The organism is Pseudomonas flavescens (assembly GCF_013408425.1).
In the GTDB taxonomy this organism is placed as follows: Bacteria; Pseudomonadota; Gammaproteobacteria; order Pseudomonadales; family Pseudomonadaceae; genus Aquipseudomonas; species Aquipseudomonas fulva_A.
In genome coordinates this window covers 3,609,215-3,666,885 of record NZ_JACBYV010000001.1, presented here as the reverse complement: position 1 = coordinate 3,666,885, position 57,671 = coordinate 3,609,215, and the positions used below count along the sequence as shown (strand labels likewise).

42 protein-coding genes, 1 other RNA gene and 2 pseudogenes (2 of these 45 running past the window's edge) are annotated in these 57,671 nt (G+C 61.0%); 23 read left to right on the top strand and 22 right to left on the bottom strand.

Translation table 11 applies throughout. From position 1 onward, the window contains the following. On the top strand, positions 1–7,010 hold the 3' portion of the coding sequence (locus FHR27_RS16370) for an autotransporter-associated beta strand repeat-containing protein (protein ID WP_179539078.1). It extends 1,288 nt beyond the left edge of the window; the window shows 7,010 of its 8,298 coding nt (coding positions 1,289–8,298); its start codon lies beyond the left edge, outside the window; it ends in the stop codon at positions 7,008–7,010. An 82-nt stretch (positions 7,011–7,092) separates the two neighbouring features. Here the strand turns inward: FHR27_RS16370 and FHR27_RS16365 are convergent, their stop codons facing one another. Next, positions 7,093–7,449: a ribonuclease E inhibitor RraB gene (locus FHR27_RS16365; protein ID WP_179539077.1), complete on the bottom strand. Its 357-nt coding sequence runs from the start codon at positions 7,447–7,449 to the stop codon at positions 7,093–7,095. A gap of 719 nt (positions 7,450–8,168) precedes the next feature. Here FHR27_RS16365 and FHR27_RS16360 point away from each other — a divergent pair. Beyond that, positions 8,169–8,444: a hypothetical protein gene (locus FHR27_RS16360; RefSeq protein ID WP_179539076.1), complete on the top strand. Its 276-nt coding sequence runs from the start codon at positions 8,169–8,171 to the stop codon at positions 8,442–8,444. Positions 8,445–8,682: 238 nt separating this feature from the next. Here FHR27_RS16360 and FHR27_RS16355 read toward each other — a convergent pair whose 3' ends face one another. After that, positions 8,683–9,444, bottom strand: a complete 762-nt coding sequence (locus FHR27_RS16355; RefSeq protein ID WP_042552975.1) for a TSUP family transporter — start codon at positions 9,442–9,444, stop codon at positions 8,683–8,685. Positions 9,445–9,628: 184 nt separating this feature from the next. Here FHR27_RS16355 and FHR27_RS16350 point away from each other — a divergent pair, with 184 nt between their 5' ends. The 4 genes from FHR27_RS16350 (at position 9,629) to FHR27_RS16335 (ending at position 15,159) form a co-directional block, all read left to right on the top strand. Next, positions 9,629–10,507, top strand: a complete 879-nt coding sequence (locus tag FHR27_RS16350) for a LysR family transcriptional regulator (protein ID WP_179539075.1) — start codon at positions 9,629–9,631, stop codon at positions 10,505–10,507. Positions 10,508–11,204: 697 nt separating this feature from the next. Then, complete coding sequence (locus FHR27_RS16345; RefSeq protein WP_057401866.1) at positions 11,205–11,408, top strand: helix-turn-helix domain-containing protein; 204 nt, start codon at positions 11,205–11,207, stop codon at positions 11,406–11,408. Beyond that, positions 11,405–14,137, top strand: a complete 2,733-nt coding sequence (locus FHR27_RS16340) for a type I restriction endonuclease subunit R (protein WP_179539074.1) — start codon at positions 11,405–11,407, stop codon at positions 14,135–14,137. Before FHR27_RS16345 ends, FHR27_RS16340 begins: the two co-directional genes overlap by 4 nt. A 20-nt stretch (positions 14,138–14,157) precedes the next feature. Next, positions 14,158–15,159 (top strand): type I restriction-modification system subunit M, encoded by a 1,002-nt coding sequence (locus tag FHR27_RS16335; RefSeq protein ID WP_257026924.1) that lies wholly within the window; start codon positions 14,158–14,160, stop codon positions 15,157–15,159. Between the two features lie 42 nt (positions 15,160–15,201). Here FHR27_RS16335 and FHR27_RS16330 read toward each other — a convergent pair. Next, a protein-coding gene (locus FHR27_RS16330; protein ID WP_179537961.1) for an IS3 family transposase occupies positions 15,202–16,421 on the bottom strand; the annotation gives its coding sequence in 2 pieces (ribosomal slippage) (positions 15,202–16,073 and positions 16,073–16,421; 1,221 coding nt in all). A gap of 75 nt (positions 16,422–16,496) precedes the next feature. Between FHR27_RS16330 and FHR27_RS16325 the strand changes: the two genes are divergently transcribed. Genes FHR27_RS16325 through FHR27_RS16310 form a run of 4 tightly spaced genes read left to right on the top strand, consistent with a single transcriptional unit; the run spans position 16,497 to position 22,966 of the window. Next, complete coding sequence (locus FHR27_RS16325; RefSeq protein WP_264650103.1) at positions 16,497–17,936, top strand: SAM-dependent methyltransferase; 1,440 nt, start codon at positions 16,497–16,499, stop codon at positions 17,934–17,936. Continuing rightward, positions 17,933–19,873: a restriction endonuclease subunit S gene (locus FHR27_RS16320; RefSeq protein WP_179539072.1), complete on the top strand. Its 1,941-nt coding sequence runs from the start codon at positions 17,933–17,935 to the stop codon at positions 19,871–19,873. The genes FHR27_RS16325 and FHR27_RS16320 overlap by 4 nt, the downstream gene beginning before the upstream one ends. Next, positions 19,873–21,879 (top strand): AAA family ATPase, encoded by a 2,007-nt coding sequence (locus FHR27_RS16315; RefSeq protein ID WP_179539071.1) that lies wholly within the window; start codon positions 19,873–19,875, stop codon positions 21,877–21,879. Before FHR27_RS16320 ends, FHR27_RS16315 begins: the two co-directional genes overlap by 1 nt. Continuing rightward, positions 21,869–22,966: a hypothetical protein gene (locus FHR27_RS16310; protein WP_179539070.1), complete on the top strand. Its 1,098-nt coding sequence runs from the start codon at positions 21,869–21,871 to the stop codon at positions 22,964–22,966. The genes FHR27_RS16315 and FHR27_RS16310 overlap by 11 nt, the downstream gene beginning before the upstream one ends. 282 nt (positions 22,967–23,248) lie before the next feature. Here the strand turns inward: FHR27_RS16310 and FHR27_RS16305 are convergent, their stop codons facing one another. The 4 genes and pseudogenes from FHR27_RS16305 to FHR27_RS16290 form a co-directional block, all read right to left on the bottom strand. After that, the gene (locus FHR27_RS16305) at positions 23,249–24,145 is read right to left on the bottom strand and encodes a recombination directionality factor (protein ID WP_179539069.1); all 897 of its coding nucleotides are present in this window, start codon (positions 24,143–24,145) and stop codon (positions 23,249–23,251) included. An 88-nt stretch (positions 24,146–24,233) separates the two neighbouring features. Continuing rightward, positions 24,234–25,234: pseudogene (locus FHR27_RS16300) on the bottom strand (YqaJ viral recombinase family nuclease). A 78-nt stretch (positions 25,235–25,312) separates the two neighbouring features. Beyond that, the gene (locus tag FHR27_RS16295) at positions 25,313–26,281 is read right to left on the bottom strand and encodes a DUF932 domain-containing protein (protein WP_179539068.1); all 969 of its coding nucleotides are present in this window, start codon (positions 26,279–26,281) and stop codon (positions 25,313–25,315) included. Between the two features lie 96 nt (positions 26,282–26,377). Beyond that, positions 26,378–26,650, bottom strand: a complete 273-nt coding sequence (locus FHR27_RS16290; RefSeq protein WP_257026922.1) for a hypothetical protein — start codon at positions 26,648–26,650, stop codon at positions 26,378–26,380. A 221-nt stretch (positions 26,651–26,871) separates the two neighbouring features. On the opposite strand from FHR27_RS16290, the gene FHR27_RS16285 reads away from it, so the two are divergent. The 3 genes from FHR27_RS16285 to FHR27_RS16275 all read left to right on the top strand — a co-directional run bounded on the left by FHR27_RS16285 (position 26,872) and on the right by FHR27_RS16275 (position 30,744). Continuing rightward, on the top strand, positions 26,872–28,005 hold the full coding sequence (locus FHR27_RS16285) for an ImmA/IrrE family metallo-endopeptidase (protein WP_179539066.1): 1,134 nt from the start codon (positions 26,872–26,874) through the stop codon (positions 28,003–28,005). A gap of 109 nt (positions 28,006–28,114) precedes the next feature. Beyond that, positions 28,115–28,642, top strand: a complete 528-nt coding sequence (locus FHR27_RS16280) for a hypothetical protein (protein WP_179539065.1) — start codon at positions 28,115–28,117, stop codon at positions 28,640–28,642. Between the two features lie 119 nt (positions 28,643–28,761). Beyond that, on the top strand, positions 28,762–30,744 hold the full coding sequence (locus FHR27_RS16275) for a PIN-like domain-containing protein (protein ID WP_179539064.1): 1,983 nt from the start codon (positions 28,762–28,764) through the stop codon (positions 30,742–30,744). 216 nt (positions 30,745–30,960) lie between these two features. Here the strand turns inward: FHR27_RS16275 and FHR27_RS16270 are convergent, their stop codons facing one another. The 5 genes from FHR27_RS16270 to FHR27_RS16250 all read right to left on the bottom strand — a co-directional run bounded on the left by FHR27_RS16270 (position 30,961) and on the right by FHR27_RS16250 (position 34,697). Then, positions 30,961–32,217: an integrase domain-containing protein gene (locus FHR27_RS16270; RefSeq protein WP_179539063.1), complete on the bottom strand. Its 1,257-nt coding sequence runs from the start codon at positions 32,215–32,217 to the stop codon at positions 30,961–30,963. A gap of 184 nt (positions 32,218–32,401) precedes the next feature. Beyond that, positions 32,402–32,793: a transfer-messenger RNA gene (gene ssrA, locus FHR27_RS16265) on the bottom strand. Between the two features lie 104 nt (positions 32,794–32,897). Then, positions 32,898–33,173, bottom strand: a complete 276-nt coding sequence (locus FHR27_RS16260; protein WP_042552989.1) for a hypothetical protein — start codon at positions 33,171–33,173, stop codon at positions 32,898–32,900. A gap of 155 nt (positions 33,174–33,328) precedes the next feature. Beyond that, positions 33,329–34,216, bottom strand: a complete 888-nt coding sequence (locus FHR27_RS16255) for a cation diffusion facilitator family transporter (protein ID WP_179539062.1) — start codon at positions 34,214–34,216, stop codon at positions 33,329–33,331. Between the two features lie 61 nt (positions 34,217–34,277). Next, positions 34,278–34,697 carry a hypothetical protein gene (locus FHR27_RS16250; RefSeq protein WP_042552991.1) on the bottom strand — a complete coding sequence of 140 codons (420 nt, stop codon included), beginning with the start codon at positions 34,695–34,697 and terminating at the stop codon, positions 34,278–34,280. A gap of 151 nt (positions 34,698–34,848) precedes the next feature. Between FHR27_RS16250 and hrpB the strand changes: the two genes are divergently transcribed. Continuing rightward, the gene (hrpB, locus tag FHR27_RS16245) at positions 34,849–37,395 is read left to right on the top strand and encodes an ATP-dependent helicase HrpB (RefSeq protein ID WP_179539061.1); all 2,547 of its coding nucleotides are present in this window, start codon (positions 34,849–34,851) and stop codon (positions 37,393–37,395) included. A gap of 15 nt (positions 37,396–37,410) precedes the next feature. On the opposite strand, the gene FHR27_RS16240 is transcribed toward hrpB, so the two are convergent. The 6 genes from FHR27_RS16240 to speB form a co-directional block, all read right to left on the bottom strand. Beyond that, the gene (locus FHR27_RS16240) at positions 37,411–38,859 is read right to left on the bottom strand and encodes an aldehyde dehydrogenase family protein (RefSeq protein WP_179539060.1); all 1,449 of its coding nucleotides are present in this window, start codon (positions 38,857–38,859) and stop codon (positions 37,411–37,413) included. A gap of 49 nt (positions 38,860–38,908) precedes the next feature. Further along, positions 38,909–40,510: a 5-guanidino-2-oxopentanoate decarboxylase gene (locus FHR27_RS16235; RefSeq protein WP_179539059.1), complete on the bottom strand. Its 1,602-nt coding sequence runs from the start codon at positions 40,508–40,510 to the stop codon at positions 38,909–38,911. A 76-nt stretch (positions 40,511–40,586) separates the two neighbouring features. After that, the gene (locus FHR27_RS16230) at positions 40,587–41,966 is read right to left on the bottom strand and encodes a sodium:solute symporter (RefSeq protein ID WP_179539058.1); all 1,380 of its coding nucleotides are present in this window, start codon (positions 41,964–41,966) and stop codon (positions 40,587–40,589) included. Positions 41,967–42,039: 73 nt separating this feature from the next. Next, positions 42,040–43,539: a purine-cytosine permease family protein gene (locus tag FHR27_RS16225; RefSeq protein ID WP_373565122.1), complete on the bottom strand. Its 1,500-nt coding sequence runs from the start codon at positions 43,537–43,539 to the stop codon at positions 42,040–42,042. A 461-nt stretch (positions 43,540–44,000) separates the two neighbouring features. Next, positions 44,001–44,390, bottom strand: coding sequence for a YybH family protein (locus FHR27_RS16220; protein WP_179539057.1), 390 nt, complete (start codon positions 44,388–44,390; stop codon positions 44,001–44,003). Further along, positions 44,387–45,346 carry an agmatinase gene (speB, locus tag FHR27_RS16215; RefSeq protein ID WP_179539056.1) on the bottom strand — a complete coding sequence of 320 codons (960 nt, stop codon included), beginning with the start codon at positions 45,344–45,346 and terminating at the stop codon, positions 44,387–44,389. Before speB ends, FHR27_RS16220 begins: the two co-directional genes overlap by 4 nt. Before the next feature lie 151 nt (positions 45,347–45,497). Between speB and FHR27_RS16210 the strand changes: the two genes are divergently transcribed. Both FHR27_RS16210 and FHR27_RS16205 read left to right on the top strand, forming a co-directional pair. Next, on the top strand, positions 45,498–46,391 hold the full coding sequence (locus FHR27_RS16210) for a LysR family transcriptional regulator (protein ID WP_042552998.1): 894 nt from the start codon (positions 45,498–45,500) through the stop codon (positions 46,389–46,391). A gap of 72 nt (positions 46,392–46,463) precedes the next feature. Then, positions 46,464–46,673: pseudogene (locus FHR27_RS16205) on the top strand (LysR substrate-binding domain-containing protein); the annotation flags it as partial. Positions 46,674–46,834: 161 nt separating this feature from the next. Here the strand turns inward: FHR27_RS16205 and gudD are convergent. The 3 genes from gudD to FHR27_RS16190 form a co-directional block, all read right to left on the bottom strand. After that, complete coding sequence (gudD, locus tag FHR27_RS16200) at positions 46,835–48,181, bottom strand: glucarate dehydratase (protein WP_042553000.1); 1,347 nt, start codon at positions 48,179–48,181, stop codon at positions 46,835–46,837. A 364-nt stretch (positions 48,182–48,545) separates the two neighbouring features. Next, on the bottom strand, positions 48,546–49,586 hold the full coding sequence (locus tag FHR27_RS16195; protein ID WP_179539055.1) for a LacI family DNA-binding transcriptional regulator: 1,041 nt from the start codon (positions 49,584–49,586) through the stop codon (positions 48,546–48,548). Between the two features lie 39 nt (positions 49,587–49,625). Next, complete coding sequence (locus tag FHR27_RS16190; RefSeq protein WP_042553002.1) at positions 49,626–50,285, bottom strand: YciC family protein; 660 nt, start codon at positions 50,283–50,285, stop codon at positions 49,626–49,628. A gap of 171 nt (positions 50,286–50,456) precedes the next feature. Here FHR27_RS16190 and FHR27_RS16185 point away from each other — a divergent pair, with 171 nt between their 5' ends. The 7 genes from FHR27_RS16185 to FHR27_RS16155 all read left to right on the top strand — a co-directional run bounded on the left by FHR27_RS16185 (position 50,457) and on the right by FHR27_RS16155 (position 57,482). Continuing rightward, complete coding sequence (locus FHR27_RS16185; RefSeq protein ID WP_042553003.1) at positions 50,457–50,936, top strand: NYN domain-containing protein; 480 nt, start codon at positions 50,457–50,459, stop codon at positions 50,934–50,936. An 8-nt stretch (positions 50,937–50,944) separates the two neighbouring features. Beyond that, positions 50,945–51,550 carry a 3'-5' exonuclease gene (locus FHR27_RS16180; protein ID WP_042553004.1) on the top strand — a complete coding sequence of 202 codons (606 nt, stop codon included), beginning with the start codon at positions 50,945–50,947 and terminating at the stop codon, positions 51,548–51,550. Positions 51,551–51,688: 138 nt separating this feature from the next. Next, positions 51,689–52,180 (top strand): sigma-70 family RNA polymerase sigma factor, encoded by a 492-nt coding sequence (locus FHR27_RS16175; RefSeq protein WP_197076973.1) that lies wholly within the window; start codon positions 51,689–51,691, stop codon positions 52,178–52,180. Then, entirely contained in the window at positions 52,177–53,094 is a 918-nt protein-coding gene (locus FHR27_RS16170) for a FecR family protein (RefSeq protein WP_179539054.1), read from the top strand. The genes FHR27_RS16175 and FHR27_RS16170 overlap by 4 nt, the downstream gene beginning before the upstream one ends. A gap of 76 nt (positions 53,095–53,170) precedes the next feature. After that, entirely contained in the window at positions 53,171–55,552 is a 2,382-nt protein-coding gene (locus FHR27_RS16165; RefSeq protein WP_042553007.1) for a TonB-dependent siderophore receptor, read from the top strand. A gap of 146 nt (positions 55,553–55,698) precedes the next feature. Beyond that, positions 55,699–57,027 (top strand): DEAD/DEAH box helicase, encoded by a 1,329-nt coding sequence (locus FHR27_RS16160; protein WP_179539053.1) that lies wholly within the window; start codon positions 55,699–55,701, stop codon positions 57,025–57,027. Further along, positions 57,027–57,482: a GNAT family N-acetyltransferase gene (locus FHR27_RS16155; RefSeq protein ID WP_179539052.1), complete on the top strand. Its 456-nt coding sequence runs from the start codon at positions 57,027–57,029 to the stop codon at positions 57,480–57,482. Before FHR27_RS16160 ends, FHR27_RS16155 begins: the two co-directional genes overlap by 1 nt. Positions 57,483–57,548: 66 nt before the next feature. Here FHR27_RS16155 and FHR27_RS16150 read toward each other — a convergent pair whose 3' ends face one another. Beyond that, on the bottom strand, positions 57,549–57,671 hold the 3' end of the coding sequence (locus FHR27_RS16150) for a VOC family protein (protein ID WP_179539051.1). 240 nt of this gene lie beyond the right edge of the window; 123 of the gene's 363 nt are visible here — the last part of the coding sequence; its start codon lies off the right edge, out of view; its stop codon occupies positions 57,549–57,551.

Sequence of the window (57,671 nt, the reverse complement as noted above, 5' to 3'; positions counted from 1 at the left end):
ACCTCAGCGCTGCCAACACCTATCTGGGCAATACCACGCTCAATGGCGGTACGGTGCAGGTCAGCAACAATCAGGCTTTAAGTACCGGCACCCTCAACGTCACCGGCGCGACAACGCTGAGCGCACCGGGCACGATCAACCTGGCCAACGCCATCAGCCTCGGCGGCACATTGACGGCTGGCGGCACGGGAGCACTGACGCTCGGCGGCCTGATCAGCGGCAGCAGCGGCCTGACCAAGACCGGCGCATCCAGCCTGACCCTCAATGGCAACAACACCTACACCGGCACCACGGCGCTGAATGCCGGTTCGCTGGTGGTCGGCTCCAACACCGCACTCGGCACCGGCGCACTGAACGCGTCGAATGGCACCTCGCTCAATGCCAGCACTGCTGCCACCCTGGCCAACAACGTCAACCTCGCCGGCACTCTAATCCTGGGGGGGACCAATGCGTTGACCCTCGGTGGCGTGGTCGCCGGTGTCGGTGGGCTGACCAAGAATGGCGCTGCCGACCTGACCCTCAACGGCGCCAACACTTATCTTGGCAACACCGCGTTGAACACTGGCAAATTGATTGTCGGCAGCAACACAGCACTGGGTTCCGGAACGTTGAACACGGCGAGCAACACCACGCTGGATGCCAATACGGCCGTCAGCCTGAACAATGCCGTGGCGCTCGCCGGTGCCTTGAACATCGGCGGCACGGCGAATGTGACCCTGACCGGGCTGGTCAGCGGCGCTGGCCGTCTGGTGAAAGACGGCGCGGCCAATCTGATTCTCAACGCTGCCAACAACTACCTCGGCGGCACCACGCTGAACGCCGGTACGCTGACAGTCGGCAACAGCTCGGCGCTGGGCGTCGGTGCGTTGACCGTTGCTGGCGCTGCAACGCTGGACGGCAACTCGCCGCTGGTCAGCCTCAACAACGTCGTCGTCCTGAATGCCGCGTTGACCGTTGGCGGCACGCAAAACCTCACGCTCGGAGGCGTCACCAGCGGCACTGGCCAACTGATCAAGAACGGCGCAGCCAATCTGACCGTCAACGGCAACAACACCTTCAGTGGCGGTACCACCCTCAATGCCGGCACGCTGACGTTGGGTAACGCTAGCGGTTTGGGCAGCGGGGCGCTGATCGTTGGTGGCGCGGCAGCACTTGATAACAGTGCCGCATTCGGTATCGGCAATGCGTTGACGCTCAACGCTGGGCTGACCGTCGCGGGCAACAATGACCTTAGCCTAAACGGCATCATTGACGGCGCCGGCAGCCTGACCAAAAACGGGTTGTCCGACCTGACCCTAGCCGGCAACAATGCCTTCACTGGCGCGCTGGATATCGTGTCCGGCAGCGTCACTACCCTCAACAACAATGCGCTGGGCAACACCTCTGGCGTCAACGTCAGCGCTGGCGCCGGCCTCAATCTGGGCAGCGATGCCAGCCTCGGCGCACTGACCGGCAGCGGTAGTGTGCAGCTCACCGGCAGCAACACGCTGACCGTCGGCAGTGGCAACGTCACCAGCACATTCGACGGCGACCTCAGTGGCAGCGGCGGCCTGATCAAGGTCGGCACGGGTACCCTTAACCTCACTGGGATCAACGGCATCACAGGCAACACCGCGATCAACGGCGGCATCGTCGATCTCAGCGGTTCGCTGGCCAGTGCGCAGGTCAACGTCAACACCGGCGGTACCCTGACCGGCACCGGTTCGGCGATTGGTAGTGTCAACGTCAATAGCGGCGCTCATCTGGCATTGTCGTCGGGCAACCTACTGTCCGCCAGTGCGCTGACCCTCGCGGCTGGCAGCAACGTCGATGTGGCGTTGGGCACACCGTCGACCACGTCGCTGATGAACGTTGGCGGTAACTTGACCCTCAACGGTAATCTCAATGTCACCGATGCCGGCGGTTTTGGCGTCGGCGTATATCGCCTGTTCAACTACACCGGCGCCCTGACCAATCTGGGCCTCGATGTCGCCAGCGTGCCGGTTGGCTACGGCCTCGGCGATCTGGTGGTGCAGACTGGCATAGCCAATCAGATCAACATTCAAGTGTCGGCACCGAACGTCAACATTCGTTACTGGGACGGCAGCCAGACCATTGCCAACGGCGTGGTCGATGGCGGCAGCGGTATCTGGAGTGCGGTCGGCACTAATTGGACCGATGCCAATGGTCTGGTCAATCAGCCGTGGGTAGGCGACTTCGCGGTGTTCCAAGGCACCGCCGGCACCGTGACGGTGAACGGCACGCAAGCGTTCACCGGCATGCAATTCCTCACCGATGGCTACAACGTAGTCAACGATGCGGCGGGGCAACTGACGGCGTTCAACGGCACAGGCGGCACCACTTCGTTGCGCGTTGATCCGGGTGTGACGGCGACCATCAACGCCAATATCGATGGCAGCGGCATTCTCAATAAACTCGACGCAGGCACCTTGGTGCTCGGCGGTGCCAACGCTTATACCGGTGGTACGCAACTGGACGGCGGCAGGATCATCGTCGGTAGCAACACCGCGCTCGGCACCGGCACGCTGACGGCCAATGCCGGCACGCAACTGGACAGCAACGCAGCGGTGACTCTGGCCAACGCGGCGGCGCTCAATGGCAACCTCACCGTGGTCGGCAGCAATGCCCTGACCCTCGGCGGCGTGATTGGCGGCACCGGCGGCCTGATCAAAAACGGCGTGGCCAACCTGATCCTCGGCGGCAGCAATACCTTCCTCGGCCCGGTGGCGCTGAACGCCGGTGGACTGATTCTGGCGTCGAACTCGGCGCTGGGCTCCGGCACATTGAATGCGGCGGGCGGCACCACGCTGGACGCCAGCGCCGGGGTCTCGCTGAACAACGCGGTCAACCTCGCCGGCAATCTCGGCATTGGCGGCACGGCGGATCTGACGCTTGCCGGCACGGTCAACGGTGCCGGCAGCCTGAGCAAAAACGGCGCGGCCAACCTGACTCTGAGCGGCAACAACAGTTTTCTCGGTGGCATCATCCTGAACGCTGGCAGCCTGTCCGTTGGCAGCAACTCGGCGCTGGGCCTGGGCAACCTGACCGTGGCGGGCGCCTCGGCGCTGGATAGCAACAGTGCGCTGAGCCTGGGCAACAGCGTCGTGCTCAACGCCAACCTGAGCAACACCGGCAGCAACAACCTGACCCTTGCAGGTGTGGTCAGCGGTGCGGGCGGATTGATCAACAATGGCGCGTCGAACCTGACCCTCAACGGCATCAACACCTATAGCGGCGGTACCACGCTGAACGCCGGTACGGTGACACTCGGCACTGGAGCCTCGATGGGTTCCGGCGCACTGACCGTGGCGGGTGCATCGACCCTCGACAATTCAGCACCGCTGGTGCTCGCCAATAACGTCAACCTCAACTCCAATCTGAGCTTGGCCGGCAACAACAACCTGACCCTCGGCGGTGTGGTCGCAGGGGCTGGCACGTTGACCAAGAATGGTCTGGCCGATGTGACGTTGAGCGGTAACAACACCTTCAGCGGCACCTTCGATGTGCTGTCCGGCAGCCTCACCACCCTCAGCGGCACGGCGCTGGGCAACGATTCCACGGTCAATCTTGGCGGTGGCGCGGCGCTCAATCTCGGCGCATCGGCCGGCCTCGCCAGCCTGACGGGCAGCGGTACCACGCTGATCGGCACTGGCAATACACTGAGCGTCGGCGGCAGCAACGTCAGCAGCACTTTCGCCGGCGTTCTCAGCGGTGACGGCGGTTTGACCAAGCTGGGCACTGGCAGCGTGACCCTGAGTGGCATCAGCGACCTGACCGGCGATGCCAACGTCAATGCGGGGACCTTGCAGGTCAACGGTTCGCTGGCCAGTAGCAATGTGCTGGTCAACAGCGGCGGTACCCTCAGCGGTAGCGGCGCAGTGACTGGCGCCGTGACGGTGGCCGATGGCGGTAATCTGGCTGGCGTGACCGGCAGCACCCTGTCGGTGGGTTCGCTGGCGTTCAGCGCTAACTCGAACTTCGATGTCGGCCTCGGCACTCCGGTGTCCGGTGGCGGCAATGCACTGGTCAACGTAGGCGGCAACCTGACCCTCGACGGTACCCTCAACGTCAGCGACATCGGTGGTTTCGGCAACGGCGTGTACCGCCTGATCGACTACACCGGCGGCCTGACCGACAACGGCATGCTTATCGGCACCGTACCGGGCAGCGTCAGCACAGGCGACCTGCAGCTACAAACCGCGCAGGCCAATCAGATCAACCTGCTGGTCACCGTGCCGGGCGTTACTGTGCAGTTCTGGGACGGCAATCAACTGGTCGCCAACGGGGCGGTCGATGGCGGCAGCGGTGCATGGGGCACCGGCACCACCAACTGGACCGACGTCAACGGCACCAGCAATCGGGTCTGGACCAGCAACTTCGCTGTATTCCAAGGCGCGGCGGGTAGCGTGACAGTCAACGGCGCGCAAACCATCACCGGCATGCAATTCGTCACCGACGGGTACAGCCTGCAGAACGGTACCGCGGGTTCGCTGAACCTGCTCAACGGTTCGTTGGGCAACGCCTCGGTGCGCGTCGATCCGAACGCCACCGCGACCCTCGGGGTAGCGCTGAACGGTACGGGGACCCTCGGCAAATACGACGCTGGCACCCTGGTGCTCAGCGCCGCCAACGGCTACACCGGCGGCACTGCGCTCAATGGCGGCAAGCTCGTGGTCGGCGACAATGCGGCGCTCGGCACCGGTGTGCTGACAGCGGCCAACGGCACTGCGCTGGACAGCAGTGCCAACGTCAGCCTCGCCAACGCTGTGGTGCTCGACGGTGGGTTGAACCTCGTCGGCTCCAACGCCCTGACCCTCGGCGGGGGCATCAGCGGCACCGGCAGCCTGATCAAGACCGGTAGCTCAGCGCTGACCCTCAGCGGCAACAACAGCTACAGCGGTGGCACCTTGCTCGGTGCTGGAACCCTGGTGGTCGGTAGCAATGCGGCCTTGGGGACCGGAGCACTGGTCACCGTCAGCGGCACCACCCTGGACAACAGCACCGTCATCGACCTGGCCAACGCATTGGAACTCAACGGCAGCCTGACACTGGCTGGTAGCAATGACCTGACCCTCAGCGGTGTTATCAGTGGCAACGGCGCGTTGAACAAGCAGGGCACCACTGAGCTGACCCTGAGCGGCAACAACACCTTCGGCGGCTCGCTGAATATCTTCAACGGTACCTTGCACCTGATTGGCAATACTGCCCTGGGCAACGCCGATCTGAACGTTGCCACGACTGCCTCGGTCAGCGTCGGTGGGCTCAATAAAGTCGACGCCCTCAGTGGTTCGGGAGCGCTCGCGCTGGCGGCAGGCAGCACGCTGCAAGTGGGCACCGGCGGGACCAGTAGTGTCTATGACGGCTCGATCAGCGGGGCTGGTCAATTGACCAAGGTCGGTACTGGCAAGCAGGTACTCAATGGCAATTCGACGATCGATGACGGCACCACCGTAGTCGAGGGCAACCTGATTGTCGGCGGAGCAGCGGGCTCTACGGCCACCCTGGCCAGCGACATCGGGGTCACTCAGGGCGCCATGCTTGGTGGTCACGGTATCATCATCGGCAACGTCAACCTGGCCAGTGGTGCGACTCTCGATCCGGGTAACTCCATCGGTACCCTCAGGATCAACGGCGACCTTAGCCTCAACAGCGGCTCTACACTGATCATCGAAGCAGAACCTGACGGTCGCTCCGACCGAGTCATCGCCACCGGTATCGTCTCCCTGGGCGGCGCGAACCTCAGTGTTCTGGCGGGTGCTGGAAACTGGGCGTCGAACACCCAATACAACATCATTCAGGCCGCCAGCCTCAACGGTACCTTCGGCAGCGTCAGCAGCAACCTGGCCTTCCTCACGCCACAGGTGGCATACACGGGCAACAGTGCGACGCTGCTTCTGAACCGCAACGACATCGCCTTCGCCTCGGTTGCACAGACCGACAACCAGCGTGCCGTGGCCTCCTCACTCGATGTCGCTGGCGCGGGTAGCGTGTATGACGCAGTCGCGGTGTTGAGAGCCGATCAGGCGAGCCTTGCATACGACAGCTTGTCTGGCGAAATCCACGCCAGCACCCGCGGCGCGATGTTCGATGACAGCCGCCATGTGCGTGATGCCATTGGTACGCGCCTGCGCAATGCGCAGAGCCAGGCACCGAGCGAAGGCGTGCTGCATGTCGATGCGGACAGCGGCATGACCTTCTGGGTGCAGGGCTACGGCAGCTGGGGTGACAGCAACGGCAACCGCAATGTCGCCGACCTCGACCACAATACCCAGGGCGCATTGCTGGGTATCGACATGCCGCTGAACGACACCTGGCGTGCTGGCCTGGCTGCGGGTTACGGCAACAGCGATCTGGATGCCGATGCGCGCAACTCATCGGCCAAGGTCGACAGCACGTCGCTGACGGCCTATCTGGGAGGGCAGTGGGATGCACTGCATCTGCGCGTGGGCGCCTCGCATGCCTGGAGCGACGTGGACAGCAGCCGCCACGTCAAGGTCGGCAGCCTGGAGGAGCATGTCAAAGCCGACTACAACGTTGGCACCACTCAGGTGTTCGGCGAGTTGGGCTATGAGATCAAGGCGGGTGACCTGGCGCTGGAGCCTTTCGTCGGCCTGGCCCATGTCGAAGTCGACAGCGACAGTTTCCGCGAAACAGGTGGCAGCACGGCGCTGAGCGGCGATAGCGAGAAGGCGCGTGCAACCTATTCCAGCCTTGGCCTGCGTGCCAGCACCCCAGCAGCTAGCGTGGCCGGGGTGCCGCTGAGTGTGCAGAGCAGCCTGGCGTGGCAGCACGTGCTCGATGAGCCAAGTGAAAGCCGCCGCCTTGGTCTGGCTGGCAACGACAGCTTCAGCGTCAAAGGCGTACCGGTGAGCCGAGACACCGCGGTTCTACAACTCGGTGTCAGCGCCAGGATCGCTCCGCAAGCGAGTCTTGACCTGGGTTACTCCGGGCAGGTCGGCGATGGTTACCAAGACCACGGTGTTCGTCTGGGGCTCAATATCGCGTTCTGAGCACAGAGCCTGCGCGGTGCAATGCCGCGCAGGCAGTGGCTACCTCGTTACGAGGTGCAACCCTCGGCCACCGGCTCCTGCCTCACTCGACGATCTCCGCCCCCCAGCCGTCATATACCGCCCCGTGTCGTTGCGCCAGGGACTCGAACCGCTCCGAAAGCTGAATCAGGGCATGCAGCTCAAGCACCATCGTGCGTATGGCAATCACTTGATAGGCCGGGTTTGACTGCTCAGGGGCGTAGATCTGCACGCTGTAGTCGAGGTTTGCCAGCTCGGTTGCCAGCGCGTGAGCCGCCGACTCTTTCTCGACCTCGAAGACGAACTCAGGCACATGCGGTTTTCTCAAATCCGCCCCGGCCTGCGCCATCTGCAGCAACACACGTGCATCAGGATCATCGTTTCCTTGAAGGGGTGCCAACAGTTCTGCAGGTGTAGTCATGGGAGGCCTGATATCGGGTTAAAGGGCGGGCTCTGGGGCGACCCGGATAACAGCAGAATATAGAAGCGATTCGTACAGGCATGGCACAAATTTCAGCTGCTTGTGCGCGCCCTCTCGTTATTCGGTGTGCGGCGTTGAAAGGGCGGATTTGTTTGCGGCTGACAGGACGGTACGTGAAAAGATCGGCCTCTTTCGCACTGACGGATTGGCATGAAAGCAGTATGAGGGGCAGGCTGATTGCCGCAAAGACAGCAACTCCCAAAGCCGGCAAGCGAGCCGGAATTTTCATTTATGTCTTTTACCAACTACTGCCGATGCGTCTGGTTCAGCGCGCCGGTTTCCTATCCATATTGCAACCTTTACGCGGAGGGCGCTGGCTTGCCCTCGAGCATTCCCCACGCTACCCTGCGCGCGTCGCTGTAAATCCAGCGACCGGGTTTTGCAGCCCGATCACACAAAGGCGCACAGGCGCCACCGTTCGACAGCAGGCGTTTTTTTGTGCCCGCTGTTTCGCTTTATGGTGGCTGTGCGCAGGGCGCTTTCGAGCGCGCCGGGTTCCTTTGTGTCCGGTCTGCAAACCTGCGTACAGCCGCCACCCAATCCTGTTTTGCAGCAGGTCGTGGCGGTTCCTCACACAAAGGAGCATCAAGCCATGAAGCACACCCACGCCCCCAATCCGTCCGCACGCTGCCATCCTGAATTCAAGGAGGGCCAGCATCATGACTGACTTCATCCCACTCTCCAGCAATCCAACCACCACTCCCGTACTACTGATCGACACCAGCCATTCCTACATCGACCTGCACGAAAGCGCCCAGCAACGCCTCAGCGCAGTTCGCGGCCTGCTGCACAGCCTCGCCGCCATGACCATCGCCCATGCTGACGCCATGGACGTACAAAACATCAGCGCAGCCGCCCACCTGCTTACCGAAGATGCCTGCGATCTGGTGAAGGCCGCGCATAAGGCGGCGATGCGGGAGAGGTGTCGGAGGTAAGGAGTGGGGCGGGTAACCACCGGCAAGCAGGTCCCGCATGAGTATTGGGCTGCATCACTGGCGTCCGCTGGGGCCTGCCGCAGCGGCCCTCCAATGCGTGGTTGCTTCAGGCTGGAACCTGGCCAGGGAAACCGAGCCACCGTTCTGGGTTATTGGAATATCGTAATCAGCCCGTGTGGCCCTTGGGCCAACCCTGAACTGCCCCTGATGAGAATTGGGCCCGAGGCGGGGAGGGGCGTCAGAGGTGCTGATACAGATAGCGGCCTACCATGGCGAAGCAAACGATCACGATCAGCGGCCTGATCAGCCTGGAGCCTCCCGTCATCAGCACCAGTGAGCCCAGATAAGCGCCAATCACCTGCCCTATGGCCATGGTGCCCCCGAGAATCCACAGCACCTTGCCGCCAATGATGAATACCACCAGCGAGGCCATGTTGCTGGCGAGATTCATGCCCTTCGCCGAGGCGGTGGCACGTACGAGATTGCGGCCGCGCAGCGCGACTTCGGCAAGCGAGAAGAGCGAGCCCGTGCCTGGGCCGAAAAAGCCATCGTAAAAGCCGATGAGCGGAACGATGCAGGACCTGTACAAGCCGCTGCCCATCCTGGGCTTGCGCTCCACGGTACCTGCGCTTGGTGCCAGCAGAAAGTACAGCCCGATGCTCACGAGCACGATGGGGATCAACAGATCCAGCACCGATGCATCGACGAACTGGATGGCCGCAGCGCCCAAGGAGGCGCCCATGAACGAAGACAGGCAGGCTGCCTTGATATCGTCCCAGGTCACTTGTCGCCTGCGCATCAGCGTCAGCGTCGACGCCAATGTGCCGAAAGTGCCTTGTAGCTTGTTCGTCGCGATTGCCTGTACGGGCGGAACTTGCATGAGCAGCATCGCCGGAATGGTGATGAGCCCACCGCCGCCCGCGAGCGTGTCGATGAAACCGGCCGCCACCGCGACGGTTGCGAGTATCAGGAGGGTTTGCGAATCGAGGATCATGTCCATGAAAAGCCTGCCTGAGGTTCAGGGCCTGTGGTTGGGCGGGAGCCATGCGGGGTGTCTGACGTTTTCCTGGCGGGTCGATACGCGTCCATTGGTCTTCTTCGGGTAGGGAGCCGAAGTGCAACCGTACTCACCCTGCATTAAGCTGTGGTTCAACCAGGCTTTATCAATCCTTAAGAAAAATTGAATGATCTCCGTCGAAGACATGCGCCTTGCCGCCACGTTGGCGAAAGCTGGCTCGCTGAGCGCCGCGGCACGAATGCTCAACGTGACGCCTCCTGCTCTGTCGATGCGGCTGCGCAAGCTCGAGGCCGCCCTGGGCGCGAAGCTCGCGAACCGCGATGCGCAGCGGCTCAGCCTGACCGCCGAAGGGGAGCGACTGGCCGCCGAGAGCGTCGCGCTTCTCGAGCGAATCGATGGCCTCTGTGAAACGTTTCGCGAGCCTCAAGGGCAACTGACCGGAACGCTGCGTCTGGCCACTTCGTTCGGCTATGGGCGCAAATTCGTGGCTCCCTTGCTTTCCAGGTTCGCCCGGCGCCATCCCTCGCTCAAGGTGCATCTGGACCTGCGCGAAACCCCTTGGCCGGACCGTCATGACAGCGATGCGGTGATCCACATAGGCGCGGTTCGCGATAGCTCATGGGTCGCACGAACGCTGGCAACCAATGAACGATGGCTTTGCGCGAGCCCCGCATACCTCGATACCCACGGCGGCCCGCAAAATCCCGGCGAGCTGGCTGCGCACCGCTGCATCTGCATCCGTGAGAATGAAGAGGACGCGACGCTCTGGCATGTGCGCCGGTCAGGCGTCAGCCAAACCGTGAGGATCGAGCCAACGCTGGTATGCAACGACGGCGTTATCGCCCGCCAGTGGGCGGAGCAGGGCCACGGGTTGCTACTGAGGTCCGAATGGGATGTCCGCGATGGCATTGCCCGAGGAACGCTGGTGCGTTTGCTGGAGCAATGGTCCTTCGGCAGTGCACCGATTCAACTGCTGGTGCCCATTCGCAAGGACAGAAGTGCCCGGGTGCAGGCATTGATCGCCTTTCTGGATGGGGAGAGGTGAGTGTGTGGTCAGGCTGGGAGTGCCAGGAAGGACACGCAAAAAGAAAAAGCCTCTGAAAACCTTTTGGTCTTCAGAGGCTTATTTGGTGGGCCGGGGGGATTTGAAAATACTGGGTATATATTTGAAATATAAAAGGAAAATCTTGGGTGTAAAGCTCGGTGGAATACCTTTTGGAATACTTGGCTGGTTGAAAACGAGCTCGGCATGCTGATATGAGTTTAGAGGTTCGTCCGATTATCCCTGGCGGCGCCCCCTCCGTTAATCGACATGAAGGGGCACGCTAGCGTCAGAATTACTGCTCACCAGGGTCTCAATGATTTGAGCGCGTTTCACTCTGTGCTGCTTGGCTAGCGAGTCGAGTCGGGCGATCAACATTATGGATAGCAGGACGTTGACCTGCTTCTTGCCAGCTGAGCGCTCGGCGAATTGCTTACGGTTCCAGCGCCTCTTGATTCCGTGATTACGCTTTCAGTTCATTGCGACCTATCTCTTCTTGGTCGACGAGCATCAGCAGCTCTTGGTGGTTGCTGATGGGGATGCCTTGAGAGGGCCGATAGCTGGTCTTCTGAATCCTGCTCCTAGGTGCAGCGCTTTTCACCGTTTTTCACTGGCGAATCACTACAGCAGTGTCCTTCATGCTGATAGACTTCAGCCGACTTTAAACGACTATGGCTGCTTAAGCTTGAGCGTAACCATAATGAGCACTGAACCTTGGGTCACTGCCGAACAGGTTTCCCTTCACTTGGGGGTGGCCAAAGACACGGTGTATCGCTGGCGCGAGCGTAAGGCTTTGCCGGCGCACAAAGTTGGTCGTCTATGGAAGTTTCAGCTATCTGAGGTCGATGAGTGGGTGCGTGCGGGTGGCGCAGACGAGCACCAAAACTCAGGGAATGAGCAATGACTACTCCGAGCCGCAATGAAGCGCAAACAAGAGCTCAGGTCATCGACTCTCAGCTTGCTCATGCTGGCTGGTCTCAAGGTAGGCGGACTCTTGTCGAAGAATTTTTGCTCAAAACAGCCGAGCCCGCCGGCAACTATGGCCCCGAGCAATTTGCTGACTACGTTCTTCTCGGTTCAGATGGCAATCCGATTGCTGTAGTCGAGGCCAAGCGGTCATCGCGTGATGAGCTCGCTGGAAAGCGTCAGGCCGCTGACTACGCAGACGCAATCAAGGCCAAATTCGGTAACGATCCCTTCATTTTTCTCACCAACGGCAAAGAGATTCAATTCTGGGATCGTGAGCGCTATGCGCCCCGAAAAATCTCGGGGTTCTACACGCGAGACGACTTAGAGCGACTGCGCCATCAGCGGCAGTTTGCTCAGTCGCTGGGCGGAGTCACCATCAGCGCTGCGATCGCAGGCCGCGACTATCAGAACGAAGCTATTCGGCGTGTCACTGAAGGGGTAGATGCGGCTAAGCGCAAATTCTTGCTGGTGATGGCTACAGGCACAGGTAAGACTCGGACGACCATCGCCCTTGTTGATACTTTGCTGCGATCAAAGCGCGTGCAGCGAGTCCTATTCCTGGCCGACCGCCGGGAGTTAGTGCGCCAAGCTATGTCGGAGTTCAAGTCCCACTTACCCAACGAGAGTTTGGCTCGCATCGAGTCCGGCGAAACCTCCGGCGCACGCATTCAGTTCTCAACCTATCCCAGCATGATGCAGGTTTATTCGCGCCTGTCGGTTGGTTACTACGATCTGATCGTGGCCGATGAAAGCCACCGTTCTATTTACCAACGATATAAGGCCGTCTTCGATCACTTCGACGCCATCCAGCTCGGGCTGACAGCGACCCCCACTGACTACATCGATCACAACACTTTCGAACTGTTTGATTGCGGTGACGGCGCGCCCAGCTACTACTACAGCTACGAGCAAGCGATTGCCGACCAGAACCTGGTCAACTACCGTGTGCTGGATGCACAAACCAATTTTCAGCTTCAGGGCATCCAAGGTGACGCACTACCCGAGCCCTTGAAACAAATGGCTCGCGATCAAGGCGTTGAGCTTGATGAGCTCAACTTCGATGGCAGTGACATCGAAAAGGGATTCATCAACCAAGGCACCAACGATGCCATGGTGCGAGAGTTTATGGATAAGAGCCGCAAAGATGTGCGCGGCCTACCACACAAGTCCATCATCTTCGCCGTTAGCCACGCCCATGCAAAGCGGCTCTACGAGGGATTTAACCGTCTGTATCCTGAGCTGCAGCGCCAAGGCATGGCTGAAATTATCGATAGCCATATGGAGCGCGCTGACGCGACGCTGGATGATTTCAAGTACCGCACCATGCCGCGTGTGGCTATTTCGGTGGACATGCTCGACACCGGCGTAGACGTCCCCGCCATCCAAAACTTGGTCTTCGCGAAGCCTGTGTTTAGCAAGGTTAAGTTCTGGCAGATGATCGGGCGCGGCACGCGGCTGCATACCGACAAGGCCACCGGTGAGATCAAGAAAGATTTCTTGATCATCGATCACTGGAAAAATTTCGCGTATTTCAAGCTCAAACCCGACGGCGAGGTCGACCATCCCAGCGAACCGCTACCGGTTCGCCTGTTTCGACTGCAGCTTGAAAAGTGGCAACTCCTGGAAGCACAGCAGCAAGATACACAAGCCACCATTGCCGATCTGCAGGCGATGCTGCAGGCATTGCCCCGTCACAGCATCAATGTACGTCCGCACTGGGACGAGCTCGACGCGCTGGCAGCGCAATGGCCAAAGCCCAGTCAAAGCGCAATTGAACTCCTGTCGCAAGCCATCGCCCCCCTGATGCGACTAGCCCCACTGGCTGGCCTGGATGAACTTCAATTTCGCATTTGGTGCGAGCGTCTCTCAGTGGCTTGGCTTAAAGGTGACGCAGGCGAACAGGCCAAAGTGCGTGAGCGCATTCACGAGGCGATTGAAAGTCTGGCCGAAAACATCCCTCAGGTGCAGCGTGTAGCTGAACAACGTGCCTGGGTTCAGTCGGCCGGCTTTTGGCAGCACTTGGATATGGCGCGTTTGATCACACTACAAACCGTATTCGCCCCGCTGATGCGCTACCGCACCACAACACCCAGCCGCACGGTTGAAATCAACCTGCCTGACAGCATCACACAGCGCAGTTGGATCATCTACGGCCCCACGGGTGAAGGTGCTTTTGCAGAAAGCTATCGCGAGCAGGTAGAGGCACTGGTGCACCGACTGGCTAACCAGCTTCCTGAGTTGGCTAAGCTCAAGCAAGGCGAGCATGTAGGTGACGACGAGCTGGAACGAATCAGCAACACGCTGAACCAGGCCGATCTATTTGTCACCGAGGACACTTTGCGCAAAGCCTTTGAAGCCCCCGCCGCATCGCTGACCGAAGTCCTGCGTCACATACTTTGCGAAGGCACACGCCTGCCTAACCGTGAGCAGCGCATCAATGCCGCGTTCGATGCGTTCATTGCCGCACACGGCTATTTGCGTGCCAACCAACTCAACTTCCTGCGGGCCGTAAAGGCTGCTGTGCTGCGCCACGGGCGCATTACCCGCGCTGCACTCAACGAACCTCCGCTGTCGCGTGTAGGGCGCGTGGAAACGCTATTTCCGTCGCAAGACATCGACGAACTCATCAGCCTCACCAACAACTTATTGGATGAGACTGCCTGATCCATCAAGGACACTGCTGAATGCTTGCCCCTCATATCAAGAAAAAAGTCGACGAACTCTGGAACCGCTTCTGGGCTGCCGGCCTCACCAACCCCTTGGTGGCAGTCGAGCAGATCACCTATCTACTCTTTCTTAAGCGACTGGAAGACATAGATTTCAAGCGGCTACAGCGTGGTTTCCGGTCAATTTATACTGAGTTTGAATCTTGTAGGTGGAGCTATATCCGCCATGAGAAAACCAATCCGAGTCACTTAATCGACGTAGTGTTTCCCTGGCTCCGCGAGCTCGAAAAGCATTTCAGCAACACTAGCGCTGACGGCACCGAGCTGGCCAGCTTGAATAACCGCATGGCTGATGCTTACTTTCAGCTCGATCCTAATAAAGGCAAGGTGTTGTCGGATGCTATTGACGCTATCGACCAGCTCTTCGCCCGTGCTGGTGAGGGTTCTGCTGCCCAAGACATCATGGGTGACACTTTTGAGTACCTGCTCAGCGAAGTCGCTACGGCGGGTAAGAATGGCCAGTTCCGCACCCCACGTCATCTGATCCGGTTTATGGTCGAGTTGCTCGACCCCGAGCCCGGCCAACGTGTCATCGACCCTGCCGCCGGCACAGGTGGCTTCTTGTTCAGTACCCAGCAGCATCTGATGCGCAAATACTCAGCGCAAGAAAACCTCGTGCTCGAATGGGACGGCACTCCACATCGTACCGATGGCGCTGCGGCAACACCTGAGCAATACGCCGCTATCCACAACGGAGCCAATTTCGTCGGCTTGGATAACGACCGTACCATGGCCCGCATCGGCTGGATGAACCTGGTGCTGCACGACGTCAACGACCCGCACCTGCTGCAGGGCGACTCACTAAGCAAGCGCGAAGGAAAGGTCAAGCTCAAGGAGCTGTTGGAACCAGGCAGCTACCAGTTCGTATTGGCCAACCCACCCTTTACCGGTACGGTCGACAGCGGCGATCTTGAGCCCGACACCTTACTTTTCCCGCGTGTCGGCGGTGGCGGTGTCTAGTCCTGAAATAGGTTTACACCGTTTCAGCTAGGTTTGCGGTACTCAAAATGCCCGATGCACCGCATCGGGCGTTTTGTATTTCAGGGCCAGATGCGGCCGCTCCGTGTTGTAGATCCTGACCGCCTCGCTAACCATTGATCTGGCCTGTTCTAGATCATTGGGGCTGCGTAGCAGCAGTTCGTTCTTCAGAATTCCATTGACCCGCTCCGCAAGCGCGTTCTGATAGCAGTCGTAGCCATCGGTCATCGAACACTGCACACCGTGGTATTTGTGCAGTGCCTGGTAGAGCGCTGAGCAATACTGGATTCCGCGATCAGAATGATGGACGAGTACCTGGTTACCCTGGCGTCTTTTTAGTGCTCGCCTGAAGGCAACCGCCACGGACTCTGCATGCAAGCCTTCATGGACGTGATGGCCGACGATCTTTCGGGAGTACGCATCCGTGACCAAGCTCAGATACAGCGGGCCGCCTCGGGCCGGCAGATAGGTGATATCCGCCACCCAAACATGGTCGGGCGCTGTCGCCGTAATCTGATCAGCTCCAGACTTGAGCAGGTTCGGATGCCGATAAAAACGATGAAAGCTCTGCGTGGTCTTGTGATACGCGCGCTTGGGCAGTACCAGCAGGCGGTGTTCGGCCAATATCTTGAATAGCCGGTCGCGCCCGACCTTCAGGCTGTCATTGGGTTGGCGGTGCAGAAGGTAATGTAACTTGCGCGTGCCGATCCTTGGCTGGCGAAGCCTTAACCGCTGGACATAACACGCGATCAGCTCATTCTGTATAGCGCGCTGATCAGCAACACGGTTGTGCTTGTAATAAGCCTGGCGACTGATGGATAGAAACTGGCAAGCCCTGACGATGCTCAGCCCTTGGGCTTGCCCTTGCGAGATGACTTGCCGGGTCGCTTTTTTACGATCGAAACACCGTAATCCTTCTTCAGCACGTCGACCACAGCTTCAAAGAACTGTGCCTTCTGGCTCATGAACTGCAGTTGCTGCTCCAGATCCTTGATGCGTTGCTCGGGCGTCAGGTCTTTGGGATCGGTCACGATCTGGCTCCTGCCGGCTCGAATCGAGGCCCCCTGACTCCAATCCTGCCGACCATGCTTACGCAACCATACCAAAACAGTGGACTTGCCCTGAATGCCATACCGGTCCTGAGCCTGTTTATAGGTCAGCTCGCCTTTTTCGATCTGATCGACCACCGACAATTTAAAAGTCAGCGAGTAATCACGCTGCGTACGTTTAGCACCTTGCTCCATTGAGTTCTCCAGATTCTCGGGCAGAAGGTGTAAACCTTATTCAGGACGGGACACGGCAAGAAAAAAGGGGACACGATCACCAATAAAAGCGAACTTCTCTTTTTATGGTTGATGCTCGACTTGCTGGATATTGGTGGCCGGTGCGCAGTGATCATTCCTGAGGGCGTCCTGTTCGGTAATACCGATGCTCACGTGCGCCTGCGCCGAGAGCTCCTTGCCGAGCACGTGGTGGAGGGCGTCATCTCTCTTCCAGGTGGGGTCTTTCAGCCCTATACCGGTGTTAAGACCTCCATCTTGATTTTCAGAAAAGTCACACGCCGTGACAACAAACAAACCTTGCCCAGCAACGCCACACCACTCAGTGAACACGTCTGGTTTTATGAAGTGGAGGAAGACGGCTACTCCAAAGATGCCAAGCGTAGTGCCCGTCCTGGCCAACAGAACGACCTGTGGGATGCGCTTGAAAAGTTCAAAGCCTGGATTTCGCAAGGACGCTCAGGCGCGCAGCTCAATGAGAAAACGCTGTTGCAACCCCGCTTTTACACTGAGCGGTGGCGTCAGGCCCTGCTGCGCGATACCGCCGACAAGCTTACGCCTGCTGGTGAGGCATTTTCAGCCTTAGCCGACACCAGCATGTGGGACGGTCAGGTGTGGGGTATACGCGAGCTGTTTCCCGAGCTTCCTGCCAATCCCAAAGAGGCTGAAGAGAAGGTGCGGTCAGCCTCTGGGAGTGTGTTGATTGAATTGGCACTACAGGCACTTACCCCAGCTGCACAAAAGGCCTGGAATGCCACGATTAGCGCACGCCTTGTCGAAGAAATCACCGATTCCGAACTCATAGATGCTTGGAAAAAAGCAGCTAAGCCCTTTGAGGCGCAATTCAAGAAATTGGCCCGTGAGATGGAGGCATTTTTCGAAAAAGAAGACTCTCCAGCGCTCTCGATCTGGAAAGACTTAGTTAAGACAGCACTCGCTGAGGTTCAACGCGACGTCTATGTACTGGGCCTATTGCGAGGCAATCAGCCGCCCAAGGCCATGACGGTACATGACATCGGAGAAAAGCTGACTGAAACGGCCCGCGAAGTCGCCAAACTCGACGGCTTCGACGTCACCCTGCGCAGCTTGGCTATTGATCAGGCCACTGAGCTCAGCGCGGCCAAGCATTGGGTGGTGTCTGTGCGTGACTGGGCGCGCAACGACGAATGGCAGAGTGAAGATGGTCAGCTCATCGGCTCACACGATGCCGATGGCTGGGTGCGCCCGAGCTACGTGCAAGCAATGTTGGCCGATGGGCTTTACGACGATAAGGGCGCACTCAAGGATGGCTTGCTCGACCCGGACTGTATTGAGGCGCGCGAGTGGAACCTGTCCGCTGGGCAGTACAAGCCTTTTGATTTCACCCAACTTAAGAGCGACAAGAGTGTGGCTGAGTTAATCGGCACACTCAAAACCACCGAGCAAGACATCATCAATGGCTTGGACAAGTTGCTAGCGATGGTGGAGGGGCGGGAATGAGTTTGCCTGAAACGTGGGAGCAAGCTCGACTAACAGATATTTGCGAGCTCAACCCTCGGCTACTTGCCGAAGATCGACCCAATGACGGCACCACCGTCACTTTTGTACCTATGTCCGCTGTCGATGAAGATAGCGGCGTTATCAGCAAGCCAGAAACCCGTTCGTTTACAGAGGTTGCCAAGGGTTATACGAGTTTTCGTGAGCGTGACGTGCTATTCGCGAAAGTTACGCCTTGTATGGAAAACGGGAAAGCCGCGGTCGCACGCGATCTTGAAAATGGATTGGGCTTTGGGTCCACAGAGTTTCATGTACTGCGCCCGACCGGGGTTGTACTTCCTGAATATGTTTTCAGTTTTATTCGGCAGAAAGCCTTTCGTGATCGGGCAGCAGCTGCGTTTGTGGGAACAGGAGGCTTGCAGCGGGTACCGCCTGACTTCCTCTCTCGAGTGAAGATCCCGCTTCCTACACTCCCCGAGCAACAGCGAATCGTCGATGTGCTGCGGCAGACGGAGGTAGTGGCTAAGGCCAAGAAATCCATCAGCGATCAATTTGATCACCTAATTCGGACTGCTTACTGGGAGTACTTTGGTAAATGGTTCACTGCTGATGGTTTGATTGATCCCGTTCGAATTAGCGACTACGTGGCGGACTCCCAGTACGGAGTATCCGAAGCCATGGGTGAGACTGGAACGCACGCGGTGTTGCGTATGAATAGCATCACCACCAGTGGCTGGATAGACCTGTCAAACCTCAAGTACGCCAGTCTGTCGAAAAAAGACATCAGTTCTACCGAGTTGCGAGATGGAGACCTGCTGTTCAACCGGACGAACTCCAAGGAGCTGGTCGGTAAATGTGCTGTTTGGCGCCCTGTTACCGGCACATACAGCTTTGCTTCTTACCTCGTACGCTTTCGCTTAAAGCCAGAAATGCTGCCGGAATACCTCTGGGCGACTTTAAACAGTGCCTACGGGAAATATCGTCTTTTGAATTCAGCCAAACAGGCTGTCAGCATGGCGAACGTTAGCCCAACAGGCTTGGGGCGAATAACAGTGCCGCTTCCACCATTGCTGCTTCAAGAGGCGTTCGCTAAGTTCGTGCGTGAAATTGAGCTACTGCGAGCACAGATGCTTAGCAAGTTGGAGTTGTATTCTGAATTGCAGGAGATCATTACTCAGAGAGCCTTGATTGGAGAGTTGACTGCCCAATGGCGAGCACTTCACACGGACGAAATAGTCGAGGCTGGCAGGGTTCGTGATGCGCTACTACGCAAACACGGAGCAAAGGTTTCCCAGAATAGCGCCGCCAAACCCAGCTTAACTAAACAAGCAGATATCAGTGTGCCCCCTGCGCGCCATAGACTCCTTGCCGACCTCAGTGAGTTTCAGCGCCAGGTGCTGACGGCATTCATCGAGTATTGCCAGCAAAGCGGACAGCCCTTATTCGTGGAAGATCCTGAAGTATTTTCCCGCTTCTGCGACGACTCAGCCGTGGCTGAGCGCCTGCAAGCCTTTGGCCAATTTCACGGCAATCGCATTCGCCGCTCCTTGAGCCAACTAGCAGCGCTAGGGCTGGTCGCCAAAATCACTTTACCCAAGCATGACCCGGACAGTGGAGAGTGCGATTACCTCAAAGCCTTTCGTCCCTTGCGCCCGGAAGAGTTCACGCGCATGGTCGATGTGCAGGCATTGCGGAAAGCGTTGTCGCTCGGAGTTGATCAGCAGCGCTATTACTTTGAGATCCAGCTGGATTACGAGACTTCTGAGCATGCTGGTGCGAGCGGGATGTTCCAGGTGATGACGGTCGTAGACGAGGAAGACAAGGATTTCATCCACCTAGTAGATCAGGGTCAACATTACTCCTCGCTAGATGATCTCAAAGAGGACATCGCCCGTAGTCTCAAGGCAGAGGTGTGGCAAGTCGATCTGGAGGTCGTGTAATGCGCCTGCGATACCTGCACCTGCAGAACTACCCGCCGATCTCAGATATTAAAGTGTGTTTCGCCAGCGGATCACCGCTTGCGCGTGAATGCGCCATCCGTTTTGTAGTGGGTGTAAACGGCAGCGGAAAATCGAATCTTCTACGTGCTGTGGCCGAGGTGTTCCTGGCTCTAGCCGATCTGCGGGTGCCGGCATTTCCGGTCAGTCTGATTTACGAATTGGGCGTGCGCGGTTCCACAAATCACCGTACCTTGCTGCTGCACTGCCCGGGCAACCGTCAGCAAGCCAGTTTATGGCTGCACGAGCGCTTTGCTTTTGACGATAAGAACGAACAAGAGGTGTTCGATACCTGCATCGAACACCTGAACCTCATGGGTATGCCGGCGCTCCCAGGTTTCTCGGCGCTCATTGAGCCTGGCACCTGGCCGCTGCGCGACAGCTCACCGCCACAGATCGCATTGCCGTCGGCCGTGTTGGCCTACACCAGCGGCGACCTGCGTCCGTGGCGCTCTGTGTGGAACCGTAACCAGAGCGCTGATGGTTTTCTGGAAGGCGACGACAGCACGCAAAGCGACGAACGCCCGGCAGGCTGGACCGCTGCTCAGGAAAGCGCCTTGCAAGCGGTACGGCAAAACGATACTGATAGTCCTCGGCAGGCCATGGGCCCAGACACCACTGTGTCTGACCTTTTCCGCCGTCCCGTACTATTGGACGCCACGCTTTTGAAGTGTGCGCTGCTGGCGGTGACGTTGCCCCAGGCGTTTGGTGAAGCGACAAACTATCCATCGCGCTCGGACGTTGATGCCACGATGACCAAACTGCGCAGCCGTGACGACAACAAGAACTCGGTGCAAGAGCTGCTGAAGCTTGGCGGTTGGCATCATCTAGTTTCGGTCGCGTTCTGCTCGCGCCTGCAACCGGCTCAATGGGATCAGAAGCTTTGCGAAACTGCTCACGATTGGTGGCTTTGCGCAAGTGAGGTGATTGCCGAGCCTCACCCTGTGGAGTTAAGTCGCACTGTGTGGTTTGACTTAAAAGGGCCATTCGACGGTCAGGGGCAATCATTCTTATCGTCCGCCCGTGATGAACTGGAAAATTGCCGTAGCCAAGGCGAAGCCTTGTGGGTCTTGCTAGGCGGAGCCAGGGATGCCAGCAGCTTTGACCTATTTACCCGGCTTTTGGAGCTGAGCCAGAAGGGACTATTTGACGACGTACTGCTGCGGTTGCGTCGACATGCCATACCAGTCGATGCGCCCGATTCTGCTAAACGTGACATTGGCGTAATGCGCTACGAAGAGCTGTCAGACGGGGAGCAGATGTTTATGAGCAGAATGGCTCTGCTGCATTTGTTGAGCGGACGTCAGGACTCCCTATTGCTGCTGGATGAACCCGAAACCCACTTCAATGATCTGTGGAAGCGAGACGTGGTCTCAGTGGTTGATGATGCCTTGGCACACACATCTGCCGACGTCCTGATTGCAACCCATGCCGCCTTGATGCTTACCGATGCGCTCAAAGATGAATTGATCGTACTAGAGCGGACGACTACCGAGGACGATTCTGGCCCCAGCGAGTCCGGTCTTCGTAAATTGGATGCCCAAACATACACATTTGGTGCAACCGGAGATCACCCGTTACGGGATATTTTTGGAGCGCAGGATACGGTAGGCAGGAGAGCAAGCCGCTTGCTCGAAGTACTCATTGCGACTGCGCATTTTGGCACTGAAGTCGAACAGTGCTGGCGCAACAATGGAGCATGGGACGATGACCTCATAAGTCGCATCCTACAGTTAGCGCAGCAAACTGAGAGCGGTCTTACCCGTAGCTACGTGATCGATTGTCTAGAAAGCTTTGAACGCTTTGCTTTGTATTTCGATGTAGTGAAGCCTCTAACCATGAAGGCGCTGCTCGAGTCATTCATTCGCCAGACGGGCCCTGGTTATTTCCAGGTTGAGCTTAAACGAGCGTGGCGTCGTTCACTGGAAGGAGCCTTTCATGCTTCATGAAAGGCGCTTACCCACCGACTTATCGCAAAATTTAGGACGGGTGTATTCAGCCAAATTACGCTTGCTTGATTGGTTGCTGCGCACGCCTCCTCTGGGGCTAGATGACAACACTCTTTTGGTAAAGCAGTTTGGACCGGCGCTCGGTAAGTGGTTTTGGGCCAGGATTGGTAGCCCCAAAAAACGCACGATATTTGGACGCGCAGTCATGATGCTGGCCACTCAGGCACAGTCGGACTCTGCTCAAGCCGCTTCGGTAGCCGACGCAATTACCCACGATGTACAGTTCCACACTCAGTGGAATCTCACCGGGACAGAGCTCCGCTTCCCACGCCTATTTCCGGAGTGGTTAGATGGCATCAAGGGTATAGCTATTCCGTACTATGACTGGTTAGCCAGTAGTGGTTTCGACCCAGCGCCGTTCGCGCTGACGAATGGCCGGATCGATCGAGCTACTCTGATGAGAGCGTTCCGCTCACAGTCTCCAGATGTCTGTGGCTACTGCGATGGGCCGTTGGGCGAGTTGGGTAGCAAACATGAAGCCAATGATTGCGACCACTTCTTCCCAAAGTCTCAATGGCCTCACTTAGCTATTCACCCTGCTAATCTTTTCTCTGCATGCAAGGGGTGTAACTCTACTTGGAAACTTGCTAGGGCTCCTATGGGGGAGGCAGATGCTTCAGGTTTGAATGGCACTTATCACCCGATGCTAAGGCCAGGTGCACCATCGGTTGTGGTGACTGCAGTTATATCTCCAGCCAATTCTCGCCAAGTAAAAATCAATATTACAGATCCGACTGTCCCTCGCCGAGCCGAAACGCTTGTAGCGACACTGGATTTGGACAGTCGATGGACAAATTCAGTTAATGGCGTTTTGGACAGGGGGATTTCTGTGCTTGTCGCAAAGTCAGCGCGAGACAAAAGCTATGGTTGGCAGCCGGACGCTGATTCGGTTCGATTACTGATTGAGGACGACATCGTATGGAAGCGAGAGCAGCTAGGCAAAGAAGAACGCTGCCTACGTCATATTGCGGTTTTGGAGTGTATGCGTGGCGATCTTCTTCATGAGGTAATCGCTGATCTGGCTTAATGAGCTTTGCACGCTTGGCATGGATCACTATTGTGAGGCGGAGTTTTTCGTTGGGCTCTCTTGGTCAGTATTTTGCGTTGCAGTTTGAGCAAACAGTTCAGGAGCCAGCATGCCGACCCCACGGCGATCATCAAGGGCGGGAAGCGCAGCATCAGCACAATGCTCACGACCAACGCCCCGGCTGCCGCCAGCGCGCCAATGAATACAAATAGATGCAGCAGAAATCGTAATAGCATCATCTTGGTTCTCCAAAAACCTGCCTGAAGCCAGGCAGGTGATAGGTCAGTGAGTTTGAGCGGCAAGCACTTCCAGCTTGCCGGCTAGTGAGCTGGTGCTGGGTGATGGTGCTTCGCTATGCGTGTTGCTAGATGTCGCGTCTGGGTTAGAAAAGAACTCTTCAATCACAGCGCTGCTGTCTTCTTCGCTGTCTTCAAAAGCACCATTACCAAAGCCGCGACGAGCCGCCTCATCCAGCGCGGTTTGATGAAAGCCTGCGGTTTGCCGTTGCTCATCCAGCTCATTGGCAGCGCGTAGCGCTTCACTCATGTCGATGCCGCCACGTACCGTGAGGTCGACGTAAAAGATCGGTGTGCCATGGCTCTGGCGTGTCGATTTGCCACGTAAACGAAGCTCAAGCGGTAGACATGCCAAGCGGTTGCCCGAAATAGCCTGGAAGTAATGCAGGCGAGCGGCCAAGGTGCGGATGCTGTTGAAGCCGGTGGTACGAAACACAAAACTACCCATCGGGTCGTCATCACCGATCAACACGTTTAGCCGACCATAAGGCTTGCAGGCACCACCCTTTGCCAGCGGACAGGCATCCGGCGAGGGGCAAGGAAGTGATTGCATACCGTCCTGAGTGACGCGTTTGCAGGTCTCGCCATTGCCCACGCACAGCGGCCGCCCAGATTGGCGGTCGAACAGCGTGTAGTCGGCGCGGAAATTCAGCTCTGGTTCATTGAACAGCAGCCGTACCGGAATGCTGCGCAGCTTGTCTTCTTGGCTTTTACGCAGCTCGTCATTGAGCGGGTGCAGCAGCCAGCCGTCCTTGCCTTGTACCTGCGAGGTGATGGTGAATTGATCATCTTTTTCTGGCAGGCGTTTGCCGTTTTTCTCGATGACTTTCCCGATTGAAATCCGTCCTAGAACCGGTGGGGTGATAGCCAGGCCTCTGAGCATGGTGATTCTCCTGCAAGCGAAAAAAGGCCAGCCACGCAGCGCTAACTGCATGGGCTCGCCAAGGGGGGGTGGTTGAGCGAGGTGGTAGTTAGCCGATCAGGAAGCGCCGGCTGCCTTGCTTGAGCTTGGCGTAGCGAACCTGCAGGTAGGGCTTATCCTTCAGCATGGTTTCAACATCGAGCACGCTGCTGTCTTTGGATTTCTTCCAGCTGATAAAACCGTGGCTGAACTCCGCGCGGGTGGCATCGCCCATGGCCTGTTGCAGCATCTGCTTGAGCTGGGCTTCGCGGGTTTCCTTCTCGCTGATGGATTGGCGAACAGCCTTGAGCTCAAGATAGGCTGCAGCCAAACCCGCACGGCCACTGAAATTGACGGTCTGGCCGTTGTCTTCCGGATGAGGCATCGGAGCGCTATTTCAGCAGATGCAGAGCCATCAGCAGGCGGTGGCGTGTCGGTCTCGACGTAGTGCCAGAACTTTCGTTCCAGCTCAATGAGGCGAGCAATCATCTGCTCGTCCCTTTCGATGCGGTGGATCTCCAGCATTTGGCCGCCCAGCAATACCGCCACATCTGCCGCCTGCTTGCCAGTGACCGCGAGCTGATGCATTACCTGCAGTTGCACATACTCGGGCACGCCTTCTTTCCAGAGGCGTGCGCCGTTTATGCCGGCTGTCTTGCATTCAAGGATCTGCACATCGTCAGCGCCGATCACCTCCCGGTCGATGTTGGCCAGCATCCAAGGCAGCTCAGGATCAGGGTGCTGCAGCACGGCGTTGATGCGCCGCACCTTGTTCTTCTTGCGCTTGCTGTAATGCCAGGCTACGACGGGCTCCAGCACATTGCCCCAGTACATCGGGCTTTCTTCGTCGTGCGGGTCGGCCTTGGGTAACGTGGTATCGCGACCGGTTTTCTCCATCCATAGTTCGAGCTGCGATTTATAGGGATTTAGGCCAACGGCCGCGCCAGCATCAGAACTGCCAATGCCCTGCTTGCGTACCGCCAACCAATCTTCACGCGGTAGTTCCTTGGTACTGATCAAGCGCAGCGCCGGGCGCGGCTTGCTGGTGCTGCTCAACGGAGTAGCTGTCATAGCGATCACCTTGCGGAAATAGAAACGCCCGATCAGCAACTAGGCTGATCGGGCGTTATGGGGTGGGTAAGTAAGCGGTCAGGCGACCAGTTGAAGAGCGGTGTCCAGTGCGCGCTGTTTGATCTGCGCACCCTGGCCGAACCAGGCCGAGTCCATGCGGTACTCGGTGCTGCGAGCACGGCGTTCGTGATCGACAAACTCGGTCACAGAGTTGAGCAGGCCCCAGGCGGTGCCGCGTGCCGAGTCGAGCTGACTGCCACGACCGCGGCCCTCATACAGCTCCTGGACTTTGCGCAGTGCTCGTTCGTTGGGAAGCACCTCGGGAAGAGCACCGGTCGGATTGGTCTCGCACAGTACGTTCATAAAGAAGCCCAGCGCTTCATGCCACTGCACTTTGCGTTCGGCCAGCGCACGCATGCGATATATAAAGTCGTCCCATTGCGAGACGGCGATACCAAGCTGTTTCTTCACCACCGTTGAATCGAAGCGGGTGTTGTGCGGCACTTTGATTGCTCGACTGGTGCCGTCCAGGGCGATGGTTAGGGTGTTGTTGCACACCACACGTACCGTTGTGGGCGTTGCTGTGGTGGCCAGGGTGCCGTCGCAGGATGTAGCCAGTAGCAAGTAGCCGTTCACCTGGTCGTTACCCTTAATCGCAGCACCTTGACCGGTACGAGCCAGCGCCCAGAACTTGCGGCCACCTTTGAGCACGCCAGCCGTTTCCAGCTCGTAGCCAGAGACCTCGGTGAGATCCCGGTAGAACTCCAGTACCTCGCGCGGTTGTACGGTGTGATAGCGATTGGAGACCACCGACAGCGGTGCCTTGGTGTCCGAACGGAACAACACTTTCTGCTCAGGGAACGAGTGGATGGCGCATAGGTGGCCGACGGCATCCGATTTGAAATGCACAGAGCTTTCCTGGATCTGCCAGTTCATGCCGGCTTCGCGTTGCCAGACTTCGATGGGTTGTTTTTGCGTGAGTTGATTGCCCAGGCCATGCCACGGAGCAGCGCCAGCGTAGGCCATAGTTTCGACGAGATGAGCCATGGTTGAGATTCCTTTGGGTGCAGGCGGGCATAAAGCGCCGCGCCCAGCGCAGCACCGTCCGGACGATATGGATAGAAAAGGTGTGGTGCGGCCAGATCAGGCCGGCAAGTTGAAGCGATGACCACAAAGCAAGCAGAGGTTGTGGGCCAATACATGGCGGTCTAGCGTATCGCCCAGCTGCGCGCCAAGCGCACAGCCGCCAACCCCGCCAGCCAGGCCGCCGAGGATGGCGCCAGATATATAGCCGAGCGTGATGCCGAAAGGTCCAGCGATAGTGCCAACTAGCGCACCAGCTTGGCCGCCGGCCAGCGCAGCGCTGACGCCCCGCGCGACACCGCCTACGGTGCCGATGGCTGCGCCGACTTTCATGGCCTGATGGAATGAAGCAACTTTGGGGGAGTGACAGCGAGGACACTGCAATGACATGGGACGAACCTTCTTGGTGGTGATGTCATTGCAGTTATGTGTGGTTGAGATTTTTTTGAATCGAATATCCGTCAGAAGAAAAGGGGCCCCGCAATGTCTGCCTCCCGGATAAGCTAGGTTAAGATACTTTGACTCTTCATTGCAGTTTGGGACATCCAGCGCACATGAACCTTCAATCGCTCGGTGAAAAACTGCAGCGTTACCGCTACCAGTTAGAAATAACGGTGGATGACGTGTCTATGGATACGGCCATCTCGACTGATCGGCTGTCTGAAATTGAAAAGGGCGCTGTTGAGCCAACAGGTGACGAGATCCTGATCCTTGCCGACTTCTACCGGTGCGACTTCAAGTTTTTTATCTCCAATGAGCAAACCGCGCCGTTCGAGCAGACGGAAACTTTGTATAGAGCCCATGGTCGGGAGTTTTCGAAAGATGACCGCGCGGCCATCCAGGAGTTTTTGTACCTATGTGACACTGAACAGTTCCTGACCCAAGAACTGAGAGGCACATCCCAAGAGTTCTTGTTTGAACCTAAAGGAACCTACTTCAAGGGTCATGCGCAAGATGCAGCCAAGGCCCTGCGCAAAGTGATGGGACATGGTGAAAGACAGGTGCCATTAGACATCTACACTGAGTTCCGATCAGTAGGTATCCACGTGTTTCGCCGCAAGCTTTCCAATTCCAAGATTTCGGGTGTTTTCATCCAGCACCCCACAGCTGGGAAATGCATCTTGGTCAATTACAGTGAAGACATCTATCGACAGCGGTTCAGCGCTGCTCATGAGATGGCTCACTCCATTTTTGATAGCCGTGAAGGCGCCAGTGTGACCTTGCAGGGAGGTGGGGCAGATAAGCACGAGGTGCGAGCGAACCGATTCGCATCCTGTTATCTCATGCCTGAGGAAGTCCTTCACAAGCTGCCAAATCCCGCTGGTTGGTCGGAAAGCGATGCCCAACACTGGGCCAATAAATTCAGTGTGAGCTGCGATGCTTTGGGGATCGCTGTCAAAGAAGCAGGCTTGGCCGACAATGAGACGAGCCGGCGGATTCGCCACTATAGAGTACCAAGGGAGGCCAAAGTCGACCCGGAGCTCCCTGAACGCCTGTCTCCTCAGCAGCGTGTGCGAAAGGCGACCTTGCTGGCGCGTGGATTATCCGATTACTACGTTGGCCTCTGCCTGGACGCTTATAGCCAAGACATTATCAGTCTGGGGCGGCTATCTGAGGCCCTGCTTTGTGGATACAGCGAGCTTTCAGAAATCGCGAAACTTTACGGGCGATCCCTTCATGGTCATTGACCCTTCCAAATTCCACCGGGTGAACGTGGCAGACACTTGTTCGGTCTGGAATGTGTTGTCATCTACTCGTCTCTACGCGGCATCGCAGGAAGCGAATTGTGAGTTCTGCATGACTGCATTCGTCCATTACGAGTGTCTGGTCAAACCCCGCACGAACCCAACTGAAGCTGACCTGGAGCTTAGAGAGCGGCTCAAACGTGAGCAGCAACGAGGCAAGTTCAAACCCCATTCTTGTAGCATTGGAGACTTGCAGGCAATCGCGGATTTGGAAAGCCGGAGGCGACTTGGCAAAGGTGAGTTATCTTCGATTGCTTTCGCGACCAGGATCGGTCAAGCCTTCATCACCGATGACCAGAAAGCGCGCAAGCTGTCCGTGAGCGTGGGTAACACGCTCACGCAGACTACCCCTCATCTGCACTCTTGGCTCATCTTCAAGAATCTACTTACCGATGCTGATCACTGCACTGTGACCAGCCAGCACCAGTCAATGGGTGGCTCCCTTGCGCCTCATTTCAACGTCGCTTACGACCTTGCACTACAGTGCAGATTCAATACGCATCTTGCTGCCAACCTTGCAGCGTCAGCATCTGTACCTACTACAATGCCACCCTCTCCTGAGCTCAATCCTGAGACATAACCACGATGGCCAGCGAGAGATGAGCACTAACCCTGAGTCGTAGACAAAAGGGTGGCTGTAGATATGGGCACGCAGCCTAGTTATGGTCAATCAATCATGGTCAAACCAAGGAATAAGCAATGTTGCTCGGGCTCAATTTGCTCAAGAAAACCAAGGACGATTTCTTAACAGATCTTGCCTACTTGGCCAAATCCAAAGACACCCTCATATTCATCGATACCAACATTTTGTCTTACCTGTTCAAGCTCCACTCTGCAGCAAGGCAGGAATTTTTCGACTGGGCAGTGGGGGCTATTGGCGAAGAGCGCCTGTACCTACCAGCCTGGTGCGCCGGTGAATACCTTGCCAAAGTGAGGGAGAACCTGCTTCACACCTACACCCCAAAAGGTAAAGGCGACGACCAGCCAAGGAAAGCGCTTGAAGCTATGCTTGATACTGCCTCTTTGTTTGTAGACGACGCAGTACTCAGGGCGACCAGCTATGCAGGCACCCGAACTGATTATCTAACAGGCTTCCGAGAAGCCATCGACGGGCTGAAGCAATACACACGAGCGTTCAAGCATCAATTTGATCCCGACGAAATCCACGCCGAAATTCAAGAATACCTGGGGACAGCGGTACTTGAATCACCCCTCGCCAAGCTCTGCGAACGAGCAGCCAAAGAAGGGCCAGCACGTATCGAGCATCGCTTGCCACCTGGATTTCGCGATGAAGGGAAGCCAGAAAACCGCCTGGGCGATTTAATCATTTGGTTGGAGCTGCTTGAGTACAGCGCTGAGCGGCGTGCTGACTTTACCCATGTACTTTTCTTGACTAATGATGAGAAGTCAGACTGGGTATACGCCCCGTCAAAACGACTAGATATCACGCGCGCCGGCCTAAGACCTGTTCCGAACATCAACCCTAGGCTTAAGATCATTGATCCTCGCCTGGTTTCGGAGTTTCGGCAGATCGTTGGTCATTCCGAAGTTTCGATCTGCAGCCTATCTTCTCTGGTGCAGGGTATATCCAAAACTGATCCAACGATCATCGCTCAGCTCGCCGCTGCGATCCAGATCGACTTAGGGGGGAGCGAAGGGCTTCCCGCCGATATCGAAATGCCCGTTCAGGCAGAGCCACATGCTGAGCCTGAGGCCGAACCAGACACGGCCCTAGGTGCCGTATCAGCAGCCAACGCTCAGGCAGAGCCGGAGATTGACGTTCAGGACGCTGATGTAGATCAAGGCAAGCCTAACAACTTACCAGCGCAACCAGGCCAAGCAGTTCACGACCTGCCGGATGAAATAGCGGCTGCCATCCAATTGGAGGGATACCGTGATGCAGCATATGAGACAGATGCCCCAGGTCAGCTCAATGACATCATCAGCTCTCTGAAATCACACAACTGGTACATTCAGAACCCAGCTATAGAAAAGATCAAATCAATCCTTAGCGAGGATTTCCCTCCGACCTCTTGGTTCGTTCTAGGCCGCAATATCTATCAGGCCGCGTGCGGGAACGCCCAAAAGGCAATGGATTTCATGGTCAACCTGGATACGCGGCTCAAGCGTTTTCCAGAGCAGGTGTCGACGTACATCTTGGCTGGCATGACTTACGAGATCTATTTCAACAGCCAAGGCGCTCTGCGCGATTCCCCAAAAGCTGGTTACCTGGCCAAGCCGTTAGCTTTGCTGGCAAAAGACGAGTATTCAGACGTACGTGCATTCATCAGATCAAAGTTGGAGCAAGCAGGTGCGCACCTGTATTTCTATCCCGGCGATGATCGGAAGCGGACTGTGGTTGTTCAATCCCACCCGTCAGAAACTGACGATATCCTTGATGCAGATAAGCGGCGACGGCTTAGCTCAATTACCATCGATGGCCGGCAGATCCTGGTGGATGTTCAGCCCGAAAACGACGAGCTGTTAACTCGATACAGGGCGTCCTATTCAGCTACGGATATCCTGGACGATATCTCCGCTACTCTGTCGATCCCACGTTGGGCATTAACCCTTCAGCTGGCTCCCGAAGTCGATACCAGCGTTCGTTTTGTTATCCCCGATGACCGGTGGTTCACGCCTCGCATCGCCGGAGAGGCAGATGGTGCGGGTGGGGCTGCATAACTCAGTGCCAGCTCGCCTCTATGGTGCGGAAGCCTCCCTATGGCAACCGGTTTCTTGCAGAGGCTCTGTAAAAACGTAAACTCTGGACGTTTTAGGGGGGCTTGCCACCCTACCCAATGGGCGATCGTGGAATAAACGCGATACAGGAGGTCGACTTTTGATTGAGTCGATCTCAGTGCACGTTTTGACACCGCCCGGGCCGGTAGTAGCCCTTGATCAGCGTATCGGGGCGACTTTTCTGTCCCGATTTTCCTTGATAGCTGACACCGACAGGTTGCCGGTTGCTGCTTCCTGAATGTGCTCGCTCCACCAGGCCATCATGGGACGTCTGCGTTCGATATAGTCTGCCCGGTTGTAGGCGCTGCGAACCTCGTCCTTGTCGACATGGGCAAGTGCCACCTCGATCAGCTCGGGATCCCAGCCATGCTCGTTGAGTATGGTGCTGGCCATTGAGCGCATGCCATGGCTTACCAAGCGCCCTTCGAAGCCCATGCGTTTTAGCGCCATGTTGGCGGTCTGGCTGTTGCAATGGGTTCGAGGATTTCGGTCTGCAGGAAACACGTATTCGCGGTGCCCGCTGTAGGGTTTGATTGCATCCAAAAGCGCTAGTGCTTGTTCAGTCAGCGGCACTATATGTGTGCGCCGTTTCTTCATGCGCTCTGCAGGAATAGTCCAGATACGCTTTTCGAAGTCAATATCGGCCCAGCGGGTGGTGGCTGCCTCTGCTGGCCGGGTCATGGTGTTGAGTTGCCATTCGATAAGGCAGCGTGTCGTTCTTTTTATGCTGGCATTGGCAATTGCGACCATGAGCTCTTTCAGCTCATCGGGAGCCAGTGCCGCCATGTTCTTTTTTTTCGGCTTTTTAAATACGGAGCGAATCCCACTGAGCGGGTTTGCGTGAATCAGTCCCGAGTTGACCCCGTAAGTCATGATCTCGTTGAGTCGCTGTGACAGCCGCTTAACGGTCTCAAGGCTGCCTTTGGTTTCGAGTGGCCGAAGCAGGTTGATGACTTGTGGTGCGCTGATGACTGAGATCGGTGTGGTGCCCAAATCCGGAAAAACGTGCAGCGTCAGCGAACGCCAGATGTCCTCAGCATAAGCTGGCGTTACTGAATCTTTTTTGAGCTCGTACCAAGCCGTCGCGACGTTCTGAAAAGTATGTTCGGTTTCAGCTTTCTTAGCCTGCTTCAGGGTATCTCGCTGCTCTTTCGGATCGATACCAGTGGCCAGGAGCTCCCTTGCCTCAACGGTCATTTTCCTTGCCTGGGCAAGAGACAGCTCAGGATATGCACCGAGCCCCATGTTGATGCGCTTCTTGGTCACAGGGTGGTAGTAGTTAAAATTCCACAGCTTAGAGCCATTGATTCTCACTCGCATCTGAAGGCCGTCACCATCAACCAGGACGTAATCCTTTTCTAAAGGCTTGGCGGCTTTGATCTTGAGTTCAGAAAGGCGAGTAGCTTGAGCGCACATTGGTATTCCACGAGAGGCTTTGGTATTCCAAAAATTAGCACTTGCAGGCTTGGAATACCATTTGGAATACCAAAAGACATAGATCTTGCGGGACGCTCACGGACACTGGTGGTGCTGAAAGCCCCGTATTTACTGGATTTCAGGCACAAAAAAAGACGTCCGTGGACGTCTTTAGATGTTGTGTTGGTGGAGCCGGGGGGATTTGAACCCCCGTCCGCCAGTTCTCCACTGTCGGTACTACATGCTTAGCCGTGTCTATTAAGTTAATCCTCAGCCGCCCGACGGGCAGGGTGCTTTGGACGAGTTGTGTAAGTTTTAGCCGCTTCGTCCACAACGTACTACGCGGCGATCCTGTTCTGCATGACAATCACTTCAGGTTTACAGGCATCCCCTAGTGATCGCTGGAGCCGAAGCTACCAGAAGGACTAGTCGCGCCGCTTACGCAGCGAGAGCGTAGCCCTCGTAGTTTTCGTCATTGGCAACTATAGAAAGTTGCAACAGTGGATTTACGACTTCTGTTACCAAGTCGGCATGCACCTCGAGCTTCGCTACCGGCGTCGAATCCTAATCGGCCCCAAAAGCGTGCAAGGCGTGCAGTGTACGCCAAAGGTCGGGTGGAGTCGACCGGCATGCACTGCGCCTGCTGAATCAGGCCAGCGTTACGGCTGGCCTGGTTCTCATCAGCTGGTTGCGCCGCTGCCGTCGTCGCCTGGGGCGTCGAGCAGTTGCAGGGCACGCTCGGCGTGGGTGCCGCAGGCTTTCAGGTCGCCAGCAGCCTGAGCATCGGTGGCTTGCTTCTTGGCTTCTTGAACCTGGGATTTCAGCGGATCGGCGAGGGTGGCTTTGGTGGCCACGGCATTGTCGAGTTTCTGCAGGTTGACGGTGCACAGGTCATCGGCTGCAAAGGCTGGTGCGGCCAGTACGGCGGCAATGACGAACATGGATACGCGCTTCATGTGGTAATCCTCTCATCACGAATAGGTTCCCGGTGCCGCCCTGGTCGAGGGTGAGGAAAGCCGGGAGCGACCCACCCAAATCATTTGGGCTTACTGAAGCTGACTGGCCTTTCGTGACGGCGGTTCAGTGTTTTTCTGGTGGCGCATGGCCTGCATCAACTTGGTGCAGGTATATCCAGGGGATCGGCGTGTACCAGCACCTCTGCCTGGGCGAATTCGGCGCGGATGGCATCCTCGACCTTTTCGCAGAGCGCATGGGCTTCATTGAGGCTCAGCGTGCCCGGCAGGTCGACGTGCAACTGCACGAACCAGCGGGTGCCGGACAGGCGTGTGCGCAGGTCGTGGATGCCGATCACGCCGGGCACTGCGCAGGCCAGCTCGCTCATGCGCGTGCTGACGTCGGGGGCGAGTTCCTGGTCCATCAGCACGCTGACCGACTGGCGGGCGATGCTGAAGGCGCTCCACAGGATGTACGCGGCGATGCCGATGGCGAACAGCGCGTCGCCCTGTTGCCAGCCGAAGTAGGCGAGCAGCAGTGCGAGGAGGATGCCGCCGTTTAGCAGCAGGTCGGAGCGGTAGTGCAGCGAGTCGGCATGGATTGCCGTGGAGCCGGTCTGCCGTACCACATGGCGCTGGAACAGCAGCAAGGCCACGGTGAGGACCATGGACAGCAGCATCACCGCGATCCCCAGTGCCTGTGCATCGAGCGGCTCGGGGTGGCGCAGGCGATCGACGCCCTGTACCGCGACGAGTATCGCGCTGGCGCCGATGAACAGCGCCTGGCCCAGCCCGGCGAGGGCCTCGGCCTTGCCATGGCCGTAACGGTGGTCGTCATCGGCGGGGCGCAGGGCGATGTTCACGGCGATCAGGTTGAGCAGCGAGGCGGCGCTGTCGAGCAGCGAGTCGGTGAGGCCGGCCAGCAAGCTGACCGAGCCACTGGCCCACCAGGCGACGGCCTTGCACAGCACCAGCGTCAGCGCCACGCAGAGTGCGGCGGCAGTGGCCTGACGCATCAGGCGAGCGTGCTGGCGAGCGAGGGTCATGGGCAATCCATGGGGGCGGCAGGTGGGGAGCCCGTCATCGCTGACGGGCTGCGCGGGTCAATCAGGCTGCGGGGATCAAGCCATAGGCTGCCAGCTGTTCGCTGCTGCCGCTGTGCTGGATCAGGCGCGGATCGTCGAGCGGCAGGCTGTGGCCGGTCTGGGTTTCGATCAGGGCCTTGAGCTTGGCGGTGTCGACCTTGCCGTCGGCATCGACCACGTCCTTCAGGGAGTCCGGGCTGACCTGGGCGCTCAGGCCGCCTGGCAGGTAGATCGCGCCAGTGGCGAAGTCGACGCCGAAGGCGATCAGGCCGGGGATCACGTAGAACAGGATGCCGATGGCGTTGAGGCCGACGATGACCGGGTCGACACGGCCTTCGATCTGCCCGCGACGATCTGGATAGAAGATAGTGCCGCAGGCGGTGAGTTGAGTGAACAATGTAACGGCGAGAACGCCGCCGATAACACGGGATTTCGTGCGCATCGAGCACCTCCAGAAAAAGTGGACGCCACTATAGCAAGGCACGGATTGCAAAGCTGCTGTGGCGCTGCGAACACGCAGCTTCCGATGCCATCTGACCGGCGAAGCCGGGAGGCGGTTCGCCGTATAATCGCCGGCCAATGATGGAGCCTCGATGAATACCCTGCCGATCGATTCCCTGCTGCCCGACCTCTGCCGTGCCCTGGCCGACCGCGATGAGGTGGTGCTCGAAGCGCCGCCCGGCGCCGGCAAGACCACCCGCGTGCCGTTGGCCGTGCTCGATCAGCCGTGGCTGGTCGGGCAGCGCATCATCATGCTCGAACCCCGGCGTCTGGCCGCGCGTGCCGCGGCCGAGCGGCTGGCCAGCGAGCTCGGCGAAGTGGTCGGCGAGACCGTGGGCTATCGCATTCGCCTGGACAGCAAGGTCGGCCCGCGCACGCGTATCGAGGTGGTCACCGAGGGCATCCTCGCCCGGCGTCTGCAGGACGACCCAGCGCTGGAGGGGGTGGGGCTGGTGATCTTCGATGAATTCCACGAGCGCAGTCTGGACGCCGATCTGGCCCTGGCGCTGACCCTCAACGGCCGGGCGATGTTTCGCGGCGCCGACAGCGGTGAAGCGCCGCTCAAGGTGTTGCTGATGTCGGCCACCCTGGAGGGCGAGCGCCTGGCCGGGCTGCTCGACGATGCCCCGGTGCTGCGCAGCGAGGGGCGCATGTACCCGGTGGATACCCGCTGGGGCGCCCCCTGGCAGGCCGGCGAATGGCTGGAGCCGAAAGTGTTGCAAACCGTATTGCAGGCGCTGGCCGATGAGCCGGGCAGCCTGTTGGTGTTCCTGCCTGGCCAGGCAGAGATCCGGCGGGTGGCCGAACAATTGGGCGAGGCGCTGGCTGGGCGGTCCGACGTGCGCGTCTGCCCGCTGCATGGTGAGCTGGAGCTGTCGGCCCAGCGTACGGCCATCGAGCCGGCACCGGCCGGGCTGCGCAAGGTGGTGTTGGCGACCAATATCGCCGAGACCAGCCTGACCATCGACGGCGTGCGCGTGGTGGTGGATGCCGGCCTGGCGCGGGTGCCGCGTTTCGACCCGGGCAGCGGCATGACCCGCCTGGATACCGGGCGCATTTCCCGGGCGTCGGCCACCCAGCGTGCTGGCCGTGCCGGGCGCCTGCAACCCGGCGTGTGCTACCGGCTGTGGTCACAGGCTCAGCACGAGCAGTTGTCTGCCTATTCCTCGGCGGAAATTCTCCAGGCCGACCTGGCGGGGCTGGCGCTGCAACTGGCACGCTGGGGCGTCGAAGTCGACGAGCTGGTGTGGCTCGACCCACCACCTGCCGCTGCCTACGCCCAGGCGCGCGACTTGTTGCTGCGCCTCGGCGCCCTCGACGAGCGCGGCGTGCTGACCGCCCACGGCCAGGCCATGGCCGAGTTGCCGGCCCATCCGCGTATCGCTCATCTGCTGCTGCGCGGTCAGGCGTTGGGGCTGGGCGAATTGGCCTGTGATCTCGCGGCGCTGCTGGGCGAGCGCGACATAGTGCGCGGCGGCCAGTGCGGCGCTGGTGCCGACTTGCACAGTCGCCTGGCGTTGCTATCGGGCGAGAGCCGGGCGGCACGCGGCGCTGCTGGCGGCGTGCAGCGAGCGCGGCAGTTGGCCAAGCAATTTCAGGGTTATCTGCGCCGGGTGCCGGTCAGTGAGGCAGTGAGCGACCCCGAGAGCGGTCGCTGGCTCGGAGCGCTGCTGGCTTTCGCCTACCCGGATCGTGTCGCCCGGCAGCGTCGCGAGGGCGGCGCCGAATACCGCCTGGCCAATGGCCGTGCGGCGCTGTTCAACGAAGCCGATGCGCTGATGAAGCACGCCTGGCTGGTGGTTGCCGACCTGGGCAGCCGCCAGGGCCAGCGTGAAGAACGCATCTACCTGGCCGCCGAACTGGAGCCGGCGCTGTTCGACTCCGTGCTGGCCGAACAGGTGACCAGCCAGGATCTGCTCGAGTGGGATGAGCGCGAAGGTGTGCTGCGTGCCGAGCGGCAGCGCAAGGTGGGCGATCTGGTGTTGTCCCGTGAAGCGCTGGCCGGACTGAGCGCCGAGGCGCGCACCGCCGCGCTGGTCAATCTGGTGCGCCGCAAGGGCCTAGCGCTGCTGCCGTGGACGCCCGAGCTGCGCCAATGGCAGGCGCGGATCATGTTGCTGCGCGGGCTCGATTTGCAGAGCCAGGCGAGCAGCGAGTGGCCGGACGTTTCGGACTCGGCACTGCTCGCCAGCCTGGATGCCTGGCTGGCGCCCTACCTGGGCAAGGTCACCCGGCTGAGCCACTTCGGCAACCTCGATCTGCCGTCGATGCTGCAGACCCTGTTGCCCTGGCCGTTGCCCCAGCGCCTGGACGAATGGGCACCGCGCAGCCTGCCGGTGCCCTCCGGCTCGCGCATCGGCCTGGATTACAGCGAACACCCACCGGTCCTGGCGGTGCGCTTGCAGGAGCTGTTCGGCCTGGCCGAGACGCCGCGCATCGCCAATGGCCGGCAGCAGGTGCTGCTGCATCTGCTATCCCCGGCACGGCGGCCCGTGCAGGTGACCCAGGACCTGGCCAACTTCTGGCGCACCACCTACGCCGAGGTGAAGAAGGATTTGAAAGGCCGCTACCCGAAGCACTACTGGCCCGACGACCCATTGATCGCCGAGCCCACGGCGCGGGCCAAACCGCGCAAGTAGCGTGCTGCAAATGGCTTAGCCCAGGCAGCGGGTCACGTGCTTAACCGACTGATAGGCGGCCAGCCCCCAGGGGCCCAGCTCTCGGCCGATGCCGCTGCCCTTGGTGCCGCCCCAAGAGGTTTCCACGAACACCGCCTGGACCGAGTTGATCCACACGTGGCCGACCTCCAGTGCCGCGGCGACCCGCTCGGCACGCTGCAGGTCGGCGCTGGCCACGGTGGCGACCAGGCCGAAGCGGCTGTCGTTGGCCAAATCTATGGCCTGCGCTTCGCTATCGAAGCGTCGCGCGCAGAGCACCGGGCCGAAGATTTCCTCGTTCCATAGACGGCTGTCGGTGGGCACATCGGCATACAGCGTCGGCGCCACGAACCAGCCCTGTCTTGCCAGGGGCTGGCCGCCCGCCAGGCAGTTGAGCTGTTCCTGCTGGCCGATGGCGAGGTAGTCGCCGACCTTGTGCCACTGTGCTTCGCTGCTCAGCGGGCCCATGTCGATCTCCTCGTTGAGCGGGTTGCCGACATGCGGGTTACCGACACGCACGGCATTCAGCGCGTCGGCTAGGCGCGGCAGGAGGGTATCGGCGATGCCGTTCTGGATCAGCAAGCGAGAGGTCGCCGAGCACATCTGCCCGGCATTCCAGCAGATGCCGGCGATGATCCATTCGATGGCCTGATCGACATCGCATTCGTCGAACACGATGATCGCCGACTTGCCACCCAGCTCCAGCGTCACGGGCCGGCAATGCTCGGCGGCGCTGTGCATGACGCGGCTGCCCACGGCATTGCTGCCGGTGAAGGACAGTTTGTCGATCTGAGGATGGGCACTCAGTGCCGCGCCAACTTCCGCCTTGCCGCCGACGATGTTCAGCACGCCTGCAGGCAGGCCGAGTTCGTCGGCGATCTGGCCGTAGGCCAGTTCGATCAGCGGGGTGACCTCCGAGGGTTTCAGCACAAGCGTGCATCCGGCTGCCAGGGCCGGGGCGATCTTCCAGGCGCTGGTCACCAGGGGGAAGTTCCAGGGCACGATCAGGCCGACCACGCCGATGGCCTCCAACCGCGTGTGCGAGCTGAAGCCGGGAGCTGCCAGAGCAACTGGCCGGTTCTGCTGGTCGGCCAGGCCTGCAGCGAGATCGGCGTAATAGGCGAAGGTCGCCACGGCATCATCGATGTCTACCTCGGCCTCGTGGCGCGGCTTGCCGTTGTTGCGCATCTGCAGTTCGATCAGTGCATCGCGCCGCCCGCCGATGGCTGCGGCGAAACCGCTCAGGTAGCGGGCGCGCTCGGCTGGCGCGCTGCTCTTCCAGGCGGGCAGGGCCTGGCGGGCGGCGGCCACGGCTTGGTCGACCTGAGCGGTGCTGGCGGCACGCAGCTCGGCGAAAGGCTGGGCGAGGGCGGGGTCGACGACACTGAGAATCTCGGTGCCTTCGCCTGCGGCCCAGCGGCCAGCGATGTAGTGCGGCGTGTTCATGATCATGCTCCGGTAGCCGCGCCTGAGCGCGGTGGAAAGGTCGAGTGATTCAGGGGGCGAAAGGCGGCGCTTCGGCGAGTTCGATGAGCAGCGGGCGGTCATCCGGTGCCTCGCGCAGCAGGGCTTGCAGGTGCGCGTGGTCGCGGGCACGCTCGGCCAGGCAACCGAAGCCGCGGGCGATGGTCAGGAAGTCCGGGGTGTAGATGTCCACACCCAGCGGGGTGATGTCGCGGCGCTCCATGTAGCGCTTGATCTCGCCATAGCCCTGGTTGTTCCACAGCAGCACGACGATGCCGACCCGCGCCTCCACGGCGCTGGCCAGCTCCGGCAGGGTGAACTGGATACCGCCGTCGCCCATCAGGCTGATCACCGGGCGCGTCGGTTCGGCCAGTCTGGCGCCAATCGCCGCCGGCAGGCCGTAGCCCAGGGTGCCGTAGCCGGTGGAGGCATTGAACCAGCGCCGCGGGCCGTCCAGTTCGACCAGGTGATTGCCGCTGTACACGGTTTGCGTCGAGTCGCCAACGAAGCGCGCCGTTGGCAATACCTCGAGGATGCAATCGAACAGGCGGCGATAGTGGGCCCAGCCGCTGAATTCCTCGGCCAGTTGCTGGCGAACCGCGCTGGCCCGCTTGGCCCCGCTGCCTTGCACTTCCCCGGCGCGGTGTGGCAGTTCGCTCAGCAGCGCCTCGATGGCCAGGCCCGCGTCACTGTGAATCGCCAGCGCTGGCTGCTGGTTGCGGGTCAGTTGGTCGGCGTCGATGTCGATACGGATCAGCTCGCCGCCGATGCGGAAGTTGCCGTCGAACACCACGTCGTAATCGGTCTCGCCCAGCTCGGTGCCGATGGCCAGTACCACGTCGGCGTTCAGTGCCAGTTGGCGTACCGGCGGCAGCGACTGGTTGCTGCCCAGCAGCAGTGGGTGCTCGGCAGGCAGCAGGCCCTTGGCGTTGATGGTCAGTGCGGTGGGAGCATCCAGCGCCTCGGCCAGCTGGCGTACCGCCTCGGGCTGCGCCACGCAGCCTCCGCCGATCAGCAGCAGCGGGCTTTGCGCCTGGCGCAAACGCTGTGCAGCCTGCGCGATCAGGGCGGGTGGCGGGGCGGGGCGTGAAGCGATCAGCCGGGGTTGCACGTTCAGGTGGTCGGCTGGCGCGGTGATCACGTCCAGGGGCAATTCGATGTGTACCGGCCGTGGGCGCTGGCCATCGAACACCGCGAAGGCACGGGCCAGCACGTCGGGCAGTTCCTCGACGCTCATCAGGGTATGACTGAACGCGGCGACTCCTGCCACCAGCGCGCGCTGGTTCGGCAACTCGTGCAGGTAGCCGTTGCCCCGGCCGAGGCGCTCGCGCTCGTTGACGCTGGAGATCACCAGCATGGGGATGGAGTCGGCATAGGCCTGGCCCATGGCGGTGGCGATGTTGGTCATGCCCGGCCCGGTGATGATGAAGCACACACCGGGCTTGCCGCTCACCCGTGCATAGCCGTCGGCCATGAAGCCGGCGCCCTGTTCGTGGCGCGGGGTGACGTGGCGGATGCCGCTGTGCGGCAGGCCGCGATAGAGCTCGACGGTGTGCACGCCGGGAATGCCGAACACGGTGTCGACGCCCCAGGCCTGCAGTTGCTTGACGAGGAATTCCCCACAGGTGGTCATGGCAGTTTCCTTTTAGTGGATGTTGACGTGCCGGCGGCTGCGAGCCGGCACGCTGGCATGCAGTCGATGGCAGGCCTCAGGCGATGCGCGTGGCTCGCGTCTGAGGCCGGGTCAGCAGGCTGCCCACCACGAAGGCGAGCAGGCCGATGCTCAGGCTGTAGTAGATCGGCGTATTGGCTTCCAGGCCATCGCGGAACATGAACACCAGTGCCGTGCCGCAGCCCAGCGCCATGCTGGCGATCGCGCCGGTGGTGGTGGCGCGTTTCCAGTAGATGGCGCCGAGCATGGGAATCAGAATGCCGCCGACCAGCAGGTTGTAGGCCAGGGTCAGGGCGCCGATCACGTCGCTGACGATCAGTGCGATGACCAGCACCACCAGCCCGGTGAGAAAGGTGAAGGTGCGCGCCATGCCCAGGCTGGACGGGCGACCGCCACGCAGCTTGGGCAGCAGGTCTTCGGTCACCGTGGTGGAGGCGGCGAGCAGACCGGCGCTGGCGGTGGACATCATCGCGGCCAGCGCGGCGGCGATCACCAGGCCGCGAATGCCATCGGGCAAAGCGCTCTGCACGATCGAGGCGAAGGCGTTGTTGGCGTTGGCCAGGTCGGGCAGCAGGACCTTGGCGCACATGCCGATCAGCGCACCGACCAGGCCATAGATCACGCAGTACACGCCGGCCAGGCTGCCGGCCACCCGGGCCACGCCCTCGCTGCGCGCGGTGAACACGCGCTGCCAGATGTCCTGGCCGATGAGGATGCCGAAGAAGTAGATCAGGAAGTAGGTGAGGATGGTGTCGTAGCCGATGGTGGTCAGGCTGAAGGCGGTGTCCGGCAGCTTCGCCACCAGTGCGTCCCAGCCGCCGACCCGGTACAGGCAGATCGGCAGCAGCACGAACATCAGGCCGACCGTCTTGATCACGAACTGGACGATGTCGGTGAGGGTCAGCGACCACATGCCGCCGATGCTCGAGTAGATCACCACCACGCCACCGGAAAGCAGGATGGCGACCCAGAAGGGCAGGTCGAACAACACCTGCAGCACGGTGCCGCTGGCCAGGGTGGAGACCACGGCGATCATCAGCGCATAGGCGAACATCACCACCGCACTGGCCTGCCGCGCCATGGGCGTGTAGCGGCGTTCGAGAATCTGGGTGACGGTGAAGATGCGCAGCTTGAGCAGCGGCTTGGCGAGAAACAGGTTGAGCACGATGATGCCCGCACCCAGGGCGGCACACAGCCAGAACCCGGAAATGCCATGCACGTACCCCAGGCGTACGGTGCCCACGGTGGCGGCGCCGCCAAGTACCGTGGCGGCCATGGTGCCCATGTAGAAGGCCGGGCCGAGGTTGCGCCCGGCCACCAGGTAATCTTCCTGATTGCGCGCTCGGCGCATGCCATACCAGCCGAGCAGCAGCATGCCGGCGGCGTAAACGATGACTACGGATATATCCAGGATCATGGTTTCGTTCTCGTTTTTCTTGGCGGTGATCCGGGCGCCTGGCGCCCGGTGTGCGAAGCGGTCGAGGGCGCGCTCAGGCGATCCCGGCATCGCTCAGGGCGGGCGCAGCGTTGCTTTTCAGGCGTATCCAGCGCGGGCCGGCGGGGCCATAGACGCTGGCCGGCTCGGGGAACAGATGGAGCAGGGCGAGGTAGAGCACGGCGGCCATGCTCAGGGTGATCGGCAGGCTGACGTCGATACCGCCCGCCAGTTCGCCCAGGGGACCGACGAACTGGCCGGGCAGGTTGACGAAGCACAGGCCCACCGCCGCGCTGGGAATCCACGCGCCGAGGCCGCGCCAGTTCCAGCCATGCTGGAACCAGTAGCGGCCGCCACGCTCGCCACGGGTGAACACCTGCAGGTCATCGGCGTGGTAGAAGCCGCGCCGCACGATCAGGCCGAGGATCATGATCACCATCCAGGGGCTGGTGCAGGTGACGATCAGCACGGCGAAGGTCGATACGCTCTGCACCAGATTGAAGGCGAAGCGGCCGATGAAAATGAAGGCGATGGCCGCCACGCCGATCAGCAGGGTGGCGCCCGCGCGGCTCATCAGGCGCGGGAACAGGCTCGACATGTCCAGGCCGGTGCCATAGAGCGCCGTGGTGCCGGTGGACATGCCGCCGATCACGGCGATCAGGCACACCGGCAGGAAGAACCAGGTCGGCGAGATGGCCAGCAGGCCGCCGACGTAATTGTTGGCTTCGATGTACTGCGGCGCCTGGCTGGCCACCAGCGTGGCGGTGCACAGGCCGAACAGGAAGGGAATCAGGGTGCCGGCCTGGGCGGCGAGCACGGCCAGCATGATGCGACGTTTGGGCGTGTGCCGCGGAATGTAGCGCGACCAGTCGCCGAGAAAGGCGCCGAAGGAAACCGGGTTGCTCATGGCCAGCAGCGCGGCGCCGATGAAGGCGGCCCAGAAGCCCGGTTGTTCGAGGCTGACGGCACCGGCATAGTCCGCGTCGAAGGGCCCCGCGAAGGCGAAGAGGCCGAGCAGGAACAGCAGGCTGGATGCCCACACCGCGATCTTGTTGACCCACAGCATGAAGCGGAAACCGTAGATGCACACCACCAGCACCAGTACCGCGAACAGCCCGTAGGCCAGGCCCAGGGTCAGGTTGCTCTCGGGCAGGCCGATCAGCCGTTTGGCACCGCCGACCAGGGCATCGCCGGAACTCCATACCGACAGCGAGAAGAAGGCCACGGCGGTGAGCAGTGACAGGAAGGAGCCGACGATGCGCCCGTGCACGCCGAAGTGGGCACCGGACGATACGGCGTTGTTGGTGCCGTTCAGTGCGCCGAACAGGCCCATGGGCGCGAGAATCACCGCGCCCACCGCCACGCCGAGGATGATCGCCCACACGCCAGCCTGGAACGACAGGCCGAACAGCACGGGAAAGCTGCCCAGTACCGCCGTGGCGAAGGTATTGGCGCCGCCGAAGATCAGACGGAACAGATCGATGGGGGTGGCGCCGCGTTGATTGTCGGGAATCTGTTCGACACCGAAGGTTTCGATACGCGTCGATTGGCTCATGTGTTTCTCCAGCGCCTGTCACGATTTTTATTAGGGCGGTGTAGGGTCTGTTGACGTTTCACGCACGGCCGCGCCGGAGCCCGTTTTGCCGCGAGGCAAGGCACGAGCCGCGAGGTTTAGCGGGCTAAATGAGCCGGCAAGAAACGCCGCATCGCGGCAAAACCGGCCCGGCCCTGCGGGTTGCGCGGGAAATCTCGCCATGCGTCGTTGGAGGACTTGAAAAGGGAACACCATTCCCTGCGTCCTCCGCCTCGCCTGGCGAGATTTCTCGCGGCAACGCGGCTCGCGCTGAAACGTCAACAGACCCTAGGCACGCTGACCCCGTTATTCACCCCCGACAGTCATCGGGTGGCGGTGCATTGGCAGTGCGGCAAGGCCGCGTGGAACCGACAGGGCTCCAAACCCGCAAGGGTGTATCCGGCACGGCGAGCTTCGGATGGCTCGCTGATGTCCGCTCGTTTTCAGCTGGCGCTTGGGGCTGACAGATGCTCGTGGCAAGCCAGCCAGCGCTCTTCTTCGCGGCGGAACACGATGGTTTCCCGTTCGCTGAGGTGCAGTTCTTCGCCGCCCACCCGCAGGTGCGTAGCGACGTCGTGGATGAAGATGGCTGCCTCACCCTGCAGGCTGACGTGGGCATTGCTGGAGCGACAACCGAGCACCGCGAAACCCTCCGCCTGCCAGCTTCGCCACAGCGCCTGATAGGCCTCACGGGACTGCAGTGGCTGTGCCAGGGTGTGGAAAACGAAGGTGGCATCCTCGCTGAAGCAGGCGAAGTAGCGCGTCGTGTCATTGCTGGCGAAGGCGTCCACCAGTTCGGCGGCGGCCGCGCGAACCTCGGCCACGCGGCTCATCGGCGCACCACGCCGGGCAGCACGCAGAGCATTTCGTAAAGCAGGTTGGCGCCGAGCAGTGCGGTATTGCCGGTGGTGTCGTAGGGCGGCGACACCTCGACCAGGTCGCAGCCCACCAGGTTCAGGCCCTGGCAGCCGCGGATGATCTCCAGCGCCTGGATGGTGGTCAGCCCTCCGACTTCCGGGGTGCCGGTGCCGGGCGCCCAGGCCGGGTCGATGCCGTCGATGTCGAAAGACAGGTACACCGGGCCGCCGTCGACCTTGGCGCGGACTTCTTCCATCAGTGGCGCGAGCGATTTGTGCCAGCACTCTTCGGCCTGCACCACGCGAAAGCCCTGGCGGCGGCTCCAGTTGAAATCGTCGGCGGTGTAGCCCTGGGCACGCAGGCCGATCTGCACCACGCGCTCGCTGTCGAGCAGGCCTTCTTCCTGGGCACGGCGGAAGGTGGTGCCGTGGGCGATCTTCTCGCCGAACATGTGATCGTTGACGTCGGCGTGGGCATCGACATGCACCAGGCCGACCTTGCCGTACTTCTTCTTCATGGCCCGCAGGATCGGCAGGGTCAGGGTGTGGTCGCCGCCGAGGGTCAGGGGGATGATGCCGCGTTCGAGCACGGCGTCGTAGTGCGCTTCGATGATGCGCACGGCGTCGAGCAGATTGAAGGTGTTGATGGCCACATCACCGATGTCCGCCACGTTCAGGGAGTCGAAAGGCGCGGCGCCGGTAGCCATGTTGTAGGGGCGAATCATCACCGACTCGGCGCGGATCTGCCGGGGCCCGAAGCGGGTGCCGGAGCGCAGCGAGGTCCCGATATCGAGGGGGATGCCGATGAAGGCGGCGTCGAGTTTGCCAAGCTCGTCGGGCGTCTGCACGTGGGGCAGGCGCAGCATGGTGGCGATTCCGCCAAAGCGGGGCATTTCGTTGCCGCCCAGGGGTTGGTGGAGAACGTTGTCCACGGTGGCCTCACTCTTTCTTGTGGTTGTCGTGAGGCGATTCTGTTCAGGGAACGGGGTGCGACAAATCCCTGTGGGCAAATAATCAGTTCAGAGATTTCTGAACTATCGGCGGGTAGACTGGCGGCGTCGATGAACCTGCTGGAGCCTCTTCATGTCGTCCGCACTGCCCGATCTCAAGCTGCTGCGCATCTTCGCCTGTGTGGTGCGCAACCAGGGGTTCGCGGCCGCCCAGCAGGAGCTGAACCTCTCCACGTCGGCGATCAGCACCTACATGAGCCAGCTGGAAGCGCTGCTCGGCATCGTCCTCTGTCACCGGGGGCGGGGTGGTTTCAGCCTGACCAGCAAGGGCGAACTGTTCCATCAGGAAACCTTGCGGCTGCTGGCCGAGCTGGAAGGCTTCGAGCGTTATTCGGCAGCGCTCAAGGGCGAGCTGCGCGGCACCCTGAACCTCGGTGTGCTGGACTCCACCGTCAGCGACCCGGCCCTGCCGCTGGCCGAGGTGATCGGTGCCTACAGCGAGGAACACCCCGCCGTACACCTGCACCTGGCGGTGCTCAGCCCTGCCGAGCTGCAACTGGGGGTGCTGGAAAATCGTCTGGACCTGGCCATCGGCGCCTTCTCGGTACGCACCAACGGGCTGGTCTATCAGGCGCTGTACCGTGAGCAGCACTGGCTGTACTGCAGCGACCGGCATCCGCTGTACGCCCAGCGGCGGATTCCTGCTGAAGTGATCACCCAGCAGCGCATGGTTGGTCGTGGCTACTGGAGCCAGGCCGAACTGGCCCGCCACGGCTTCAAGCACAGCGCCGCAACGGTGGAGTCGATGGAAGCGCAGCTGATTCTGGTGCTCTCCGGCGCCTACATCGGCTATCTACCGGAACACCACGCGCAGCAATGGGTGGATCAGAAACGCCTGAAAGTGCTGCTGCCGACCACCTTCGGCTACCAGGCCCCCTTCACCCTGGCCCTGCGCCGCGGCCGCTCCCGCGAACCGCTGATCCAGAGCTTCCGCGACCGCCTCAAGGCCCAGCTGAACCCCGGTTAACCGCGGTGCATGAAGGGGTTAGCAGTCGTTATGGGGCGGGCGCAGCACCGTTTTGGTGGGCTGAAGCCCACCCTACGACTGGTGCTCTCCGGCGCCTACATCGGCTATCTACCGGAACACCACGCGCAGCAATGGGTGGATCAGAAACGCCTGAAAGTGCTGCTGCCGACCACCTTCGGCTACCAGGCCCCCTTCACCCTGGCCCTGCGCCGCGGTCGCTCCCGCGAACCGCTGATCCAGAGCTTCCGCGACCGCCTCAAGGCCCAGCTGAACCCCGGCTAGGCTGCCAGCACTGCAAGTCCTGTGGGAGCGGGCGGGGACGCCTGGTCCATGCCCGCGATTCGGGCGCATGGCGCCCTCCTACAAAGGCCTGCGTTCGGCCGTAGGGCGGGCCGGGCGGCGATCCGCTTCAGCCCACCCAGTTGGCCGCACTGCGAGCGTGCTCAGCGCACCAGGCAGGGCTTCTTGTTATCGAAGGTCCAGCCGCTGATCAGGTACTGCATGGCCACTGCGTCGTTGCGCGCGCCCAGGCCCATGCCCTTGTAGCACTCGTGGGCCTTGGCCACGGCGTCCATGTCCAGCTCCACGCCGAGGCCCGGCTTCTGCGGCACCTTGACCAGACCGCCTTCGATACGGAATGGCTCCTTGGTCAGGCGCTGGCCGTCCTGCCAGATCCAGTGGGTGTCGATGGCGGTGATCTTGCCCGGCGCGGCGGCAGCCACGTGGGTGAACATGGCCAGCGAGACGTCGAAGTGGTTGTTCGAGTGCGAGCCCCAGGTCAGGCCCCAGTCGTTGCACATCTGCGCCACGCGTACCGAACCCTGCATGGTCCAGAAGTGCGGGTCGGCCAGGGGAATGTCCACCGATTGCAGCTGGATCGCATGGCCCATCTGACGCCAGTCGGTGGCGATCATGTTGGTGGCGGTCGGCAGGCCAGTGGAGCGGCGGAACTCGGCCATCACCTCACGGCCCGAGTAGCCGTTCTCGGCGCCACAGGGGTCTTCGGCATAGGCGAGCACGTGATGCTGGTCGCGGCACAGGCGGATGGCCTCCTGCAGCGACCAGGCACCGTTGGGGTCGAGGGTGATGCGTGCATCGGGGAAGCGTTCGGCCAGTGCGGTGACCGCTTCGATTTCCTCATCGCCGCGCAGCACGCCGCCCTTGAGTTTGAAGTCCTTGAAGCCATAACGCTCGTAGGCGGCTTCGGCGAGGCGCACCACGCCCTGGGCGTCCAGCGCCTCTTCGTTGCGTACCTGGAACCAGGCGTTGTCGGCATCCGCTTCCTGGCGATAGGGCAGGTCGGTTTTGTTGCGGTCGCCGACGTAGAACAGGTAACCGAGCATCTCCACGGCATCACGCTGCTGGCCTTCGCCAAGCAGGGCGGCGACCGGTACTTCCAGGTGCTGGCCGAGCAGGTCGAGGAGGGCAGCCTCCACGGCGGTGACGGCGTGGATGGTGATGCGCAGGTCGAAGGTCTGCAGGCCGCGGCCGCCGGAGTCGCGGTCGGCGAAGGTCTGGCGTACCTGGCCGAGCAGTTTCTGGTACTGGCCGATGGATTGGCCGAGCAGCAGTTGGCGGGCATCTTCCAGGGTCTGGCGAATGGCTTCGCCGCCCGGCACTTCACCGACGCCGACATGTCCGGCGTTGTCGCGCAGGATCAGCAGGTTGCGGGTGAAGAAAGGGGCGTGGCCACCGCTCAGGTTGAGCAGCATGCTGTCGTGGCCGGCAACCGGGATGACCTCCAGTGAGGTGATGACCGGGGTGCCTGTGTGGATATTGTTATTGTTCATCGCTTGACTCCTGTTGCCGTCGCCGGCGTTGCGGATGGTCTGGCTGCCTTGCTGGGGCAGCGGTAACGGATCGCTTCGGGTGTCGCTGGTGGTAGAGAAGATAACGCTATCATCATAAACAGATAACGTTATCATTCAAGCGTGAATTTACAGATTGGCGGTTGCGGAAGATGCCTTTGGGGTGATTGGGGCACCTGAAAGGCTTGGCCGATGGAGGTGATGGCGTGGGTGTGATTCGAGATGGATCGCCCGCAAGCGGGCTCCTACATGGGAACCGTGAATCGTTTTCTAGATGTGGCCTGGGTTGATACCCCGCTCCCGGCTATCGCTGCGCTCAACCCAGGCTGCGGGAAGCGGCTTCCTGTCAGCCCGTGCTTTCACGCTCGATGATCGCAAAGCCGGTATCGACGCGCGCCTCGGCACCCTGGCCGTCGAAGCGGCGCAGCAGTGCCTCGGCGACCTGGTTGCCCATCTCCGCGGCATTCACGCTGACCGTCGAGAGGGCAGGGCTGGCGAACTGGCCGTTGAGGGTATCGCCGAAGCCCAGTACGGCGAGGTCGCCAGGTACCTTCAGGCCGCGGCTGGCGGCTTCGGTGAGCACGCCGAGGGCGACGGTGTCCGAGCTGCAGAAGATGAAATCCGGCTGCTCACCGCCATCGAGCAACGCGGCCAGGCCCTTGCGGCCGACTTCCCAGGTCGCCGGCAGGGGCAAGGTCTGTACCGCCACGGCGTCGACACCCAGGGCGGTGAGGCGCTCGATCACCGCATTGCAGCGGCGCAGCGCACGGGGATCGTCGACGCCGATCACTGCCCAGCGCCGGTAGCCCCTGGCGAAGAAGTGCTCGGCCACCGCGGTGCCGACCTGCTCATGGGAGAAGCCCACCTGCATGTCCAGGCCGTCTTCACTCAGGTCCCAGGCCTCGACCACCGGGATGCCAGCGGACGCCAGGCGCTCACGGCTGGCCTGGGTGTGGAAGGTGCCGGTCAGCACGATGCCATCCGGGCGGCGGCCGAGAATGGCGGCCAGCAGGGCTTCTTCATGCTCCGGGGTGTAGCCGCTCGGGCCGACCAGGGCGTGATAGCCGGCCTCGGCGAGACGGTCCATGATGGCCTGCACCACGCTGGCGTAGATCGAGTTGGCGATGGTCGGCAGCACGATGGCCACCAGGCGACTCTTGCTGGTCGCCAGGCCGCCGGCCATCAGGTTGGGCACGTAACCCATGGCACGCACCACTTCCAGCACATGGGTGCGGGTGGCATCGCTGACCAGCTCCGGGCGCTGGATCGCCCGCGACACGGTGATCGGTGACACACCGGCCTTGAGGGCCACATCCTTGACCGTGATCGGCAGGTCGCCGAGGTCACCGCGGTCTTTGGCCAGCTCTCTGCGCGATTTTCTTGCCACGTGGTCGTCTCGGTCTTGAACGGTGGGTTGTCCGGCAGATTACGGCAGCGGCGCGGTGTTGTCGCCCGTGCGCAGCATGTACAGGCGGAACACCACCACCGTGGTGAATAGCTGAAAGAGACCGAGCAGCAGGTCCAGCAGCAGGCGCCCGGCAGGCTCCGCGGCAATATCGCCGGCCCAGAAACCAACCAGCCACGGCGGCACCATGACCAGCATCACGCAGGTCAGAATCGGCCAGAAATGGCCTTGGGTCAGTTGCAGGCTCTGATGCAGCGCCTGCAGCGGCGACACCCCGCGCAGCACCAGCAGGTAGTCGGAAAACACCAGGCGCACCATCAGCCACAACCCCGGCAGGATGAACAGCGAGGCGCCGAGCATGATCGCCAGGGTGCCGATGCCGGCCAGCAGCACGAAGCGCGGCCACAGGCTCAGGCTCATGGCGACCAGCGCGCCCCTGGCCGGCTGCTCGCCCCGGCTGCGTGCGTCGATGAAGAGGATCAGCGCGGCGCTGTACAGCGGATAGAAGAGCAGCCCGAGCAGCACATCGTAGAGCGGCACCTTGGCGGCTGTGACCAGACCTTCGAGCTGCATGCTCAGCGCGGCTTCGAGCAGCAGGAAGGGCAGGCACAGGAGAATGATCTGCAGCAGGTTTTGCCGGAAGAAGAACCAGGCGTCACGCAGGGCGTCGAGGGGATTCATGGAAAGTCGCGGCCAGAAAAACAGGCCGCCATCATACGAGGGCGTCGGTTTCTCGACCAGCCACGAGACGAGTCGTGGTCACCATCGGGGCCGCGTCTTTCGACCTGAGGGGCGCGAGACTGGCATACTGGCCACCCGTGCACCCCGCGCGAGCCCTTGTGAGGATGTCCGGTGAAGAAAATAGCCGTGTTCGCCGATGTGCAGAATCTCTATTACACCGTACGCCAGGCCTATGGCTGTCACTTCAATTACACCGCGCTGTGGGCCGAGCTGGCCGGCGGCGGCGAGATCGTAGAGGCGTACGCCTATGCCATCGACCGTGGCGATCCGAAGCAGCAGCAGTTCCAGCAGATCCTGCGCAACCTCGGCTTCACCGTGAAGCTGAAACCCTACATCCAGCGCAGTGACGGTTCGGCAAAAGGGGACTGGGACGTGGGCATCACCATCGACGTGATGGACGCGGCGGCGAACGTCGACAGCGTGGTGCTGGCCTCCGGTGACGGCGATTTCGATCTGCTGCTCGAACGCATTCGCCAACGTCATGGCGTCGAAGCCGTGGCCTACGGCGTTCCCGGGCTCACCGCGCAGTCGCTGGTGCGCGCGGCCACTCGTTATGTGCCCATCGAGGGGCATCTGTTGCTGAAACACTGAGGCTTTACGTGAAACCCATTGCTGTCATCGACTTCGAAACCACCGGCATGTCGCCGGCCCAGCAGGCCCGCGCCACCGAAATAGGCGTGGTGATCATCGAGAACGGGCAGATCACCGCGCGTTACCAGAGCCTGATGAACAGCGGTGCCTGGGTGCCGCCGTTCATCGAGCAACTGACCGGCATCAGCAACGCCATGCTGCGCAGCGCACCCCCGGCAGCCGAGGTGATGCACGAGGTCGCCGAGTTCGTTGGCGACATTCCGATGCTGGCGCACAATGCCTCCTTCGATCAGAAGTTCTGGGACGCCGAGCTGGGCCTGATCGGCCGCACGCGTGTCCAGCAGTTCGCCTGCTCGCTGTTGCTGTCGCGGCGTCTGCTGCCTGGCGCACCGAGCCACAAGCTTGGCAACCTCAATCGCTGGGCGCGCCTGCCGGACACCGGCAAGGCTCACCGGGCGCTGGCCGACGCGGAAATGGCCGCCAACCTGACGCTGCATCTGTGTCGCCTGCTGCGCGAGCAATACGGCCGCAGCGTGGTCGATCACGACTTCCTGCGTCAGTTGCAAGGCATGTCCGCAGCCAAGGTGCGTGCGCTGCTCGGTGCCCTGAGTTAACGGCCGTCGCAGTTGCCGGTCGGCTACTAATAGTTCTCATTTACTTTGCCTCGTGGCGCTCTCTATACTGCCCGCCCCCTGATGGCTGACGCCGTCGAAACATGGCCGAGGTGGATGATGGAGTGGGGCGGAATCAATTTGCGCTGGGCCTACACCGATCTGCTGCTGAGCCTGAGCCGGCGTACCCATTGCGTGCAGCGTGCCTATGACGTGCTGCACGATGCCTTCATTCGCTTCGTGCTCGCCAACCAGCGTGGCGTCATCGAACAGCCCAACGCCTACCTGCGGCGCATCGCCCATTCCGTTCTGATCGACCATTACCGCGACGCTTCGCGCTATCAGCCGTTTCCCGAGGCTGGCAGCGAGCCGCGCATGGATCTGGACGAGGGCGCGTCGTTCGTCCCTTCGGCCGAACATCTGGCCGACCTCCAGCAGCGTCTGGATGCCCTGCAGCGCATTCTCGATTGCCTGCCGCCGCGTTGCCGCGAGGTGTTCTGGCTGGTGCGTATCGAAGGGCACCGCCAGGTGGAGGTCGCCGCGATGCTGCAGATCAGCACCACCATGGTCGAGCGCCACCTGGTGCGTGCCTTGCTCGATCTGCACGAGGCCCGCGAGCTGCTCTGCCCATGAGCGCGCGGCGTCGTGAGGCGGCGCACTGGTTCGCGCGACTGCTCGAGTTGCCGGACGATCACCCCGAACGCCAGGTATTCGCCAACTGGCTGGCCGCCGACCCGCGCAACGCTCAGGAATTTCACAGCTTCAAGCGCTTGTGGGGCGACTTCTCCAGCACCGATCAGACCCGTGCCCTGGCTGGCGCCATGGAGAACGTCGGGCGCCGGCGCTTCCTGCGCAACGGCATGCTCGGCGGCTTGCTGCTCGGCGGCCTGGGTGCCTGGCTGCTGGCCCGCCATGCCGCGCGCCAGGAACTGCAACTGTTCACCGGCATCGGTGCGTTGCGGCGCATGCAGCTGGCCGACGGCAGCGAGGTGCAGATGGATGCCGATACACGCATCCAGGTGCTCTTCGATGATCGCGTGCGGCATCTGACGCTGTTGCGTGGGCGGGCCATCTTCGACGTGCGCCACGACCCGCAACGCCCCTTCGTGGTGGATGCCGGCGCGGCACAGGTGCGGGTGCTGGGGACGCGTTTCGTGGTCGAGACGTTCGACCGGCGCGTGCAGGTCAGCGTGGCCCGTGGCCGGGTCGCGATGACCAGCGGCGAGCAGCGCATCGAGCTGGGCGCCGATCAGGTCGGCCTTTATCGTGAGTCTGTCGGGCTGCGGCGTTCGGATCGCAAGGCGGCGGGCGCTTTTGGCTTCAGCAGCGGCAGCCTGGTTTTCGAGCAGGCCGACCTGGGCGAGGTGGTGGCCGGCCTTGCCCGTTATCGCGAAAAGCCGCTGCGCCTCGAGCAGCCGGTCATGCCGCAGACACTCACCGCCGTGGTACAGGTGGCCGATATCGAGGCATTCGTTCAGGCCTTGCCGCAGCTTGCCGGGGTACGCCTGCAGGAGCGTGCCGACGGCACCCTGTTGCTGCCGCGCTGAAAATTTTCGCGTTCCAGGTTGGGCTTTTCGCAGCCTGCTCCGTCAAGGGGTATCCGAGATCATCACGAGACCCCTCATGCTGCGCACATCCCTGAAAACACTGGTCACCGCCAGCGCCCTGACGCTGGCACTGGGCGTACAGGCAGCCCCCGTCGAACTGGATCTGCCGGCGCAACCGCTGGCTGCCACCCTGAAGCAGCTGGCCAGCCAGGCCGGGGTGACCCTCGCCGTCGATGATCGCCTGGTCGCAAGCCGCTCGGCGCCTGCGCTGAAGGGCACCTTCGCCATCGATGATGCGTTGCGTCGTCTGCTCGCCGGTTCGGGGCTGGTGGTGCAGCGCAGCGGCGACGTCTGGCTGATCATGGAGCACGGGCCGTCCGCCGCGCTCGACCTGCAGGCCACCACCATCAGCAGTGATCTGGCGAGCAGCGCTACCGAGGGTAGCGGTTCCTACACCACCCGTGCGGTCACCCTGGGCAAGGGCGCGCAGTCGTTGCGTGAAACCCCGCAGTCGGTCAGCGTGATCACCCGCCAGCAGATGGACGATCGTAATTTCACCTCCCTGGATCAGGTGCTCTACAGCGCACCGGGCATCACCCTGCAGACGCGCAACTTCGGCGACCATCAGTACAATTCCCGGGGTTTCGAGCTGGGCGCCGATGCCTATCTGGTCGATGGCATGCCCGGCGTGATTCACAGCCCCACCGGCTGGATGACCCCGGACACCGCCGTTTACGACCGCGTGGAGATTCTTCGTGGCGCCGCCGGCCTGCTGGTCGGCAACGGCAACCCGGGCGGCGCGGTCAATCTGGTGCGCAAGCGGCCGACTGCCGAGCCGCGCTTCTCGGTGACCACCCGCGCCGGCTCCGACGATTTCTACCGCATGGACCTGGATGGTAGCGGCGCGCTGAACGAGTCCCGCACCCTGCGCGGTCGTGCCTTGGTGGCCTACGAAGATCGCCAGTATTTCTACGACCGCGAAGCCAGCCGCAAGCCGCTGTTCTACGGCATCGTCGAAGCCGACCTCAATGACGCCTCGACTCTTTCCGTTGGCCTGCGCCGGCAGACGGGCGTCACCAGCGGCTACTCGATCTTCGGCCTGCCGCGCTACAGCAATGGCAAGGCCCTCGGCGTTTCCCGTTCCACCTCGCTGGCGCAGGACTGGAACCGCCACGAAAGCGAGCAGACCGAAGTTTTCGCCGACCTGGAATATCGCCTCAGCGAGGACTGGACCAGCAAGACCTCGCTGACCCGCGCTGAAGGGGGCTTCGATCAGCGTTCGGCACTGCCTCAAGGCGCGATCAACCCGGCCACCAATACGGGCTCGCGCTTGTTCCGAACGCTGTACCGCAGTGATGACGTGACCAACACCGGTATCGACAGCAACCTTTCCGGCAGCTTCGAAGCCTTCGGCCTGCGCCATACGCTGATGGTCGGCGGCAACTGGTCCCGCGAGGAGCAGTACAGCAAGAACGCCAATATCAATACCGCTGCGGGCGTCGGCGCCATCGACGTGTTCGACCCGAACCATCAGGCATTGGCCAGGCCGACGCGTGCCGCCTGGACGTCGATCAACGACAGCGCCGAGACTCGTTATGGGGTTTACGCCAATACGCGGCTGTACCTGAGCGAGCCACTGAGCGTGGTGCTGGGTGGACGGTTGAGTTGGTACGAATACGAGACCGAAGAGACCCTCAGCGGAACCAAGGCAGGGAATCGTCAGGATCACGAGTTCACGCCCTTCGTCGGCGTCATCTACGACCTCAACGACCAGTGGTCGTGGTACGCCAGCTACGCCGACATCTTCCAGCCACAAAGCGATTACCGCACGGCAGCGGGCTCGCTGCTCGATCCGGCCGTTGGCGTCAATTACGAAACCGGTATCAAGGGCGAGCTGTACGACGGACGCCTGAATCTCTCCGCTGCGCTGTTCTACATCAAGCAGGACGACGTGGCGGCAGAAGACCCCAGTGGCGCGCTCTGCGATTCGAACATCGATGGCCTGTGCTACCTGAATGCCGAGATCCAGCGCAGCAAGGGTTACGAACTGGAGGCCAGTGGTGAACTGCTGTCCGGCTGGCAGGTGGCAGCCGGCTACACCTTCAACCAGACCAGCAAGGCCAGCGGCGGCCCCACCGACTACCAGACGCCCAAGCACTTGCTGCGTGCCTCGACCACTTATCAGTTGCCTGGTGCGCTCAATCGCCTGACCGTCGGCGGCGCCGTTTCCGCGCAGAGTGGCTACAGCACCGATACCTACGGCCCTGAAGTGAGCAACGCCGGTCGTGCGGTCTACGATGCCCTGGCCACCTGGAAAATCGACCAGCACTGGACGATTGGCCTCGATGCCAAGAACCTGTTCGACAAGACGTACTACAAGTCCGTGGGTGAGCTGCGCCGCGGCAATTACTACGGCGATCCGCGCAGCTACATGTTCACCTTGCGCGGTGAGTTCTGAGTCGCATGCCGGAACTCGTGGCCTGGCGTTGAGCGAAGCGCTACCCAGGGTGTTCATCCCCGGGTAGCGCCGCGCTGCAACTGAGCGGCCGCTACCCGGACAGGATAAACTGTGCGGCATCTCCATTGCCCACCACGTTGCCCGCCATGACCTTCGCTTCCCTCGGCCTGATCGAACCCCTGCTGCGCTGCCTCGACGGCCTCGACTACAAGACCCCGACGCCCGTCCAGGCCCAGGCCATCGGCCCGATCATCAACGGCCGCGATCTGATGGCCGCGGCGCAGACCGGCACCGGCAAGACCGCCGCCTTCACCCTGCCGATCCTGCAGCGCCTGATGATGGAAGGCCCGACCGTCGCCAGCAACTCGGTGCGCGCCCTGGTGCTGGTGCCGACCCGCGAGTTGGCCGAGCAGGTGCAGCAAAGCGTGCAGACCTACTCGCAGTTTCTGCCCCTGCGCAGTTACGCGGTGTACGGTGGCGTGAGCATCAACCCGCAGATGATGAAGCTGCGCAAAGGTCTCGACGTACTGGTCGCCACCCCTGGTCGGCTGCTCGACCTGTACCGCCAGAACGCGGTGAAGTTTTCCCAGTTGCAGGTGCTGGTGCTCGATGAAGCCGATCGCATGCTCGACCTGGGCTTTGCCCGCGAGCTGGACGACCTGTTCGCCGCCTTGCCGAAGAAGCGCCAGACCCTGCTGTTCTCCGCGACCTTTTCCGAGGCCATTCGCACCCTGGCCGGTGAAATGTTGCGGGACCCGCTGAGCATCGAAGTCAGCCCGCGCAACGCCGCCGCCAAGTCGGTCAAGCAGTGGCTGATTCCGGTCGACAAGAAGCGCAAGGCCGAGCTGTTCCTGCACCTGTACCGCAGCAAGAAATGGTCGCAGGTGCTGGTCTTCGTCAAGACCCGCAAGGGCGTCGATGAACTCGAGCAGGAACTGCTGGCCGCAGGCATTCGTGCCGATGCGATCCACGGTGACAAGCCGCAGCCGACCCGCCTGCGTGCACTGCAGCGCTTCAAGGCCGGCGAAGTCGACGTGCTGGTCGCCACCGATGTGGCCGCCCGCGGCCTGGATATCGATGACCTGCCACTGGTGGTCAACTTCGACCTGCCCATCGTCGCCGAAGACTACGTGCACCGCATCGGTCGTACCGGTCGCGCGGGGGCCAGCGGCCAGGCCGTGTCGCTGGTCTGCGCCGACGAGGTGCAACTGCTCTCGGCCATCGAAGCGCTGATCCAGCAGATCGTGCAGCGCGTCGACGAGCCGGACTTCATCCCCGACCACCGTGTGCCGCAGACGATGGCTGGCGGTCTGGTGGTGAAAAAACCGAAGAAGCCGAAAAAGCCCAAGGTGGTCGGGGGCGGCAAGTCCGGCAGCCTGGGCCGCTGGATGGAGAGCGACGAACCTGCCGCACCGCCGGTCAAGGCCATCCGCAAGGTGCCGAGTTTCGGTGGCAAGCCGAAGGGCGGGCGTTAATGCTGATACGCCGCGCCAGGGAGGTGGATGTCGACGCGATCACCGCGATAGTCCACGACGCCTACGCCCCCTATATTCCACGGATCGGCAGGCAGCCGGCGCCGATGCTCGATGACTATCGCCAGGTCATTGCAGGGTACAGGGTGTTCGTATTGGAGGCGGACGGTGCGGTGAGGGGCGTTTTGGTGCTGGAGCATGAGGGCGATGTGCTGCATGTGCAGAACGTCGCGGTCTGCAATCAGGCCCGTGGCCAGGGGCTGGGCAGGCAACTGATGGGCTTCGCCGAAGACCAGGCTCGGGAACTGGGTTGCGTGGCCATCGAGCTGTACACCAACGAGCGGATGACCGAGAACATCCTCTTCTACCCGCGTTTGGGGTACCGGGAAACGCGCCGGGCAGTTGAGGACGGTTACGCCCGGGTGTTCTTTCGAAAGACGATTTCGCTCGAAAGCTAGACGGCGCATTGCGAGAGCGCTCCTGGGTATCGCTGCGCTCAATTCAGGCTTCGTGCTTTTTTCCGCTCAGATATTCTGCCCGATCCGCCACAGCACGCCGCTCGGGTCGAAGATGATGAATTCGCGGATGCCCCAGGGCTGGTCTTGCGGTTCGATGGTGCGCACACCGAAACGCTCGCTGAGCTTTTC

Coding starts and splice junctions, on each gene's coding strand:
- FHR27_RS16365 (WP_179539077.1), bottom strand. CDS start 7,449: ATGACTACACCTGCAGAACTGTTGGCACCCCTTCAAGGAAACGATGAT.
- FHR27_RS16360 (WP_179539076.1), top strand. CDS start 8,169: ATGACTGACTTCATCCCACTCTCCAGCAATCCAACCACCACTCCCGTA.
- FHR27_RS16355 (WP_042552975.1), bottom strand. CDS start 9,444: ATGGACATGATCCTCGATTCGCAAACCCTCCTGATACTCGCAACCGTC.
- FHR27_RS16350 (WP_179539075.1), top strand. CDS start 9,629: ATGATCTCCGTCGAAGACATGCGCCTTGCCGCCACGTTGGCGAAAGCT.
- FHR27_RS16345 (WP_057401866.1), top strand. CDS start 11,205: ATGAGCACTGAACCTTGGGTCACTGCCGAACAGGTTTCCCTTCACTTG.
- FHR27_RS16340 (WP_179539074.1), top strand. CDS start 11,405: ATGACTACTCCGAGCCGCAATGAAGCGCAAACAAGAGCTCAGGTCATC.
- FHR27_RS16335 (WP_257026924.1), top strand. CDS start 14,158: ATGCTTGCCCCTCATATCAAGAAAAAAGTCGACGAACTCTGGAACCGC.
- FHR27_RS16320 (WP_179539072.1), top strand. CDS start 17,933: ATGAGTTTGCCTGAAACGTGGGAGCAAGCTCGACTAACAGATATTTGC.
- FHR27_RS16315 (WP_179539071.1), top strand. CDS start 19,873: ATGCGCCTGCGATACCTGCACCTGCAGAACTACCCGCCGATCTCAGAT.
- FHR27_RS16310 (WP_179539070.1), top strand. CDS start 21,869: ATGCTTCATGAAAGGCGCTTACCCACCGACTTATCGCAAAATTTAGGA.
- FHR27_RS16305 (WP_179539069.1), bottom strand. CDS start 24,145: ATGCTCAGAGGCCTGGCTATCACCCCACCGGTTCTAGGACGGATTTCA.
- FHR27_RS16295 (WP_179539068.1), bottom strand. CDS start 26,281: ATGGCTCATCTCGTCGAAACTATGGCCTACGCTGGCGCTGCTCCGTGG.
- FHR27_RS16290 (WP_257026922.1), bottom strand. CDS start 26,650: ATGAAAGTCGGCGCAGCCATCGGCACCGTAGGCGGTGTCGCGCGGGGC.
- FHR27_RS16285 (WP_179539066.1), top strand. CDS start 26,872: ATGAACCTTCAATCGCTCGGTGAAAAACTGCAGCGTTACCGCTACCAG.
- FHR27_RS16280 (WP_179539065.1), top strand. CDS start 28,115: ATGACTGCATTCGTCCATTACGAGTGTCTGGTCAAACCCCGCACGAAC.
- FHR27_RS16275 (WP_179539064.1), top strand. CDS start 28,762: ATGTTGCTCGGGCTCAATTTGCTCAAGAAAACCAAGGACGATTTCTTA.
- FHR27_RS16270 (WP_179539063.1), bottom strand. CDS start 32,217: ATGTGCGCTCAAGCTACTCGCCTTTCTGAACTCAAGATCAAAGCCGCC.
- FHR27_RS16260 (WP_042552989.1), bottom strand. CDS start 33,173: ATGAAGCGCGTATCCATGTTCGTCATTGCCGCCGTACTGGCCGCACCA.
- FHR27_RS16255 (WP_179539062.1), bottom strand. CDS start 34,216: ATGACCCTCGCTCGCCAGCACGCTCGCCTGATGCGTCAGGCCACTGCC.
- FHR27_RS16250 (WP_042552991.1), bottom strand. CDS start 34,697: ATGCGCACGAAATCCCGTGTTATCGGCGGCGTTCTCGCCGTTACATTG.
- hrpB (WP_179539061.1), top strand. CDS start 34,849: ATGAATACCCTGCCGATCGATTCCCTGCTGCCCGACCTCTGCCGTGCC.
- FHR27_RS16240 (WP_179539060.1), bottom strand. CDS start 38,859: ATGAACACGCCGCACTACATCGCTGGCCGCTGGGCCGCAGGCGAAGGC.
- FHR27_RS16235 (WP_179539059.1), bottom strand. CDS start 40,510: ATGACCACCTGTGGGGAATTCCTCGTCAAGCAACTGCAGGCCTGGGGC.
- FHR27_RS16230 (WP_179539058.1), bottom strand. CDS start 41,966: ATGATCCTGGATATATCCGTAGTCATCGTTTACGCCGCCGGCATGCTG.
- FHR27_RS16225 (WP_373565122.1), bottom strand. CDS start 43,539: ATGAGCCAATCGACGCGTATCGAAACCTTCGGTGTCGAACAGATTCCC.
- FHR27_RS16220 (WP_179539057.1), bottom strand. CDS start 44,390: ATGAGCCGCGTGGCCGAGGTTCGCGCGGCCGCCGCCGAACTGGTGGAC.
- FHR27_RS16210 (WP_042552998.1), top strand. CDS start 45,498: ATGTCGTCCGCACTGCCCGATCTCAAGCTGCTGCGCATCTTCGCCTGT.
- gudD (WP_042553000.1), bottom strand. CDS start 48,181: ATGAACAATAACAATATCCACACAGGCACCCCGGTCATCACCTCACTG.
- FHR27_RS16190 (WP_042553002.1), bottom strand. CDS start 50,285: ATGAATCCCCTCGACGCCCTGCGTGACGCCTGGTTCTTCTTCCGGCAA.
- FHR27_RS16170 (WP_179539054.1), top strand. CDS start 52,177: ATGAGCGCGCGGCGTCGTGAGGCGGCGCACTGGTTCGCGCGACTGCTC.
- FHR27_RS16165 (WP_042553007.1), top strand. CDS start 53,171: ATGCTGCGCACATCCCTGAAAACACTGGTCACCGCCAGCGCCCTGACG.
- FHR27_RS16160 (WP_179539053.1), top strand. CDS start 55,699: ATGACCTTCGCTTCCCTCGGCCTGATCGAACCCCTGCTGCGCTGCCTC.
- FHR27_RS16155 (WP_179539052.1), top strand. CDS start 57,027: ATGCTGATACGCCGCGCCAGGGAGGTGGATGTCGACGCGATCACCGCG.